Below are 57,284 nucleotides of genomic sequence, written 5' to 3' on the forward strand. Positions count from 1 at the left end.
CCCCTGAAATGCGCACTGCGTGCGCCATTTCAGGGGCGCGCAAGGGGGGAGGCGCGGCGAAGCCGCAGCCTCCAGGGGCGCGGGGAACTGCGCGACCAGCCACCACGTGACCCGCGGCCGCTCCACCGTCCACTCACCGCCGGGACATCGCGTGCTCCTCCAGGAACCCGGAGACCCCGCCCGACCGCCGATGAGGCAGAAGCACGCGCGCCGTCGCCCCGAGCATCCCCTCGATCCGCGACGACCGGACGTCCCGGAGCAGGCTCAGAGCCCGCGACCCCGCGGACGCCGCTTCGTCGGGGCGGCCCGCGCGGGCGAGGTCGTCGGCGAGTTCGGCGGTGTAGAGGGCGATGTTGCGGGTGAAGTGCGGGTCCTGGAGGGCGACGGCGCGGCGCGCGTGCTGGGCCGCGCGGTGCCAGGAGCCGAGGGCGGACCAGCACTGGGCTTCGAGGCCCTCCAGTTCGGCCTCGCCGTAGAAGGTCATCCACTCGGGGTCGGCGTCGGAGGGGCCGCGGGCGAAGAGGGCCTGGGCCTGGGCCAGGGACCGTTCGCAGGTGGAGCGGTCGCCGAGCCCGGCCCAGCCGCCCGCCTCGCGCAGCGCGAGCAGCGACAGCAGCCGCGGTGAGCCGAGCGGCGCCGCCACCCGCATCGCCGCCTGCGCGGCCCGTACGGCTTCGCGGGGGCGCCCGGCGTCGCGGGCGAGGAACGCGGTGTTGCAGAAGGCGTGCGCCTCCAGCGCCTCGTCCCCGGTCATCCGCGCCGTCGCCAGGGCTTCCGCGTAGTGGGAGCGCGCGTCGTCGAAGCGTCCTGAGTCGTGGGCGAGCCAGCCGACGGAGATGGCGAGTTCGCCCGCCCCGGCCTGGAGCCGGTCGGCGATGTCGCGCTGGGCGGTGCCCGCGTCGAGCAGTTCGAACGCTGTGCGCAGGGGTTCGGCGGCCCGCCGGTAGAGGCCGTCGGCGCCGAAGCGGTCGTCGTGGAGCCGGATCCGCAGGATCGCGTCCTCCACGGCGCGGGCGCCGGAGCGCGCGGAGTGCCGGTCGAGGGGCCGGTCGAAGGGGCTGTCCTCGGGTACGGCGGCGTGGGGGGCGCCGAAGGCCTGGGCGCCGAAGGGGGACAGGGTGGTGACGGCGACCGTGGCCGTCGAGCCGGTCATGCCGGCCATGAATGCGCGACGCCGCACGTCGCTCTCCTCGTGGTGCGTGTGCTCTGGAACTTCGGGTCTGCCCGGCTCGCCGGGGCCCTCGGAGTCCGGCCGCGCGCTTCGGCCCCGTACCGAGGCGCGGGGCGCGAACCCGAGATCCGTGAGCGTGCGGCCGGGGAACATGTGCAGGAACACCCGCTCGTACGCGTAGTTGGGGCAGCGGATGGCGCCGGACTCGACGCGGCCGATGTACCGGGCGTCGCAACTGACGCACTCGCCGATGTCACGGGCCGCGCGCCGCACGGCGGCCGCGAACTCGCCCGGTGAACGCCGGCCGCGCAGCCGCCGGAAGGCGAGGTTCGGCCGCGGGGATCGCGGCGCCGGGGCGTCCGGGGACAACGGAGACGACGTCATGGGCGGGTCCTCCCGTGCGAACCGTGCCGGGCACCGGAGGGGTCGGGATTCCTGGCGCCGATGACGCCCGCGGGTCCGTGACCCCTCATGTCCGGCGAGGCTCGAAGATACCGGCTGTGACGGTGTCGACACACAGCGTTTGGCTACAAACCGGATATCTCACCCATGATCTGCCATGAACTGCCATCCTTTGCGGCGGCGTGCCGCCGTTGCCGTTGACGCGGTCCGGCGTTGAACCATGTGGCGAAACCCCAACGGGCAGCAGTGCCACGTACGCGAGAAGCGAGGAGGGGCCGACGTGTTGGACGCCTCACAACCCACGACGCCACAGCCAGCGCCGAGGACCGAGGACCACGAGGGGCAGCCGCCCGGCGCCTGCGACCTGGTGACCGTGGGCTCCCGGCAGGGCCTGGAGGCCGTCGACATCCTGCGCCGCGCCAGCGCCGACCCGGTCGGCCCGGTCCTGCACGACGGCGGCGGCGACACCCTCGGCTTCCTCGTCCCGCCCGGCACCGCCGACGGCTGGGACCTGCCCGGCAGCGCCTGTACGCAGACCGTGGGGCGCGGAATGTCGCTGGCACCGCCGGTGGAGGGCACCGGCTGGCTGCTGCCGCCCGCCCCGGCGGGCGCGGGCGAGGGCGACCTGGTCACCGATCCGGCGGCGCTGCGTGCCGCGCTCGACGAGGCGGCGCGGCTCATCGAGGCCGCGGACAACTGCCGCTGAGCCGTTCCGCCGCCCGGCCCGGATAATGGCCGGATGGCGAGGTCACGCGGGGGTCAGGGGCGCAAGGGCGCGAAGGGGAGTGCGAACGGGGGTCCGAAGGCGGGCTCCAGGGCGAACCCGAAGGAGAGCGCCAAGGGCGGCCGGGGCGCCCGCGAGTCCGTCGTGCGCGACGTCGACGGCGGGCTCGCCCAGCTGGTGCCCGACCGGGACCGGCCGTCCGGCTGGACGCTGCTCCTGGACGGCGCCCCGCAGTCGCACGTCGACCTCGCCGACCCCGCGCACCTCTCCTTCGAGTACCAGCGCCGCATCGGCCACGTCCTCGACCTCGCCGCTGAGCCCGGCCGTCCCGTGCAGGCCGTGCACCTCGGCGGCGGCGCCTTCACCCTGGCCCGCTACGTCGCCGCGACCCGGCCGCGCTCCACCCAGCAGATCGTGGAGCGGGACGGGCCACTCGTCCACTTCGTGCGCGAGCACCTTCCGTTGGACCCCGGCGCGCGGATCCGGGTCCGTACGGCGGACGCGCGCGAGGCGCTCGCCAAGCTGCCGGACGCCTGGGCCGACGTGCTGGTCGCGGACGTGTTCAGCGGGGCCCGCACCCCGGCCCACCTCACCTCCACCGAGTTCCTGAACGAGGTGCGGCGCGTGCTGCGGCCCATGGGCACGTACGTCGCCAATGCCGCCGACGGGCCGCCGCTCGCGTACCTGCGCGCCCAGATCGCCACCGCCGCCGCCGTCTTCCCCGAACTTGCCCTGATCGCCGACCCGGCCGTGCTGCGCGGCAGGCGCTTCGGCAACGCGATCCTCGTGGCGTCCGGGGCGCCGCTGCCGGTGGCGGACCTCAACCGGCGCGCGGCGGGCGACCCGCACGCCGGACGGGTCGAACACGGGCGCGCCCTGCGGGACTTCGCGGGCGGCGCCGCGCCGGTCACGGACGCCTCCGCGAAGGCGTCACCGGCGCCACCGCCGTCCGTCTTCGACTAGGCGCCGGTCCCGTTCAGTACGTCGGCGCCGGGCCGTTCAGTAGGTCCCGATCTCCACGGACGGGGGATGGTCGTGCCACGTGCAGAACACCGACACCCGCTGGTTCCCCGACGTGAACTCGACGCGGATCCACGTCGTCTGCGTCCACACCTGCACCGACCAGCCGCTGTTCGGCGTCGCGGAGACCAGCGTCGCCGACGTCCTGCCGAGGTCGAACACGGCACGGCCGCCCGCGGTCTCGTAGCTCTTCACGTTCCCGGCCGAGGCGGTGTCCGGCGGCGCCGAGGAATCGGTCCTGGGCGGGGGCGGCGCACCGCCCCCGGACGCCGACGCCGACGGTGTCCGGGACGGGTGCGCCGAGGGCTTCTCGGACGGGCTCGCCGACGTCGCCGACGGGGACGGCACCGCGCGGCGCGTGGAGGAGGAGACCGGCAGCGCCGAGTCCGACGCGTCGGCGGCGACCACCGGCAGCGCCCGCGGCGGGTCGTACGCCGTGCCCGACATCACCGTGTGCACACCCCACCACGACAGCGTCACCGCCGCCCCGGTCGCGAACAGCCACGCCACCGAGTGCACCAGACCGCGGCGCACGGCGCGCGGGGTCCCCGGGGCCTCCGGCGGGCCGGGCGGCGCGGGAGGCGTGGATCGCATCGGTTGCATCGGTCGCATCGCGGGCCATACTGCACCACGGCCCGCGCACCTGTCCCACGCGGCCCGCCGTCACCCGGCCGGGGACCGGGATCAGCCGTATGGCGTACGGTGCGGGCCATGGCAAGTGTGCTCGTGGTCGAGGACGACCAGTTCGTGCGCTCCGCCCTCATCCGGCACCTGACCGACGCCGCGCACACCGTGCGCAGTGTCGGCACGGCCCTGGAGGCGCTGCGCGAGGTCGCCCATCTCCGGTTCGACGTGGTGATCCTCGATCTCGGCCTGCCCGATCTGGACGGGGCCGAGGCGCTGAAGATGCTGCGGGGCATCACCGACGTGCCCGTGATCATCGCGACGGCGCGGGACGACGAGGCCGAGATCGTCCGGCTCCTCAACGACGGCGCCGACGACTACCTCACCAAGCCGTTCTCGCCCGAGCACCTGTCCGCGCGGATGGCCGCCGTGCTGCGCCGCGCCCGCTCCAGCGCGCACGCCGAGCCGCCGTCGCGAGTCCTGCGGGTCGGCGGCCTGTCCATCGACCCGCTGCGCCGCCAGGCCGAACTCGACGGCGCCCGGCTCGACCTGACGCGCCGCGAGTTCGACCTGCTCGCCTTCCTCGCCGGGCGGCCCGGCGTCGTCGTCCCCCGCAAGGAGCTGCTCGCCGAGGTGTGGCAGCAGAGCTACGGGGACGACCAGACCATCGACGTACACCTGTCGTGGCTGCGGCGGAAGCTGGGGGAGACGGCCGCGCGCCCGCGCTATCTGCACACGCTGCGGGGCGTCGGCGTGAAGCTGGAGCCGCCCCTCGGGGAGCCCGCGCCGTGAGGTGGGCGCTGGTCAAGGTGTGCCTGGCGGTGACGACCATGGTGGTGGTGGCGTTCGCCGTGCCGCTGGGGCTCGTCGTCAAGGAGATGGCGCGGGACCGGGCGTTCTCCAACGCCGAGCGGACCGCCGCCGCCCTCGGGCCGACCCTCTCGATCACCACCGACCGCGACGAGCTGGCCCGCGCCCTCGCCACCGCGCAGACCGGCGGCGAGGACCGGATCTCGGTGTACGTGCCGGCGGCGGGCGGCAAACCCGCCATCCGCCTCGGCGAGCAGCGCGTCGCGGCGGACAAGCTGCACATCAGCCGCGCCCGGATCGCCGACGTGCCCGGCGGCTCGGTCTGGCTCCAGCCGATCGCCGTGAGCACCGGGAAGATCGCGGTCGTCGAGGTGTACGTGCCCGAGGCCGAGGTCACCAACGGGGTGACGACCGCGTGGATCGTGCTCGCGGGCGTCGGCATCGCGCTGATCATCGGCTCGGTCGCGGTCGCGGACCGGCTCGGGGTGCGGATGGTGGAGCCCGCGCAGCGCCTCGTGGGCGCCGCGCACGAACTGGGGGAGGGGCGCCTCGGCGCGCGGGTGCCCGAGGACGGCCCGACGGAGCTGCGGCTCGCGGCGGTCGCCTTCAACTCCATGGCCGACCAGGTCGTACAACTCCTCGCCAACGAAAGGGAATTGGCGGCCGACCTGTCCCACCGGCTGCGGACACCCCTCACCGTGCTCCGGCTCAACGCCGCCTCGCTCGGGGAAGGCACCGCCGCCGAGCAGACCCGCGTCGCCGTCGCGCAACTGGAGCGCGAGGTCGACACCATCATCCGTACGGCGCGGGACGCCAAACCGCGCACCGCCGCGGCCGGGCCCGGCGCGGGCTGCGACGCCGCCGAGGTGATCCGGGAGCGGATGGACTTCTGGTCGGCGCTCGCCGAGGACGAGGGCCGCAAGGTGCGGGTCGCGGGGGTCGACCGGCCCGTACGGATCCCGGTCGCGCGGGGCGATCTGGTCGCCGCCCTCGACGCGCTGCTCGGCAACGTCTTCCGGCACACGCCCGAGGGCACGGCGTTCGCGGTCGACGTGCACAGCGCCGAGGACGCCGTGATCGTGCTCGTCTCCGACGCGGGGCCCGGCATCCTCGACCCGGAGGCGGCGATGGCGCGCGGCAAGGGCTCGGGCACCGACGGCTCCACCGGGCTCGGCCTCGACATCGTGCGCCGCCTCGCCGAGTCGACCGGCGGCGACGTCCGCATCGGCTCCTCCGTGCTCGGCGGCACCGAGGTGCGGATCTGGGTGCAGCTCGACGGGCGCGGGCCGCGCGAGGGGCGGCGCGGCCGGGGGCATCGGGGCCGCCGGGAGCGCAGGGGCAGGGCCGCCACCATTAACCGCTCCCGATCCCTTCCTTAAGCCAACCCTAAGATCCACAACTGCCGTCCCGCTTGCCCGGATTGACGGTTTCATGGTCGCTAACGTGCTGCCGCAGTACCCCACCCCCCTCGGACGTACTTCTCCGTACAGCCGTACAGCTAAGGCAGGCACGCGAATGAGCAACACGCACCGGCGCAGGATCAGCGGCAGGAACAAGGCGATAGGCGGCATCGTCGCGGCGGCTGTCGTGGGCGGCGGCGCGTTCGTCTTCGCGTCGAGCGCGTCGGCCGCCTCGGTCGGCGCCGCGTACACGAAGACCAGCAGCTGGCAGGGCGGCTACACCGGCCAGTACGTCATCACCAACGACACGGACAGGACGCAGTCCACCTGGACGCTCGAGTTCGACCTGCCGTCGGGCGCCAAGCTCAGCTCGCTGTGGAACGCCGAGTCGAAGGTGAGCGGCTCGCACGTCACCGTGACGCCCGCCTCCTGGGACAAGGAGGGCATCGCCGCCGGCAAGTCCGTGACCGTCGGCTTCGTCGTCTCCGGCGACGCGGACCCCACCGGCTGTCTCATCAACGATGCCAAGTGCTCGGCCGAGGGCGGCGGGCCGACGCCGGAGCCGAGCGGCCGCCCGACGGACGCGCCGACTCCTGCCCCGACTCCGACGCCCACGTCACCGGCCCCGTCCGAGCCGACGGGCTCCCCCTCCACGGGCACCGGCACGACGGCGGGCGCCGCCTTCGCCCCGTACGTCGACACCTCCCTCTACCCCAAGTTCGACCTGGTCGCCTCCTCCAAGGCCACCGGCGTCGAGGAGTACAACCTCGCCTTCATCACCTCGGGCGGCTCCTGCGCCCCCAAGTGGGGCGGCGTGACGGACCTCGGCGGGGACGAGGTGGCCGCGCAGATCGGTGCACTGCGTTCCGCGGGCGGTGACGTGCGCGTGTCCTTCGGCGGTGCGTCCGGCACGGAGCTGGCGCTGGCCTGCTCCTCCGCCGGTGACCTCGCGGCGGCGTACCAGAAGGTCATCGACCAGTTCAAGCTCACCAAGGTCGACTTCGACATCGAGGGCGCGGCGCTGCCGAACACGGCGGCGAACACCAAGCGGGCCACGGCGATCGCGACGCTCCAGAAGAACAACCCGAAGCTGAACGTCTCCTTCACCCTGCCCGTCATGCCCGAGGGCCTGACCTCGGACGGCGTCGACTTCCTGAAGAACGCCAAGGCCAACGGCGTGCGGACCGACCTCGTCAACATCATGGCGATGGACTACGGCGCCTCCTACAGCGGCGACATGGGCACCTACGCCGAACAGGCCGCGACCGCGACGCAGGCCCAGATCAAGACCGCCCTCGGCCTCTCGGACGCCGCCGCCTGGAAGGCCGTGGCGGTGACGCCGATGATCGGCGTCAACGACGTGGCCTCGGAGATCTTCAAGGTGGACGACGCCACCCAGCTCGTCTCCTTCGCGAAGGCCAAGGGCCTCGGCGGCCTCTCGATGTGGTCGGCCACCCGCGACAAGGCGTGCCCGGGCGGCGCCACGAACTCGGCGCAGCCGACGTGCAGCTCGATCGAGCAGAGCGCGAACGCGTTCCAGAAGGCGTTCGCGGCGTTCAACTAAGCCACCACGAAAAACGGGGGAGCAAGCCCCGGCCGGAGACCCTCAGGTCCCCCCACCCGGCCGGGGCTTTCGCCGCTCTCCGTTATTGACCTACAGGTCCAATACCCGCTACGGTCGGCGCATGGCGAGACCAAGGAAGTTCGACGAGGGCCAGGTGCTGGAGAGCGCCATGGACGTCTTCTGGCGCAAGGGCTACGCGGCCACCACGCCGCAGGACCTCGTCGACGAACTCGGCCTCGGCAAAGGCAGCCTCTACAACGCCTTCGGTGGCAAGCGCGCCCTGTTCGACCGGGCCCTGGCCCGCTACCGGGACACGCAGGCGGTTCGCCTGACGGAGCTCCTGGACGGACCGGCCCCGGTGCGGACCCGGATCCGCGAAGCCCTGCGCCTCCTGGTCGAGCTGGACTTCACCGACCCGGACCGGCGCGGCTGCATGGCGGTCAACACCGCGACGGAGCTGGCGAGTGCGGACCCGGAAGCGGCGGAGGCGGTGCGCAAGATGTTCGCCCGGACCGAGCAGGCGTTCCTCGCCGCGCTCCAGGAGGCGCAGCGGGCGGGCGAGATCGACGCGGCACGTGACGTACGGGCCCTCGCGGCACTTCTGCTGAGCACGGTCATCGGCATGCGGGTCCTCGCCAAGACGGCGGACGGACGGGCCCAGGTCGAGCGAGTGGTGGACGGGTTGCTCGACACCTTGTGAGGTGTGCGCGGGTCACACCCGCGCCGCCGCACGCCTTCATTTTGTACCTACGGTTAAAAAACGGAGTGCACCCATGGATCTCGACCTCGCAGGCAAATCCGCCCTGGTCACAGGCGCCAGCCGGGGCATCGGCCTCGCCGTCGTCCGCGCTCTGGCTGCGGAAGGGGTACGCGTGATCGGCGCGGCCCGCACGATCACCGTCGAGCTGAAGGAGACGGGCGCGCGGGCGGTGGCCGTGGACCTGTCGACGGCGGAGGGCGCGGACCGCCTGATCTCCGAGGCGGGCGCCGTCGACATCCTCGTCAACAATGTCGGCGGTGGTGACGACGTCCACGTCGGCAGCTTCCTCGACATCGACGACGACGGCTGGCGCCACACCTTCGACGTCAACTTCTACGCGACCCAGCGCGTGACCCGCGCCGCCCTGCCCGGGCTCGTCGAACGCCGCGGCGCCATCGTCAACGTCTCCTCGATCGGAGCCTGGACGCCCGCCGCGGGCCCGGTCGACTACAACGTCGCCAAGGCCGCCCTCACCGCCCTCGGCAAGGCCCTCTCCGAGGAGTTCGGCCCGCGCGGCGTGCGCGTCAACACGGTCTCGCCCGGCCCGGTGCGCACGGCGATCTGGGAAGCGCCGGACGGCTTCGGCGCGCGACTCGCCGACGCGAACGGTCTCACCCACGCCGACCTCATCGACGCGGCGCCCGCGCTGATGGGCATGGTCACGGGCCGTCTGACCGAGCCGGAGGAGGTGGCGGCGCTGATCACCTACCTGGCGTCACCGGTGGCCGGCAGCGTGACGGGCGTGGACTACCGGATCGACGGCGGGTCGGTGAAGGTGGCCTGACGGGCGGGCGGTGGCCGGCTCCGCGCCCGCGCCCCCGGTGCCCCGGACGGGGCGTGGCCGGGACGCGAGAATGAGTACGCCGCTTTGTCGTGCGGCGTACTCACCCTGAGGGCACGGCCGATGCCGGGTGCGTCGCCTTACGGCAGCGGCGGCAGCTGCCCGCTTCGGGCCGCCTGGGCGTACCAGTGGGCGCTCGACTTCGGGGTGCGCTGCTGGGTCTCGTAGTCGATGTAGATCAGGCCGAAGCGCTTGCTGTAGCCGTACGCCCACTCGAAGTTGTCCATCAGGGACCACTGGAAGTAGCCGCGCACGTCGGCGCCGTCGTTGATGGCGCGGCGGATCGCGCGCAGGTGGCCGTCGAGGTAGCGGATGCGGTCCGGGTCGTGGACGGAGCCGTCGGGGCCGGGCTCGTCGTCGTAGGCGACGCCGTTCTCCGTGACGTAGAGCGCGACGCCCGGGGCCTCCGCCGTGTAGTGCATGAGCAGCTCGTGCAGGCCCGACGGGTCGACGGACCAGCCCATCGCGGTGCGCTCGCCCGGCGCCGGGTGGAAGACGACGTCCTCCGAGCCGGGCCAGGGGGAGAAGTCGGAGGCGCCGTGGCCGTCCGAGCGCGGGCCGGTCGGGGCGTCCGGGCCGGGGGCCGAGACGACGGTCGGCTGGTAGTAGTTGATGCCGAGGAAGTCCAGCGGCTGGTGGATCGCGGTCAGGTCGCTGTCGGCGATGAACGACCAGTCGGTCACGCGCACGGTGTCGGCGAGCAGGTCGGCGGGGTAGCGGCCGTGCAGGATCGGATCGGCGAAGACCCGGTTGGCGAGGGCGTCGATCCGGCGCCGGGCGTCGAGGTCCGCCGGGTCCTCGGTCTTGGCGCGTACGGCCGACGGGTTGAGGCTGATGCCGAGGCGGGCCCGCGCGGGCAGCACTGAGCGCAGCGCCTGGGCGGCGAGCCCGTGCCCGAGGTTGAGGTGGTGGGCGGCGCGCAGGGCGGCGACCGGGTCGGTGCGGCCGGGGGCGTGCACGCCGGAGCCGTAGCCGAGGAAGGCGCTGCACCAGGGCTCGTTCAGGGTGGTCCACATTTCGACGCGGTCGCCGAGCGCCTCGCCGACCAGGGCCGCGTACTCGGCGAACCGTTCGGCCGTCTCGCGCACCGGCCAGCCGCCCGCGTCCTCCAGCTCCTGGGGGAGGTCCCAGTGGTAGAGGGTGAGGGCGGGGGTGATGCCGCGGGCGAGCAGGTCGTCGACGAGGCCGCGGTAGAAGTCGAGGCCGCGCTGGACGGCGGGGCCTCGCCCGGTGGGCTGCACCCGCGACCAGGAGACCGAGAAGCGGTAGGCGGTCAGGCCGAGCTCGGCCATGAGCGCGACGTCGTCGGCGCGGCGCCGGTAGTGGTCCACGGCCACGTCACCGGTGTCGCCGCCGAGCGTCTTGCCCGGGGTGTGGCTGAAGGTGTCCCAGATGGACGGGGTACGGCCGTCGGCGCTGGCCGAGCCCTCGATCTGGTACGCGGCGGTGGCCGCGCCCCAGGCGAAACCGGCCGGGAAGGAGACGGGGCCGGAGGGGGTGGGGGAGGTGTGGACGGAAAGACCGGCGGCGCCGGTGCCGGTACCGGTGGTGGTGCCGACCGTGGGGCCGGCGGAGGTGCCAGAGGTCATGGAAGCGCTCCCATGGGGGTTTCGGGGTGAGAGGAAGAGGGGGCCGGGCCGCGCGCTCCATGTTGGGCGCGCGGCGTCAGTTCTTGACCGCGCCCGCGGTGATGCCGCCCACGATGTGCTTGCCGAGCAGGGCGAACACGGCGAGCAGCGGGACCGTGGAGATCAGTGCGCCGGTCAGCACGACGGCGGTGTCCACCGTGTGGTTGCCGGCTCCGAGACCCGCGAGGGAGACCTGCAAGGTGGGCGTACCGGTGTCGGTAAGGACGATGAACGGCCAGAAGAAGTCGTTCCACGCCTGCACGAACGTGAGCATGCCGAGCACGGCCATCGCGGGCCGCGCCACCGGGAACACCACGTGCCAGATGATCCGCAGGCTGTTCGCGCCGTCCACCCGCGCCGCCTCGACCAGCTCCACCGGGAGCGCCTCGACGAGGAACTGCCGCATGAAGAACACACCGAACGCCGCGACGAGCGACGGCATGATCACGGCCTGGAGGGTGTCCGTCCACTTCAGGTCCGTGATGATCTGGTACAGCGGGATCACGGTGAGCTGCGGCGGCACGGTCATCGTCGCCACGACCAGCGCGAGCAGCATGTTGCGGCCCTTGAACCGCAGCTTGGCGAAGGCGAAACCGGCCAGCGTCGCGAAGAGGACGGTGCTGATGCTGATGACGCTCGCCACGACGGTGGTGTTGATCAGGGCCACGCCCATGTGGACCTGGTTCCACGCCGTGGACAGGTTGTCCATCAGATGCGGACCGGGCAGCAGCGGCGCGGGCGCCTGCTGCACCCGGGTGGCGTCGTGCGAGGCCGCGACGACGTTCCAGTACAGCGGGAACAGCGAGACGAACGCGGCCACGGCGAGCAGGACGTACGTCAGCCAGCCCGCCCTGCGCTGGTCGCCCGCGCCGGGGCCGAAGCGGCGGCGGCGCGAGGACGACGGCGTGAGCGGGGCGGTCGTCGCGGGGGCGGGCGCCGGGAGTTGGACGGTCATGGATCAGCCTCCCAGCTTCTTGTTGTTGATGCGGGCGGCGAGCCCCTGGACGGCGCCGATCAGAAGCAGGATCAGCAGCATCACCCAGGCGATGGCGGAGGCCCGGCCGAGCGAGTTGTTGGTCCAGCCCGTCTGGTACATCAGCAGCGACAAGGTCTGGTACTGGCCGCCGCTGCCGCCGCCGATGCCGACCGAACCGCCGTACAGCATCGGCTCACCGAACAACTGGGTCGCGCCGATGGTCGAGACGATGATCGTGAACAGGATCGTCGGGCGGATCGAGGGGATCGTCACGCTGACGAACTGGCGCCAGCGCGAGGCGCCGTCGAGCGCGGCCGCCTCGTAGAGGTCGTTCGGCACGGCCTGCATCGCGGCGAGGTAGATCAGCGCGTTGTAGCCGGTCCAGCGCCAGGTCACGATGGTGGAGATGGCGATCTGCGCCCACCACTTGTCGGAGTCCCAGCGGACCGGGCCGATGCCGAACACGTCGAGCAGCGAGTTGATCATGCCGTAGTCGGTGTTGAACAACTGGGCGAAGACCAGCGTCGCCGCGGCGATCGAGGTGGCGTACGGGGCGAGCACCGCGATCCGGAAGAAGGCGCGGCCGCGCAGATGTGAGTTGAGCAGGTGCGCGAGGCCCAGGGCCATCAGCAACTGCGGGACGGTCGAGATGACGCCGATCGTGAACGTGTTCGCCAGCGCGCGCCAGAAGAACTCGCTGTCGATCAGCCAGCTGTAGTTGCCGAAACCGACCCACTTGGCGTCGCTCTCGGCGCCGAGCTGCACCTGGTGCAGGGAGAGCCAGCCGGTGTAGATCAGCGGGAACAGGCCGAAGGCGGCGAAGCAGAGGAAGAACGGCGTGATGAACGCGTAGGGCGAGCCCTTCATGTCCCAGCGGAACAGCCTGCTGCGCCAGGGAGAGGGCTCGGGTCGCCGGGGCGTCCCGGCGGAGGGCGGTGCGGACGACGGACTGCCGCCGGCATCCGCCTTGACGGAGGTGGCCACGGGGGCGTTCCTTCCGGTTCGGATGTGGTGCGCTTGCGCGGAGCGTGGTGCGGGACATTGATACGGGGCCGAGCAAAAACCCGGCCGGGGCGAAGGGGCACGGGGCGCGGTGCGGATCCCAGGGCGCGGGCCCGCCCCCCCGGGCCCCCGGGCCCCCGGGCCGCCCCAAGCCCGCCTCACCCCCCGCGCGAGGCGGGCCCGCGGGGCCGAACCCCTGGGCAATGGAGGCCGGGGCCGCCCGGGGGCGATGTGACCCCGGGCTCACCCCGCCCGGTCCGCCGGGACGGCTACTGCTCGATCTTGTCGTCCACCAGCTTCTGCACGTTGTCCCACGCCTTCTTCGGGTCCGTGCCGCGCTGTTCGATGTCGAGGATGCCGTTGTCGGTCACGAACGTCTTGACCTGGCCGTCGTTGGCACCGATCGGGGCCGGCTTGATGCCCTGGGCGATGGTCGAGTAGATCTTGCCCGCCGGGGTGTCACCGAAGTACTCGATCTTGGCCGACTCGGTGGCGGTGAGCGCCTGCTTGTTCGACGGGGTGTTGCCGTTGACGGCGAACACCTTCTCCTGCTGCGCGGCGGCGGTCAGGTAGGCGGCCAGCTCGGTGGCCTCCTCGACGTGCTTGCCGGACTTCGGGACCCCGAGGAACGACCCGCCCCAGTTGCCGTTCTGCGGGGGCAGCGCGATGCCCCACTTGCCCTTGTCGGCGGGCGCGTTGTCCTTGATGATGCCGGTCATCCACGCCGGGCAGGCGACCGTGGCGAACTTGCCGTTCTTGATCGCCGCGTTCCAGGTGCCCTTCTCGTCGAACTGCCGCAGCTTGGCGGTGTAACCGCCCTCGGCGGCCTTGACCGAGAGGTCCCACGCCGTCTTCACACCGGGGCTGGTGTCGTAGACGAGCTTGCCCTTGTCGTCGGAGTACTGCTGCGGCTGGCTGGAGAGGACGGCGTTGAAGAGGCCGCTCGCGGAGTCGGTGAAGGAGGTGCCCTTGGGCGCCTTCTTCTTGTAGTCGGCGCCGACATCGAGGAACTTCGACCAGTCGCCCTGCCACAGCTTGGCGACGGCGTCGGCGTCGTCCGGCAGCCCGGCCTGCTTGAAGTAGTCCTTGCGGTAGCAGATGGCCATCGGGCCGATGTCGGTGCCGAGCCCGATCACCTGGCCGGTGCCGGGGACGGTGGCCTGCTTGGACTTGTAGTCGACGAACGCGTTCACGTCCGCGCCCTTGGCCTTGGACATGTCGACCCACTTGTTGGCCATGGTGGGGCCGGTCGCCTCGGCTATGTAGCCGACCTCGATGGCCTGGATGTCGGCGAGGCCGCTGTTGCGGGACATGCGCAGCTTGAGGGTGTCCCAGTACTTCTGGCCGTCCTGGACGTTGTCCTCGACGATCTTGATGTTGGGGTGCGACTTCTCGTACGCGGCGTAGAGGTTCGCGCCCTTTTCGTCGAAGCCGAACGTGCCGAACGTGCCGACGTGCAGGGTGATCTTGCCGCCGCTGTCCCCGGCCGAGTCGCTGTCGTCGTCGCTCGCGCTGCAGGCGGTGCTCAGCACTGCCACCGCGGCGAGCCCTGCGGCGTACGCCATGGTCGTGCGGCGGGCACGGCCGCCGGAGTTGCCCGAAGTGCGCATTGCGTCCTCCAATGTGCTTTCACTGATCTGACGCGCTGACCCCGGCCAACAGCACAGTTGGGCCCGTTGGTTACTACCTGCGGCTCGGGCGGGGAGAGTGCGGGTTATGTAGGCATCCGATACGGTGGGAGCGCTCCCACACGTGATGTGTTGAAGAGACTCGCCGCTGGGCCGATTCGTGTCAAGACGCTGGGCGGATCCAACTCGGTCTGGTTATCCGGCTGTTAGATTCCGCCTGAGACTTCTGGAGGTAGCAGTGAAGGCGCATCACGGCACGCACAACAGGCGGCCCACCCTTGAGGAGGTCGCGGCCCGGGCGGGCGTGGGCCGTGGCACGGTCTCGCGGGTGATCAACGGATCGCCGCGGGTCAGCGAGCGGACCCGGGCCGCGGTCGAGGAGGCGGTCGCCGAGCTCGGCTACGTCCCGAACACGGCGGCCCGCGCCCTCGCGGCCAACCGCACGGACTCCATCGCCGTGGTCGTCCCCGAGGCGGAGTCCCGGTTCTTCTCGGAGCCGTACTTCTCCGGCATGGTCGGCGGTGTCGGCGTCGCCCTCGCCGAGACGAATCTGCAGTTGCTGCTGACCTTCGCCCGCGGCGAGCGCGAGCAGGACCGCCTCGCCGCCTACCTCGCGGCCCACCGCGTCGACGGCGTCCTGCTCGTCTCCGCCCACGCCGACGACCCCCTCGCCGACCGGCTGCTCCAGATGGACATCCCGACGGTGATCAGCGGCCCGCGCTCCGCCGACGAGCCGCTGCCCTCGGTCGACACGGACAACGTCGCGGGCGCCCGCTCCGCCGTCGCCCATCTGACCTCGCGCGGCCGCCGCTCGGTCGCGATCATCACCGGCCCGCTCGACGTCTACGGCGCCGAGCGCCGCCTCGCCGGGTACGAGACCCAGCTCGCCGCGGACGGAATCCCGTACGACGAGCACCTGGTCGCGTACGGGGACTTCACCGAGGAGGGCGGGCGCCGCTGCATGGCCGAGCTGCTCGAACGCCGCCCCGACCTCGACGCGGTCTTCGCCTGCTCCGACCTGATGGCCTCGGGCGCCCGCCAGGAGCTGCGCCGGGCCGGCCGCCGCATCCCGGACGACGTGGCCCTCGTCGGCTTCGACGACTCGGTGATCGCCCGCCACATGGAGCCGGGCCTGACCAGCGTGCGCCAGCCCACCCGCGACATGGGCCGGGCCGCCACCGAGCTGCTGCTCGACGAGATCGCCCTGGCCGCCGAGGGCAAGCGCTCCTCGGTGCGGCGCGGCGCCGAGCGCCATGTGGTGCTGCCGACGGAGCTGGTGATCCGCGCCTCCTCGTGAGGGGAGGCCTTTCGCGGGGCAAACATCGAGGGCCCCGGTTCTTGTGAACCGGGGCCCTCGGTCGATCAGGGTGAGTGACGGGACTTGAACCCGCGGCCACCTGGACCACAACCAGGTGCTCTACCAACTGAGCTACACCCACCATGTCCGGTCTTCTGTCGCTCTTCCGACCGGCCGAGAAAAAGTGTACAGGGTCCGAAGGGGTGCTCGCGCACCCGTTTTCCGGACCCCGTACGCGTGGACACGGGACGGCCCGGAAAGGGGCTACTCCGCAGGCAGGACGTACTTCGCCGCGATCGACTTCGCGGTGTCGGAGTCGGGTCCTGGCTGCGGCACGAAGACCGCCTCGCGGTAGTAGCGCAGCTCGGCGATGGACTCGCGGATGTCGGCGAGCGCCCGGTGGTTGCCGTTCTTCTCCGGACTGTTGAAGTACGCCCTCGGGTACCAGCGCCGGGCCAGTTCCTTGACCGAGGACACATCGACGATCCGGTAGTGGAGGTAGTCCTCCAGCGTCGGCATGTCACGCAGCAGGAAGCCGCGGTCGGTGCCGACCGAGTTCCCGCAGAGCGGGGCCTTGCCCGCATCCTTGACGTGCTCACGTACATAAGAGAGAACCTGCTCCTCGGCGTCCGCGAGCGTCGTGCCGCTCGCCAGTTCGTCGAGGAGGCCGGAGGCGGTGTGCATGGTGCGCACCACCTCCGGCATGGTCTCCAGGGCCTCGTCCGGCGGGCGGATCACGATGTCCACACCGTCGCCGAGTACGTTCAGCTCCGAATCGGTGACCAGTGCGGCCACCTCGATGAGCGCGTCGTTCGCCAGCGAGAGTCCGGTCATCTCGCAGTCGATCCACACCATGCGATCGTTCATGCGACCAACCCTACGGGTCGGACCTTCCCGCTGGCAGACGACGGTCACCGGCTCGTGCGACTCCTGTCGCCGGTGGCTACGGAGCCGAGCGCTGTCCGGGCAGGCTCGCCCGGCCCGGCGTGAACGCGTCGGACGGCTTGCCGCCCTCGCCGTGGCTCGTCGGCCCGGAGGGACCGGACGGCCCCGTCGAGACGGAGGCGGTGTGCGCGCCGAGCGCGTGCGCCGCCGCCGTGCGCCGGGACTGGGCGGGCACGGGTCCGTGACCCGGCGCCTCCCCATGGCTCGGCACCGGCGCGAGCTCCACCGGCTTCTCCGGCTTCCCCGCACTCGCCTCGCCCCCCTGCGGCCGGCGCGCGCGGTACGCGGTCCGGTACGCGGCCGGGGACGAGCCGAGCTGGCGGCGGAAGTGCCCGCGCAGCGCGACCGGTGAACGGAAGCCGCAGCGCCCGGCGACCTCGTCGACCGAGTAGTCGGAGGTCTCCAGGAGCCGCTGGGCCTGGAGCACCCGCTGGGTGATCAGCCACTGCAGCGGCGCGCTCCCGGTCAGGGAGCGGAAGCGCCGGTCGAAGGTCCGGCGGCTCATGTAGGCGCGGGCCGCCAGCGTCTCCACGTCGAACTGCTCGTGGAGGTGCTCAAGGGCCCAGGCGACGACCTCGGCCAGCGGGTCCGCGCCGATCTCCTCGGGTAAAGACCGGTCGAGATAGCGCTCCTGGCCGCCGCTGCGGCGCGGCGGGACCACCAGGCGGCGGGCGAGCGCCCCGGCCGCCTCGTTGCCGTGGTCCGTGCGCACGATGTGCAGGCACAGGTCGATACCGGCCGCGGTGCCGGCGCTCGTCAGCACGTCCCCGTCGTCGACGAAGAGCTCGCGCGGGTCCACGTGGACCGACGGGTAGCGCTTGGCGAGCGTCGGCGCGTACATCCAGTGCGTGGTGGCCGGACGGCCGTCGAGCAGGCCGGCCGCGGCGAGCACGAACGCGCCCGTGCACAGGCCGACGATGCGCGCCCCCTCCTCGTGGGCGCGCCGGATGGCGTCGAGCGCCTCCTCCGGTGGCGGTGAGGTGATGGACCGCCAGGCCGGCACGACGACCGTGCCCGCCCGCGAGATCGCCTCGAGTCCGTGTGGTGCGGTGAGCTCCAGTCCCCCTGTGGTCCGCAGGGGGCCCTCTTCGCCGGCGCACACGAGCAACCGGTAGCGGGGAACTCCCGCGTCCTGGCGGTCGATGCCGAACACGGAGAGCGGAATGGAACTCTCGAAAATGGGTCCGCCGCTGAACAGGAGTACCGCGACGATCTCTCGTCGGCGGCGCCCCGCCAGCTTGCGAGCCGCCGCCTCCGGCGCGGTGGTGGAGTCGTGGCTCATCCTGCTAAGCCCCCCTCGGTGATCGCGGCTCCCTCAATACTTTGACGGGCTGTTCGCTCCTGCACGTTTCCCCTCGGTCCTGCACGAAGTCCCCCGCCGCCTACAGATCAGACAGTCATGATCGAATCTACTGTGTCCCGTGGTGCCGTCGTGACCAGTTAAGGACCTGGCACATTGTCGACATGGCAACGTGGCGTGAAGCAGTCGATCACGAAGCGTTGCACTCGCGGGCGTTGCTGGGAAGTACGCCTGTCCTCAGTGGCCGGTCCCCGTAGGGTGCAAGCGGCCTCCGCGGTCCTTTCAGCCCAGGTGGAACGGGGGTTGGAGGGCCCTCGGGACAAGGGGTGCCCCCTGGCGCGAAGTTGGCTGAAAATGTACGGGGTGGCGTGCGGCCGCCGGTCACTCCACCGGCGCACCACGATCCGCCCGATGCCCGCCCCTGCGCGCCCCCGGCGCGCTCCTGCCGTGACGGCCACGATGGCGGCAACACTGTTCACTGTGCAACTGTTCTGCGCCACGTTCCGAGCGGCGCAGCAGCATCCGGCAGACGGCGGTGACGGCGACGAGGCCGAGGGCGGCGCCGGCGGTCCCGGCGGCCGAGATGCCGTACCCGACGAGCACGACCGGGACCACGACACAACTGAACGCCGCCCAGCGGACCACGGCGTCCGCCCCCTCCGCCCCGTTCTGCCCGCCCGGGCCGTCCGCAGCCCTCCGCGGGGCGGGGGCGGGGTCGGTCCGGCGGTGCGTGGCGGCGGCGTGGTGCGCGCGGGTCGGTCCGGGCACGGAGTGCTCCCTGTGGTTTCGGTTCGGGAGTTCAACGCGCGGTCGCCCGCGCGGTCACTTGGCGCGGCCCGGACAGGGGCCACAAGAGTGCGCAAACCGCCTGTACGGGGCAGCAACCATTGCCATACGGGCGTGCCTCGTGCATGCTCCCCTGAACGCTGCGGAGCGGGACCCCCACAGCAGGCGGGGAGCGGCCGGGCAGACGGCCGGAGTCTGGGCTAAGGAGGAGTGCGGCCGTACCCTTGGGGGTATGGGATTGGGAAGATGATTCCCGGACACAGCTCCGCCGAGTCCGTTGTCGTCCCCTCATTCAGAGGCCCACGAGGTACACGCCGAGACACTCATGGCCGGTCACGAGATTCCCGAACCCGCGGACCGCAAGCGGCAGGTCGCCGAACCCACGGAGACCCCCCTCGCGGCGGAAGAGACACGTCACCCCTGTGACCCCGCGTTCCAGCATGGCGTCGTCGTCGGCTTCGACGGCTCGACGTCGAGCGAGCGCGCCCTCGCCTACGCGATCGGCATGGCCCATCGCGCGGGCGCCGGACTGATCATCGTGCACGTCGCCAACCGGCTGCCGACCACGGTGTGGGCCGGCTGCGAGCCACCCGTCTTCGTCGACGTGCCGGACCATCGCACCGAGGTGCTCGGGCTCGAACTGGCCTGTGCCGAGTATCTGGCCGAGGTGCCCTGGATCCTCGTCGAGCGCGGCGGCGACATCTGCCACGAGCTGGAGGAGGTCGGCCGCGAGTACTCCGCCGACGCCATCGTCGTGGGCTCGACCCATGGGCTCGTCGGGCGGATCTTCGGCTCGGTCGCCGGGCGGCTCGCGCGGCGCGCGCAGCGCCCCGTCATCGTCATCCCGTAGCGGTCCGGGCGGCCCCCGGGGCCTTCCGTAGAACCTACTCACGCGTACGAGGTGCCTTGTGCCCTTGTGAAGGGTACGTAGTGTGCGCGGGGGCGACGACCGACGGGCGAAGGCGGCCGGGGTAATGGGCGACCCCGGCCATGCGGGAACGGGTTCCATGCGCAGGGTGGCGCGCATGGAACCCGTTCGTCTGTCCGTCCGCCGGGGCGGTGGCTACTCCACCGTCACCGACTTGGCCAGGTTGCGCGGCTTGTCGATGTCCCGGCCGAGCGCCAACGCCGTGTGGTAGGCGAGGAGTTGGAGCGGGATGCCCATGAGGATCGGGTCCAGCTCGTCCTCGTTCTTCGGCACGACGATGGTGCGGTCGGCCTTCTCCTGCTCCTGGTGGGCGACGGCGAGGATGCGGCCGGAGCGGGCCTTGATCTCCTCCAGGGCCGCGCGGTTCTTCTCGAGCAGGTCGTCGTCGGGGACGATCGCGACCGTGGGCAGCGCCGGCTCGATGAGGGCGAGCGGGCCGTGCTTCAGCTCGGAGGCGGGGTAGGCCTCGGCGTGGATGTACGAGACCTCCTTGAGCTTCAGGGACGCCTCGCGGGCCACCGGGTAGCCCCGGACACGCCCGATGAACATCATCGAGCGGGCGTCCGCGTACTCCTCGGCGATCTTCTTGATCTCCGCCTCCTGCTCCAGGATCTCGGTGATCTGCGCGGGCAGCTTGCGCAGGCCCTCGATGATCCGCTTGCCGTCGGCGACGGACAGGTCGCGGATGCGGCCGAGGTGCAGGGCGAGCAGCGCGAAGGCGACCGTGGTGTTGGTGAAGCACTTGGTGGAGACGACGCAGACCTCGGGGCCCGCGTGCACATAGACACCGGCGTCCGACTCGCGCGCGATGGCGGAGCCGACCACGTTCACGACGCCGAAGACCCGGGCGCCCTTGCGCTTCAGCTCCTGGACGGCGGCGAGCACGTCGTAGGTCTCACCGGACTGGGAGACGGCGATGTAGAGGGTGTCGGGGTCGACGACCGCGTTGCGGTAGCGGAACTCGGAGGCCGGCTCGGCGTCCGCGGGGATGCGGGCCAGCTCCTCGATCATCTGCGCGCCGATCAGACCGGCGTGGTACGAGGTGCCGCAGCCGAGGATCTTCACGCGGCGCACGGAGCGGGCCTCACGGGCGTCCAGGTTCAGGCCGCCGAGGTGCACGGTGGAGAAGCGGTCGTCGATGCGGCCGCGCAGGACGCGGTCGACGGCGTCGGCCTGCTCGAAGATCTCCTTGTGCATGTACGTGTCGTGGCCGCCCATGTCGTAGGAGGCGGCCTCCCACTCGACGGTGGTCGGGGACGCGGTGGTGCGGGTGCCCTCGGTGGTGTACGTACGGAAGTCGTCGGCCTTGAGGGTGGCCATCTCACCGTCGTCGAGGGTGACGATCTGGCGGGTGTGCGAGACGAGCGCGGCGATGTCGGAGGCGACGAACATCTCCTTGTCGCCGATGCCGAGGACGACCGGCGAGCCGTTGCGGGCCACCACGATGCGGTCGGGGAAGTCGGCGTGGACGACCGCGATGCCGTACGTGCCCTCGATGAGGCGCAGCGCGTCGCGGACCTTGTCCTCCAGATCCGTCTGCTGCGAACGGGCGATGAGGTGCGTGAGGACCTCGGTGTCCGTCTCGGAGAGGAACTCGACGCCCTCGGCGATCAGCTTCGCGCGCAGCTCGGCGGCGTTGTCGATGATGCCGTTGTGGACGACGGCGACCTTGTCGTCGCCGGACATGTGCGGGTGCGCGTTCTCGTCGGAGGGGGCGCCGTGCGTGGCCCAGCGGGTGTGGGCGATGCCCGTGGTGCCCTTGAAGCGGGCCGGGACCTTCGCCTCCAGGTCGCGAACGCGGCCCTTGGCCTTGACCATCTTCAGGCCCGTGGCCTTCGGGCTGGTGATGACGATGCCCGCGGAGTCGTAGCCCCGGTACTCCAGACGCTGCAGCCCCTCCAGGAGGAGCGGGGCCACGTCACGCTTGCCGATGTAACCGACAATTCCGCACATAGGTAAGAAAGGTCCCCTCTAGTTCGGTGGGTGGCGGCGGTCAGCCGTAGACGATCCGGCGGAGCTGTCTGAGGGACAGCTCCGGCGGCGCCACCGCCCGGTAGCGCAGGTCCGCCCTGATCTGTTCGAAGATCGCCGCGTTCACCAGGCCCTGCGCCTGGAGTTCGCGGTGGCGGCGACGGACGTACTCCTCCGTCGACTCGTCGAAGTAGGCGAGCACGTCCTGGATCACCCGCAGCGCCTCGCCCCGTCCCAGGGGTGTGCTGCGGGTGAGGTGATCGACGAGTTCCTCGTGCACTCGGATGATCCTGAGGCAGCGCCGGGGCTTTCGCAAGAAATCTGCCCGATATCGGGCAAGCTCTGTCGGAGTGGCGTACGGGATGAAGCGATCCGCGCCCATATGATCAAGGCTTGAAGCGGGTTATGCCCGTTGTTCGGGCCGCGTTCATCCGGCGTACCCGGGCGCGATGGGTGCCCCCAGCAACTTTCAGGCCATGGACATTCCTCGTATGGGCGTACCCGATGAACTGGCCGGCCGGAGCCTGGCCGAGCAGCACGAGTACCTGCGCTCCACGTTCTCCCGCCGCACGATGATGCGCGGCGGCGCCGTCACCCTCGGCGCGGTCGCGGGCGGCGTCTTCGTCCCGGGAGCCGCGAGCGCCGCCACCCCGGCCGCCTCCGCCGCGCGGACGTCGCACGACCACGTGGACGGCGCGCTCGTCGCCCCGTTCGGCCGCCACCTCTCCTACGGCGCCGACCCGCGCACCCAGATGACGGTGTCCTGGCAGGTGCCGGTCCCGGTGAAGAACCCGTTCATCCGCGTCGGCGCCCACGCCGGTGACCTCTCCCGGAAGATCCCGGCGGAGGTCCGCGCGCTGTACACCCCGGCGGGCGTCGGCACGAGCGCCGACCACACCCAGTACTACGTGCACGCCGAGCTGACCCACCTCAAGCCCGGCAAGACGTACTACTACGGCGTCGGCCACCAGGGCTTCGACCCGGCGTCGCCGAAATTCGCGGGCACCATCGGCACCTTCACCACCGCGCCCGCCCGCTCCCAGCCCTTCACCTTCACCGCCTTCGGCGACCAGGGCGTCAGCTACCACGCGCTCGCCAACGACAGCCTGATCCTCGCCCAGGGCCCCGCCTTCCACCTGCACGCGGGCGACATCGCGTACGCGGACCCGTCGGGCTCGGGCCGCACCACGGACACCTTCGACGCGCGGACCTGGGACCAGTTCCTCGCGCAGACCGAGTCCGTCGCCAAGTCGGTGCCGTGGATGGTCAGTTACGGCAACCACGACATGGAAGCCTGGTACTCGCCGAACGGTTACGGCAGCCAGGAGGCCCGCTTCACGCCGCCGCGCAACGGCCCGGACCCGAAGAACCTGCCCGGCGTCTACTCCTTCGTGCACGGCAACACGGCGGTCATCTCCCTCGACGCCAACGACGTGTCCTTCGAGATCCCCGCCAACCTCGGCATCTCGGGCGGCACCCAGACGACATGGTTCGAGGCGCAGCTCAAGAAGTTCCGCCGCCACGGCTCCGGCATCGACTTCGTCGTCGTCTTCTTCCACCACTGCGCCTACTGCACCGCCACCGCGCACGCCTCGGAGGGCGGTGTGCGCAAGGAGTGGGTGCCGCTGTTCGAGAAGTACACGGTCGACCTCGTCATCAACGGCCACAACCACGTCTACGAGCGCTCCGACGTCCTCAAGGGCGACAAGGTCACCAAGGAGCTGCCGATCGGCGGCACCGCCTACCCGGAGACCGACGGCGTCGTCTACGTGACGGCGGGCGCGGCGGGCAAGAGCCTGTACGCCTTCCCCGTCGAGGACACCTACCAGGGCCACGAGAAGGACATCGACCCGTTCCAGTCGTACGTGGTCCAGCCCGACGGCTCCAAGAAGTCCGTGACCGTCGACTGGTCCCGGGTGCGCTACACCAACTACTCGTTCCTGCGGGTGGACGTGGAACCGGCACCGGTGGGCCGTACAGCCAGGCTGACGGTGCGGGGTCTCGCCGAGACGGGTGAGGAGATCGACCGTTTCGTCGTGGCCCGACGCGTACGCCGCTGACCTGCCAGCCCCTCTGGGGGCACCTCCCAGCGTTAGCTGGGGGAGTTTGAGGAGCGGGGTCCGGGGCAGAGCCCCGTGTCGTGTGCTACAGCCGCTTCAACACCGCTTGCTTCGCCGCCGTGAACTCCTCGTCCGTCAGCACCCCGGCCCGGTGCAGCTCACCCAGCTCGCGCAGGCGCCGCAGCAGCGCGTCATGGTCGTCCTCGGCGGGCGCGGCGGGCTGCGGCGCCGGGGGCGGCGTCAGCTCCTTCGACACGGCCGGGGCGGCGACCGGTGCGGCCGGGTGCGGGAGGCGGGCCTGGACGGCCGCCGCGACCAGCGCCATCAGCGGGTCCTTCTTGAACCCCCACAGCTCGATGGAGTTCGGGTCGTACTTCGGCGGCGCCTTCGTCGGCGACGACCGGACGACGAAGCGCAGACAGCCGTTCTCCAGGCCCACGGCCGGCTGCCACTCCACGGCCGCGATGTCCCCGAGGGCGAGCAGCCGCGTCCCAGCGGCGGCCTTGGCGTCCTCCGTCTTCCAGTTCCACTCCAGGCGTATGTGCTCCCCGTCGAAGCTCGCCGTGCCGTCCCCGGCGGAGACGGAGAGCGGCACGGCCGGGCCCGGCAGCACATAGGCGGTGCACGGGGTCGACGGCACCTGTTCGAGCAGCAGCGCGTTGCGCACCTCGTCCACCAGGTACTCGGCGACCCCGTACCGGTCCGCCTCGACCGTGAGCTGGTACGGGTCCGAGCCGTCCGTCAGCTTGCCGCCCGAGGCCTGGAGCAGCGGGTCGGCGCCGTCGCGCAGCCGCAGCCGCAGGCGGCCCGTCTTCTTGCCGTGCTCGAAGGAGATCCCGGCCAACGCCTCCAGGGGGACGACGAGTTCGCCCAGCGTCTTGCGGAGCAGACCGACGTTCTTGTCGCGTCCCGGGGTGAGGCGCAGGGCCTCGCCGTCGAACGTCCACGTGCCGTCGCGCTGGATGATTTCCGCCATGGGGCAATTCTGGCAGCAGGCCCCCGGGGAAAGGTCTGCACCTTGACCGGTCGCGGGGCGGGGGGTACGGATGGTGACCGATCGGTTGCACCTGCGCACGTACACGCGCACGCACGCTCGTACGACGAACTACTCCGCAACGACCACCGTCGAAGGGACCGTTCGTGAGGACGCACCACAGATCGCTTCCCAGGCCCGCCGCGGCCTTGCTCGGATCGCTCCTTCTCGTCGCCGCCGGAGCGGGCGCGCTCGGCGCGGTCCCGGCCGCCGCCTCTCCCACCGCCTCCGCGCCCGCCGCCGCGACCCCGCTCGGGCAGATCGTGCCCGCGCCCGCGAAGGCGACCGCGGGCGGGTCCGCGTACCGGATCACCGCCGCGACCCGGATCCGCGTCGAGGACGGCTCGCGCGAGGCGCGCCGGATCGGCGACTACCTCGCCGGGGTCCTGCGCCCCTCCACCGGCTACAAGCTGCCCGTCACCGACGCCGAGGGACGCGACGGCATCCGGCTCGAACTGCACCGCAAGGACGGCGAGCTGGGGGCGGAGGGGTACCGGCTGACCAGTGATGGCCGGTCCGTCACCGTCGTCGCGCGGGAGGCCGCCGGGCTCTTCCACGGCGTCCAGACCCTGCGCCAGCAACTGCCCGCGAAGGTCGAGGCGGACAGCAGGCAGGCGGGGCCGTGGCTGGTCGCGGGCGGCACCATCGAGGACACGCCGCGCTACGCGTGGCGCGGCGCCCACCTCGACGTGTCCCGCCACTTCTTCACCGTCGGCCAGGTCAAGCGGTACATCGACGAACTCGCGCTCTACAAGGTCAACAAGCTGCACCTGCACCTCAGCGACGACCAGGGCTGGCGCCTCGCGATCGACTCCTGGCCGCGCCTCGCCACGTACGGCGGATCGACGCAGGTCGGCGGCGGCGCGGGCGGCTACTACACGAAGGCCCAGTACAAGGAGATCGTCCGGTACGCGGCCTCGCGCTATCTGGAGGTCGTGCCCGAGATAGACATGCCGAGCCACACGAACGCGGCGCTCGCCTCCTACGCCGAGCTGAACTGCGACGGCGTCGCGCCCCCGCTCTACACCGGCACCGAGGTCGGCTTCAGCTCGCTGTGTGTCAACAAGGACATCACGTACAAGTTCGTGGACGACGTGGTGCGGGAGGTCGCGGCGCTCACACCCGGCCGCTACCTCCACATCGGCGGCGACGAGGCCCACTCCACCAGCCACGAGGACTACGTCGCCTTTATGAACAAGGTGCAGCCCATCGTCGCCAAGTACGGCAAGACGGTGGTCGGCTGGCACCAGCTCACCGAGGCCACGCCGGCCAAGGGCGCGCTCGCGCAGTACTGGGGCACGGAAGGGACCGGCGCTGCGGAGAAGGCGCGGGTCGCCGAGGCCGCGAAGAACGGGACCGGGCTCATCATCTCGCCCGCCGACCGCACGTACCTCGACATGAAGTACACCAAGGACACACCGCTCGGCCTGTCCTGGGCGGGGTACGTGGAGGTGCGGCGGTCCTACGACTGGGACCCCGGCACCTATCTGCCCGGCGCGCCGAGTGAGGCCGTGAAGGGCGTCGAGGCGCCGCTGTGGTCGGAGACCCTGTCGACGTCCGCACACCTCGACTACATGGCGTTCCCGCGCCTGCCCGGGGTCGCGGAGCTGGGTTGGTCGCCCGCGGCCACGCACGACTGGGACACGTACAAGGTGCGGCTCGCCGCGCAGGCGCCGCGCTGGGACGCTCTCGGTATCGGGTACTACAAGTCGCCGCAGGTGCCGTGGCCGGCCGGCTGACATTCGTGTGAAAGGGGCCCGGGAGGACCGTCTCCCGAGCCCCTTTCGGTCTTCGGAGCCGCGTTACGCGATCGGGTTCTCCAGCTCGCCGACCAGCTGGAGCGCGCCCGACGGGTCCGCCAGGTCGACCATCTGCTGGTTGTTGCGCAGTTGCAGCCGGTTGAGGGCCGACAGCGCGAACGTCGGCGCGAACATGTCGTACTGCTTGAACTTGTCCGCCAGGTGCGGCGCGGACTCCTGGTAGTCGCGGACGCAGTCGGCGACCGCCGCCCAGAACGTGTCCTCGTCCAGGACGCCGTCCTCGACCAGGTTCGCCGCGAGGAAGCGGAAGAAGCAGTCGAAGACGTCCGTGAAGATCGAGAGCAGCTTCATGTCCTCGGGGACGTCGACGCGGATGCGGTCCACCTTCGGCGGGAGCACCGCGTCCGTGTCCATCACCGCGATCTCCTCGGCGATGTCCTTGCACACCGCGCGCTTGACCACGCCCCGCTCGTCCAGGACGAGGATGGTGTTCTCGCCGTGCGGCATGAACACCAGGTCATAGGCGTAGAAGCTGTGGAGCAGCGGCGTCAGGTACGCGTGGAGGTAGGGCCTCAGCCACTCGCGCGGCGTCAGGCCCGAGCGCTCGATCAGGGCGCCCGCGAAGGAGCGGCCCGCACGGTCCACGTGCAGCAGCGAGGCCATGGTCGCGAGGCGCTCGCCGTCGGCGAGGGACGGCACCGGGGACTCGCGCCACAGGGCGGCCAGCATCTTGCGGTAGGGCGAGTAGCGGTCGGTGGCGGCCTCGTACTCCAGGTGGCGGTAGCCGACGGCCGCGCGCTCGCGGATGATCGTCAGGCCCGTGCCCTTGAGGACCTCGTCGCTCTCGATGATCCCGGCCAGCCAGTCGTTGATGGCGGGCGTCGCCTCCATGTACGCCGCCGACAGGCCGCGCATGAACCCCATGTTGATGACGGACAGGGCCGTCTTCACGTAGTGCTTCTCGGGGGAGGTCGAGTTGAAGAACGTACGGATGGACTGCTGCGCCAGGTACTCGTCGTCGCCCTCGCCGAGGAGCACGAGGCGGCGCTGGGCGACCTCGGCGGCGAAGGTGACGGACAGCTTGTTCCACCACTGCCAGGGGTGGACGGGGATGAGCAGGTAGTCGGCCGGGTCGAGGCCCTGGTCGCGCAGGGTGGCGTCGAAGCGGTCGAGGGTGGCCTGGCCCAGTTCGGCGCGGAGCAGAGACTCGTAGTCGACGCCGACGCCCGAGGTGAAGGCGGCCCGCTCGCGCGTCGCCGCCAGCCAGATCAGCCGCACGGGGCTCGCGGTCTCCGGCGCGTACGACAGGTACTCGTGGATGCCGAAGCCGAGGCGGCCGTTGTTGGCGACGAAGCAGGGGTGGCCCTCGGTCATGCCCGTCTCGATGTCCTGGAAGGACCCGGAGGCGGCCAGCTCGGCGGCGGTGACGTCGGGCTTGGTCAGCTTGTAGCAGGTGCCGGAGAGGGTGGAGGAGATCTCCTCCAGGTAGACCGGCAGGATCGCGTCGGACAGGCCGAGCGCGCCCTTCAGCTCGGTGAAGAACTCCAGCGCCTGGAGGGGGAGTTCGGCGCCGTCGCGGTGGCGGGTGATCGAGTCGGCGGGGATCTGCCAGTGGTCCAGGCGCAGTCGGCGGGCGCTGAACTCGTAGCGGGTGTTGCCGTCGTCGCTGCGGACGACGTACCGGCCGGCGTCGCCCAGGGGCTCCGGGGTGAGGAGCCGCTCGTGGGTGAACTCGGCGAGCGCCTTGCGGATCAGGAGGCGGTTGGCCTCGGCCCAGCGTTCGGGGGAGAGGTGGGAGACGGCTTCGGCGAGGGTCATGCGCGGGCCCCCTCGGCGGTGGCTGCCTCGAACTGGGCGCGCGTGCAGAAGCTGAGCAGCGCCTTCTTCTCCGGCTTGTCGATCTCCCGGTCCGGGACGAAGCCGACGGCCTCGTTGAGCGCGTGCACCGCCTTGTTGCGCACGTCGGGCTCGACGACGACGCGTGCCACCTCCGGGTCCTCGAACAGGTATTTCATGACCGCGGTGATCACGGCGCGCGTGAAGCCGTGCTCCGGGGTGTCGGTCGGCGCGACGAGGAAGTGCATGCCGATGTCGCCGGGCTCGGGCTCGTACAGGCCGACCAGCTCCACGTGGCGGGGGTCGTAGCGCTCCATCAGGAAGACGGGGACGCCGTCCCGCTCGCCGATGAACGCGTCCTGGTGCTCGGCGGCGGCGATGGACATGTACTCGCGCTCGACGTCCGTCAGCGAGGCGTTCCCCATCAGCCAGAACGACGCCTTGGGGTGAGTGACCCATGCGTGGACGAGTTCGGCGTCCTTGGTCGGGTCGAGGGGGCGTATCTCGAAGGTCATACGGAGAACTCCTGGAAGGCGATGGTCTTCTCGACGGGGTAGTACTCGGTGCCGAGCAGCTCGCCGATGATGTAGCTGTTGCGGTAGGCACCCATGCCCAGGTCGGGGCTGGTGATGCTGTGCGTGTGCACGCCCGCGTTCTGCAGGAAGATGCCGCGCCCGGTGGTGTCGATGGCGTAGTTGCGGGCGACGTCGAAGCGCCCCCGCCCGTCGAACCGGATGCGGTCCTTGACCGGCTCCAGGAACGCCGGGACCTGGTACTTGTAGCCGGTGGCGAGGATCAGGCCCTCGGTCCGCAGCTCGTACGTCTTGTCCTGCTCCTCCTGGTGCAGGCCGAGGGTGTACGTGCCGTCCTCGTAACGCGCGCTGACCAGAGCGGAGTTGGTGAGCAGACGCGTCGGCACCGGGCCGCTGAGCTTCTTCTGGTACAGCAGGTCGAAGATGGCGTCGATCAGCTCGCCGTCGATGCCCTTGAACAGACCCTTCTGCCGCTCCTCCAGGGCATACCGGGTGGTCTCCGGCAACGCGTGGAAGTAGTCGATGTAGTCCGGGGACGTCATCTCAAGGGTCAGCTTGGTGTATTCGAGCGGGAAGAAGCGCGGGGAGCGCGTGACCCAGTTCAGGCGGTAGCCGTGGACGTCGATCTCGTTGAGCAGGTCGTAGTAGATCTCGGCGGCGGACTGGCCGCTGCCGATCAGCGTGATCGACTCCTTCTTCTGCAGCTCCTCCTTGTGCTGGAGGTAGCGGGAGTTGTGCAGGTGGTCGCCGCCGAGGCCCTGGACGGCCTCGGGGATGTGCGGCGGGGTGCCGGTGCCGAGGACCAGGTGCGGGGCGCGATAGGTGGCGCCGCTCTCGGTGGTGGCGGTGTAGAGGCCGTCGCCCTCGTCGTACGTGACGGAGGTGACCGTCGTGTTGAAGCGGATGGACGAGACCTTGGCGGCGGCCCAGCGGCAGTAGTCGTTGTACTCGACGCGCAGCGGATAGAAGTTCTCACGGATGTAGAACGAGTAGAGCCGCCCCTGCTCCTTCAAGTAGTTGAGGAACGAGTACGGGGAGGTCGGGTCGGCGAGCGTGACGAGGTCCGACATGAACGGGGTCTGGAGGTGGGCGCCCTCCAGGAACATGCCGGAGTGCCACTCGAAGTCCGGCTTGGACTCCAGGAACACGCCGTTCAGCTCGGCTATGGGTTCGGTCAGGCAGGCGAGGCCGAGGTTGAACGGTCCGAGCCCGATCCCGATGAAGTCGTACGCGGTGGAGGAGTCTCGGGACTCAGGAAGCGCGGTCAAGGGTGTCTCCCAGGTACTGCTCGGCGTGGCCGGCGATGAGGTCGAGGACGGCCGAGATGTCGGCGAGGGTCGTCTCGGGGTTGAGCAGGGTGAACTTCAGGTACTGGCGGTCGCCCACCTTGGTGCCCGCGACGACGGCGTCGCCGGAGGCGAACAGGGCCTTGCGGGCGTAGAGGTTGGCGCGGTCGATCTCCGCGGGGTCGGTGACGGCGGCGGGGATGTAGCGGTAGACGAGCGTGGACAGGCTCGGCTCCACGACGACGTCGAAGCGCGGGTCGGCGGCGAGCAGCTTCCAGCCCTCGTGGGCGAGGTCGCACACCTCGTCGAAGAGGGTGCCGATGCCGTCGGCGCCCATGACGCGCAGCGTCATCCACAGCTTGAGCGCGTCGAAGCGGCGGGTCGTCTGGAGGGACTTGTCGACCTGGTTGGGGATGCGCTCGGCGACCGTACGGCGCGGGTTGAGGTACTCGGCGTGGTAGGTCGCGTGGCGCAGGGTGGCGCCGTCGCGGACCAGGATCGCGCTCGAACTCACCGGCTGGAAGAAGGACTTGTGGTAGTCGACGGTGACGGAGTCGGCGCGCTCGATGCCGGTGAGCCGGTCGCGGTTCCTCGGCGAGACGAGCAGCCCGCAGCCGTACGCGGCGTCGACGTGCATCCACGTGTCGTACTGGGCGCACAGCTCGGCGATCTCGGGCAGCGGGTCGATGGAGCCGAAGTCGGTGGTGCCCGCGGTGGCGACGACGGCCATGGGGACGAGGCCCTCGGCGCGGCAGCGCTCCAGCTCGGCGGCGAGCGCCACGGTCTGCATCCGCTTGTTGCGGTCGACGGGGATCGAGACGACCGCGTCGGCGGAGAGGCCGAGGAGCTGCGCGGACTTCTTCACGCTGAAGTGGCTGACGTCGGAGGCGAAGATCCGCAGTTTCGCGAGCGAGGCCGGGCCTTCCCAGCCCTCGGGGCCCGGCTTGGCCTCCTGGCGGGCCAGGAGCAGCGCCTGGAGGTTGGACTGCGAGCCGCCGGAGGTGAAGACGCCGTCGGCGGCGGGGCCGAGGCCGATGCGGGCGGCGGTCCAGTCGATGAGCTTGCGCTCGATGAGCGTGCCGCCCGCCGACTGGTCCCAGGTGTCGAGGGAGGAGTTGACGGCGGACAGGACGGCTTCGGCCACCACGGCGGGGATCACGACCGGGCAGTTGAGGTGCGCCAGGTAGCGGGGGTGGTGGAAGTAGACGGCGTCGCGGAGGTAGACGTCCTCCAGCTCGTCGAGCACGGCCATCGTGTCGTGGAGCGGCTGGTCCAGGTCGACGGCGTCGATAGTGGGGGCGAGGGCGTCCGGGGTGACGCCCGTGAACGGCCGTGCGGTGGTGGCGAGTTTGGCCGCCACCCGCTCGATTCCCTCGGTCACGGAGCTGCGGTAGAGCTCCGCGGTCGTGTCATTGAGCAGGTGCGAGCGCATGAACGGTTCCTCCGGGTGGGGGCGGGGTGATCCCGGGCGGGGCAGCGAAAAGGGCGAGGTCGCGAACTCGGTGGTTAGGTTAGCCTAACCTAAGTTGAGTGCGCGACCCCGCCCCTGGTTCTTGACCGGATTGCCCTACTGTGGCCGGATAACAGCCACCTCGGCAGTGTCGTTGTGCCTCAGGCGGCGGCCGGCTGCTCCCGCAGCGCGTCCTCGCTCAGCCCGCGCTTCCAGTACCCGACGAACGTCACCGCCCGCTTGTCGTACCCGCGCTCGCGCACGAGGTGGCGGCGCAGCTCCTTCATCGTCCCGCACTCACCGGCCAGCCAGGCGTACGGGCGTGCGGCGGACGGGAGTTGGGCGCTGCGCATGGCTTCGAGCGCCGTGGGAGCGCCCTCCTCGCGCACCAGCCACTCCACGGTCACGTCGGCGGCGGTCACGATCGGCTGGACGTCACCGCGGCGCGGGACCTCCAGGATCACGTGCGCGGAGACGTGCGACGGCAGCCAGGCGAGGACGCCGAGCGCGGCGGGCAGCGCCGTCTCGTCACCCCACATGAGGATGGAGTCGAAGTCCTGCGGCGGGCGGCAGCGCACCGCCGCGTTGTCGGCGACCGCCGGGCCGAGCACGGTGGCGCGGTCGCCGGGGCGCGCGCCCTCCGCCCAGCGGCAGGCGGGCCCGGCGGCGGCCGGACCGTCGTTGTGCAGGACGAAGTCGATGTCGATCTCCTCGACATGCCCCGGCCGCGCGCGCCGCTGGCCGCTCAGCGTGTACGAGCGCATGACCGCGCGCTCGTGGTCCGGGATCGCCCGGTAGGCCGCGTGCCAGGCGCGGCCGTCGTCGCCGGGCTCGACGGGCGGCAGGATGGGCGCGTCCTGACCCGGCCGCGGCAGGAACAGCGAGAGGGACTGGTCGCGCCCGCCGCCGTGGAAGGCGGCGAGCTCGTCCCCGGTGAAGGTGACCCTCAGCAGTGACGGGCCGAGGCGCCGGGTGCGCACCACTCGCAGATCGAAGAATCGGAAAGGGGTTACAGCGGGAGCTTCGGCCGTCACGGTCATGGGGTCAGGACACCTTCTTCGCGGTCTCGATGGCCTTGGCCAGGTTCTCCAGGAGAGGGGCGCACTTGTCGTAGGACAGGATCGGCTCGGGGGAGCGCGGGATGACCTGCCCGGCCTTCACGGCGGGGAGCTGCTTCCAGGTCGGCTCGTCGATGTCGGCCGGCTGGATGGTCTGGCTGCGGTCGTCCATCATGATGATGTCGGCCTTGTGCTTGTCGACGTTCTCCCAGCTCAGGTTCTCGAACCAGCCGCCGGACGCCTTCTTCGCGGCCTCCGTGGGCTCCACGAAGTTCACGCCGAGCGCCTTGAAGTACTCCAGGTCGATGGAGAGGTTCGTGCCGGACACGTAGAAGATGTCCTGGCTCGCCGAGCCGGCGAGGACCTTGATGTCGGGGTGGGCCTTCGCGGCCTTGCGCAGGCGGGCCGCCGCGTCCTCGAACCGCTTCTTCGCCGCGACGACCTTGTCGGCCTTCAGGTCGGCGCCGAGCGACTCGGCCAGCGCCCACATGCGCTCAAGGGGCTGCGTCAGTTGGCGGTCGAAGACGGAGATCGCGACGCTCGGGGCGAGCTTGGCGATCTTGTCCTTGGACTCCTCGGGGACGGACCACAGGGTGCCCGCGCTGTCGAACGTCGTCGTGATCAGCACGTCCGGGGCGAGGCCCGCGTACTTCTCGATGTTGAACTGGCCCCACGCGTTGCCGAGGACCGTCACCTTGGAGACGTCCATGTCGCCGGCCTGCACGTCCGGCTTGCCGCCCTTGGTCGTCGTCGGGCCGAAGACGCCCTTGACCTGGACGCCGTAGTCCCACAGGGCGGCGCCGACGCCGGTGAAGGCGACGATGTTCGCCGGGACCTTGTCCAGCTTCACCGTGGTGCCGCGGTCGTCCTTGAACGACCAGGGGCCGGACTTGCCCTTCGTCGTCGAGCCCGAGCCGCTGTCTTTCCCGCCGTCGTCGCTGCCGCAGGCGGCGAGCGCGACACCGAGGCCGAGGGCGCCGCCTGCGGCGAGGATGCCGCGGCGGGTGGGGCGGGACAGTCGGGCGTTGGGCATCTCGCACTGCTTTCGGACGTGCCGGACCGGCGCCGGGCGGGGTCTCAAGAACTGAGGGAAGGTTAACCTAAGTTCTCTGCATGTCCAGGGGGCGGGGTCTGTGATCTACACGTCTGTGATCCACGACAGTCCCGCCCCCGGCCCGGCGAAGCCCTACTGCGCGACGCCCAGTTCCCGCGCGATCAGCATGCGCTGCACCTCGCTCGTGCCCTCGCCGATCTCCAGGATCTTGGAGTCCCGCCACATCCTGGCCACCGGGTACTCGTTCATGAAGCCGTAGCCGCCGTGGATCTGCGTCGCCTCGCGCGCGTTGTCCACCGCCACCGTCGAGGAGTACAGCTTCGCGATCGCCGCCTCCTTCTTGAACGGCTCCCCGGCGACCATCCGCGACGCGGCGTCGTACCAGCCGACCCGGGCCATGTGCGCCCGCATCTCCATGTCCGCGAGCTTGAACTGGATCGCCTGGTTCGTCCCGATCGGCTTGCCGAACGCGTGCCGCTCGGCCGCGTACTTCACCGACTCGTCCACACAGCCCTGCGCGAGGCCGGTGGCGAGCGCCGAGATGGCGATGCGGCCCTCGTCGAGGATGCGCAGGAACTGGGCGTACCCACGGCCCTCCTCACCGAGCAGGTTCGCCACCGGCACGCGCACGTCCGAGAAGGACAGCTCACGCGTGTCCGACGCGTTCCACCCGACCTTCGAGTACGGGGCCGCGACCGTGAACCCGGGCGTCCCCGACGGCACGATGATCGCCGAGATCAGCGGGCGGCCGTCCGGCTTCCGGCCCGTGACGGCGGTGACCGTGACCAGGCCCGTGATGTCCGTCCCCGAGTTGGTGATGAAGCACTTGGAGCCGTTGATCACCCACTCGTCGCCGTCCCGGACCGCCGTCGTACGGGTGCCGCCCGCGTCCGAACCGCCGTCCGGCTCCGTCAGGCCGAACGCGCCCAGGATCTCGCCCGCGCACAGGCGCGGCAGCCACTCCCGCTTCTGCTCCTCCGTGCCGAACAGGTGCAGCGGCATCGCGCCGAGCGAGACACCCGCCTCCAGGGTGATCGCCACCGAGGAGTCGACGCGGGCCAGCTCCTCCAGGGCGATGCCGAGCGCGAAGTAGTCGCCGCCCATCCCGCCGTACTCCTCCGGGAACGGCAGGCCGAACAGGCCCATGCGGCCCATCTCCCGGACGATCTCGTACGGGAACTCATGACGCTCGTAGTAGTCGCCGATCTTCGGCGCGACGACGTCGTGCGCGAACGCCTCGACCGTGCGGCGCAGCTCTTCCAGCTCGGGGCTCAGACGGTGGTCCATCGTGTACTCACTGCTCCTGGTGGGTCAGGGCGCGGACGGTGCGGGACGGGCTCGGTCGGCCCAGTTGTTCGGCCATCCACGCGCTCGTGGCGGTGAGGCGGCCGAGGTCGACCCCGGTCTCGATGCCGAGTCCGCGCAGCATCCAGACGAGGTCCTCGGTGGCGAGATTGCCGGTGGCGCTCTTCGCGTACGGGCAGCCGCCCAGGCCGCCCGCGGAGGCGTCCACCGTGGTCACGCCGTGCTGGAGCGCCGCCAGGGTGTTGGAGAGGGCCTGGCCGTACGTGTCGTGGAAGTGGACGCCGAGGTGGTGTGTGGCGACGCCGGCCTCGTTCAGCGCGGTCAGCAGGGCGGTGACGTGGCCGGGTGTCGCCACGCCGATCGTGTCGCCGAGGCTCAGTTCGTCGCAGCCCATGTCGATGAGGGCCTTCGCCGTCGCCACGACCTGGGGGACCGGGACCGGGCCCTCCCAGGGGTCGCCGAAGCACATCGAGAGGTAGCCGCGGACGTGGGCGCCCTCTTCCTTGGCGCGGGTCACCACCGGGGTGAACATGTCCAGGGACTCGGCGATCGTGCGGTTCAGGTTGGCCTTCGCGAAGGACTCCGTCGCGCTGGCGAACACGGCGATGCGGCTCGCACCGAGGGTCAGGGCTCGGGTCAGGCCCTTTTCGTTCGGTACGAGTACGGGGAGGTGGATTTTTTCGGGGTCGAGGTCCTGGAGGGCGGGGAACAGGGTCTCCGCGTCCGCCAGTTGGGGGACCCACTTGGGGTGGACGAAGCTTGTTGCCTCGATGGTGGTGAGGCCGGCTTCGGCGAGGCGGTGGATGAACTCGGCCTTGACCTCCGTGGGGACCAGGTTCTTCTCGTTCTGGAGGCCGTCCCTCGGGCCTACCTCGTGGATCCGGACGTGGGTGGGGAGGTTTTTCGCCGGGGCCACCATGGGGAGGGCAGGGGTCATCGGCGTGCCTCCTCGCCGTTGGGGGTTCTCGTCTGAGGCGGCTGCGGCGCCGTCGTGGCTGGTCGCGCAGTTCCCCGCGCCCCTGAGGGGGTTGTCCTCATGCCGGGGCCTCCTCGCTGGGGGAGGTTCGTGTTTCTGGCGGGTGCGGCGCCGTCGTGGCCGGTCGCGCCCCGCCGCGGAGCGGCTGATCGGCACTGCCCCGCGCCCCTAGGGGGTCTACCACCGCCAGGGTTTGGTCCATGGCCACCGTCGTGCCCGGGGTTACGTCCAGCTCCGTCACCACTCCCGCGTGGGGGGACGCGATGACGTGTTCCATCTTCATCGCCTCGACCACCAGGAGGCTCTGGCCCGCGGTCACCTCGTCGCCGACCGCCACCTTCACCACCGTCACCGTGCCGGGCATCGGGGCCGTCAGGGAGCCCGCGCCGCCCGGGCCCGCGCCCGTGAGGCTCGCCGCCACCGGGTCGTGGTCCTGGACGTGCCAGGCGTCGCCGTCCAGGGCGAGCCAGTCGCCGGCGGTGGCGGTGAGGCGGGCCGGTCGGGTGGGGGCGCCCGACACCAGGATCTCCGCGCCGCGGACGCGGACCTCCACCGGGTCGTGGCCCGGGACGCGCAGGTGGTGGACCGTCCAGGCCGCATCGCCGCCCAGGCGCCAGCCGTCGGGGCGGGAGAACGGGTCCGACCAGCCCGGCCCCTCCGGCGGCGCGAGGCGCTGTTGGCGCAGGGCGCCCGCCGCCGCGTAGACGGCGGGAGGGACCTCCGAGTCGACCAGGGTGTCCGCCGCGCGCTCCACCAGGCCCGTGTCCATCTCGCCCGAGACCACGTCCGGGTGGGCCAGGAGGCGCCGCAGGAAGCCGGCGTTCGTCGGCACGCCCAGCGTCACCGTGCGGGCCAGCGCGGCGCGCAGCCTGCGCAGGGCCGTCGCGCGGTCGGGGCCGTAGGCGATGACCTTCGCGAGCATCGGGTCGTAGAGGGAGGTGACCTCGGTGCCTTCGCTGAGGCCCGAGTCCGTGCGGATGCCGGTGCCGGTCGGCTCGTGCAGGGCGAGGACCGTGCCGCCCGACGGGAGGAAGCCGCGGGACGGGTCCTCGGCGCAGAGGCGGGCCTCGACCGCGTGGCCGGTCAGCGTGATGTCGTCCTGGGTGAAGGGGAGCGGTTCGCCCGCCGCGACCCTGATCTGCCACTCCACCAGATCGAGGCCGGTGATCAGCTCGGTGACCGGGTGCTCCACCTGGAGGCGGGTGTTCATCTCCATGAAGCAGTACGCGGACGGGTCCTCGCCGGGGACGATGAACTCGACCGTGCCCGCGCCCCGGTAGCCGCAACTGCGGGCCGCCTCCACGGCCGCCGCGCCCATCGCCGCGCGCGTGGCCTCGTCCAGCAGGACGCTCGGCGCCTCCTCGACGATCTTCTGGTGGCGGCGCTGCAACGAGCATTCGCGCTCGCCCAGGTGCACGACATTGCCGTGCGCGTCGGCGAGGACCTGGATCTCGATGTGCCGGGGGCGGTCGATCCACCGCTCGACCAGGAGGGTGTCGTCGCCGAAGGAGGCGCGGGCCTCGCGCCGCGCGGCGGCGATCTCGTCGTCCAGGGTGGACAGGTCGCGGACCAGCCGCATGCCCTTGCCGCCGCCGCCCGCCGAGGGCTTGAGGAGGACCGGCGCGCCCAACGCGCGTGCCGCCTCCGCCAGCTCTGGGTCGCGGCCGCCCGGGACCACCGGCACCCCGGCCGTCGACACCGTCTCCTTGGCGCGGATCTTGTCGCCCATCAGCGCGATCGCGTCGGCGGACGGGCCGATGAAAATAAGGCCCGCCTCCTCGCAGGCGCGCGCGAACCCGGCGTTCTCCGCGAGGAACCCGTACCCGGGGTGCACGGCCTGCGCGCCGGTCTTCCTCGCGGCCTCGATGAGGTTCTCGATGGAGAGGTAGCTCTCGGTCGCCGGGGGCGGGCCGATGCGTACCGCCTCGTCCGCCTCGCGCACGTGCCGTGCGTCGGCGTCGGCGTCGCTGTACACCGCGACCGAGCGGATGCCGAGGTCACGCAGTGTGCGGATGACGCGGACGGCGATCTCGCCACGGTTGGCCACGAGTACGGTGTCGAACAGAGCGGTCTCGGTCTCGTCGATGTTCGTCATGCGGGTCCCTCCCCTCACATCCGGAAGACGCCGAACCCGCCGGACTTCTCCGGCAGCGGCGCGTTGGCACAGGCGGTCAGGGCCAGGCCCAGGACCTGGCGGGTCTCCAGTGGGTCGATCACGCCGTCGTCCCACAGGCGCGCCGTCGCGTAGTAGGCGCTGCCCTGAGTCTCGTACTGGGCGCGGACCGGGGCCTTGAACGTCTCCTCGTCCTCGGCCGACCACTCCTCGCCGCGCGCCTCCATCTGGTCGCGCTTGACGGTCGCGAGGACCGACGCGGCCTGCTCGCCGCCCATCACGGAGATCTTCGCGCCGGGCCACATCCACAGGAAGCGGGGGGAGTAGGCGCGGCCGCACATCGAGTAGTTGCCCGCGCCGTACGAGCCGCCGATGACGACGGTCAGCTTCGGCACGCGCGTGCAGGCGACGGCGGTGACCATCTTGGCGCCGTGCTTGGCGATGCCGCCCGCCTCGTAGTCCTTGCCGACCATGAAGCCCGAGATGTTCTGCAGGAAGACCAGCGGGATGCCGCGCTGGTCGCACAGTTCGATGAAGTGGGCGCCCTTCTGGGCGGACTCGGAGAACAGGATGCCGTTGTTGGCGACGATGCCGACCGGGTGGCCGTGGATGTGCGCGAACCCGGTGACGAGCGTCTGCCCGTACTCGGCCTTGAACTCGGCGAACCGCGAACCGTCGACCACGCGCGCGATGACCTCGCGTACGTCGTAGGGGGTGCGGGAGTCGACCGGCACCGCGCCGTACAGGCCCGCCGGGTCGACCTTCGGCTCGACGGGCGCCTTCACCGACCATGGCAGCGGGCCGCGCTCGGGGAGCGTGGAGGCGATGGTGCGGACGATGCGCAGCGCGTGCGCGTCGTCCTCCGCGAGGTGGTCGGTGACGCCGGAGACGCGGGAGTGGACCTCGCCGCCGCCCAGCTCCTCGGCCGTCACCACCTCACCCGTGGCCGCCTTCACCAGCGGCGGGCCGCCGAGGAAGATCGTGCCCTGGTTGCGGACGATCACCGCCTCGTCGCTCATCGCCGGGACGTACGCGCCGCCCGCCGTGCACGAGCCGAGGACCGCCGCGATCTGCGGGATGCCCGCGCCCGACATCCGCGCCTGGTTGTAGAAGATCCGCCCGAAGTGCTCGCGGTCGGGGAACACCTCGTCCTGCATCGGCAGGAACGCGCCTCCGGAGTCCACCAGGTACACGCAGGGCAGCCGGTTCTCCAGGGCCACCTCCTGCGCGCGCAGGTGCTTCTTCACCGTCATCGGGTAGTACGTGCCGCCCTTGACCGTCGCGTCGTTCGCCACGATCACGCACTCGCGGCCCGCGACCCGGCCGATCCCGGCGATCACCCCGGCGGCCGGCGCCTGCCCCTCGTACATCCCGTCCGCGGCGAGCGGCGCCAGCTCCAGGAACGGCGAGCCCGGGTCGAGCAGCGCGTCCACGCGGTCGCGGGGGAGCAGCTTGCCGCGCGCGGTGTGCCGCGCCCTGGCCCGCTCGCCGCCGCCGAGCCGGGCCGCGGCGAGCTTGGCGCGCAGCTCCTCGCCGAGCGCCCGGTGGGCCGCCTCATTGGCCTTCCAGGCCTCCGACGCGGGATCCGCCGCGCTCGTCAGCTCCGGTGCCTCGTGCATCCTGCGGTCTCCTCATCAAGCAATGAGCGTCACGGACCCCCTCGGCATGTATGACCGGCGGGCCGTCGAAAACGTTAATGACCGTTAACCTGTTGCGGTCAGGTTAACGGTCGCTAACTCGCCTGTCTAGAATTGGTTCCATGGCCACCAGAACCGACGCCCCCACCCGCCGCGAGCAGATCCTCAAAGAGGCCGCGCGGCTCTTCGCCGAGCGTGGGTTCCACGGGGTCGGGGTCGACGAGATAGGAGCCGCCGTCGGCATCAGCGGCCCCGGCCTGTACCGCCACTTCGCGGGCAAGGACGCGATGCTCGCCGAGCTGCTCGTCGGGATCAGCGGCCAGTTGCTGACCGGCGGCAAGCGGCGCGTCGCCGAGGCGCACTCCGGGCCCGGGGCGCTGCTCGACTCGCTCATCGAGGGCCACATCGACTTCGCGCTCGACGACCGGGACCTGATCACCCTGCACGACCGGGAGCTGGACCGGCTGCGCGACAGCGACCGCAAGCTGGTGCGGCAGTTGCAGCGCCAGTACGTGGAGCTGTGGGTGGACGCGGTGCGCAAGGTGTACCCGGACCTTCTGGAGCCCCACGCGCGCGTGGCCGTGCACGCGGTCTTCGGTCTGCTGAACTCCACGCCGCACCTCAGCCGCCCGGGCTCGCTGCCGGGCCGCGCCGCGACGGCGGCCATGTTGCACAAGCTGGCGCGTGGGGCGTTCGCCGCCGCGGCGGAGTGATGTGTATCTCTGGACGCTCCAGTGACTGGCCGGTAACGTTTCTCTGAGCAAGCGCTTAGTCGCGTATGGCCCGTCTTGTCGGGACACACGCCCTGGACACCGTCGTAGAGGGAGAGTTCTCCGTGCGCCGTACCGTTTTCAATGAGGACCACGAGGCGTTCCGGGAGACCCTGCGCGCCTTCATCGAGGCCGAGGTCGTCCCGCACTACGACGCGTGGTTCCAGGAGGGCATCGTCCCGCGCGAGCTGTACGGCAAGATGGCCGAACTCGGCCTGTTCGGCATCAACGTGCCGGAGGAGTACGACGGCGCGGGCCTCGACACCCACAAGTTCGAGGCCATCCAGTACGAGGAGACCGCGCGCGCGGGCGTCTCCTTCGGCGGCTCCGGCGTCCACGTCCTGCTCGCCCTGCCCTACATCAAGATGCTCGCCACCGACGAGCAGAAGAAGCGCTACCTGCCGAAGTTCGTCTCCGGCGAGGAGATGTGGGCCCTCGCGATGACCGAGCCGGGCACCGGCTCCGACGTCGCGGGCATGAAGACCACCGCCAAGCTCTCCGACGACGGCACGCACTACGTGCTCAACGGCGCCAAGACCTTCATCACCGGCGGCGTCCACGCCGACCGCGTCATCGTCTGCGCCCGCACCTCCGCGCCGCGCGAGGACGACCGCCGCTTCGGCATCTCCCTCTTCGCGGTCGACACCAAGTCCGAGGGCTACTCCATCGGCCGCAAGCTCGACAAGCTCGGCCTGCGCGTCTCCGACACCGCCGAGCTGGCGTTCGTCGACGTCAAGGTGCCCGCCGAGGACCTCCTCGGCGAGGAGAACAAGGGCTTCGGCTACCTCGGCACCAACCTCGCCTCCGAGCGCTGGGGCATCGCCTACGGCGCGTACGCGCAGGCCAAGGCCGCCGTGCGGTTCGCCAAGGAGTACGTCCAGGAGCGCACCGTCTTCGGCAAGCCCGTCGCCTCCTTCCAGAACACCAAGTTCGAGCTGGCCGCCTGCCAGGCCGAGGTCGACGCCGCCGAGGCCGTCGCCGACCGCGCTCTCGAAGCGCTCGACGCCGGTGAGCTGACCGCTGCCGAGGCCGCGTCCGCGAAGCTGTTCTGCACCGAGGTCGCCCACCGCGTCATCGACCGCTGCCTCCAGCTCCACGGCGGCTACGGCTTCATGAACGAGTACCCGATCGCCCGCCTGTACGCGGACAACCGCGTCAACCGCATCTACGGCGGCACCAGCGAGGTCATGAAGATGATCATCGCGAAGAACATGGGCCTGTAACCCGGCCGACAAGCACCTGACGTACACCTACCTGTATGAACCAGGCTCTTGAGTCCCTGCTCGATCTGCTCGACCTGGAGCGGATCGAGCAGGACGTCTTCCGCGGCCAGTCCCGGTCCGCCGTCGTCCCGCGCGTCTTCGGCGGGCAGGTCGCCGCCCAGGCCCTCGTCGCCGCCGGACGCACCGTCCCGGCGGACCGGTTCGCGCACTCCCTGCACGCGTACTTCCTCGTCGCGGGCGACCCGGGCGCGCCCATCGTCTACACCGTCGACCGGATCAGGGACGGGCGCTCCTTCACCACGCGCCGCGTCGTCGCCATCCAGCACGGGCAGCCGATCTTCCACCTCTCCGCGTCCTTCCAGACGTACGAGGAAGGGCTCGACCACCAGGCCCCGATGCCGCCCGCGCCCGACCCCGAGACGCTGCCCACGGCCGCAGAAATGCTGCCGCGCTACCACGACGTGTTCGTCGACCCCGGCGTCGCCGACCGGCTCCTCGAAGCGCGCGAGGCCGTGGACCTGCGGTACGTGGGGGAACCCCCGTTCGCCTTCGTGGGCGACCCGCAGCCGCCGCGCTCGCAGGTCTGGTTCCGCACGAACGGCAAGCTCGACGGCGCCACCGAGGCCACGGAGGACTCCGCGCACCTGTTGCACGTCTGCCTCGCCACCTACGTCTCCGACATGACGCTCCTCGACTCCGTCCTGCTCGCGCACGGGCGCGGCGGCTGGGCCGTCGGCGACGTGGTCGGCGCCTCCCTCGACCACGCCATGTGGTTCCACCGGCCCTTCCGCGCCGACGAATGGCTCCTCTACGACCAGGAGTCACCGTCCGCGTCCGGCGGGCGCGGGCTCGGACAGGCCCGCATCTACACCCGGGACGGACGGCTCGCGATCACCGTCATCCAGGAGGGCGTCGTTCGCGTCCCGCGCTGATCGGACATAACGTCCCGTACATGGATGCACGGGTTGAGCAACGTGATGGAGAGGACGAGACGGGCGAGGCCGGAGGGGAGAGCGTCGCCACCGTCCTCGTCGCCGCCGGGGCGAACCTCGGGATCGCCCTCGCCAAAGCGGTCGCCGGGATCATCAGCGGCTCCAGCGCGATGCTCTCCGAGGCCGCGCACTCCTTCGCCGACACCGTCACCGAACTGCTGCTCCTCACCGCGCTCAAACGCAGCGAGAAACCCGCCGACGAAGAGCATCCGCTCGGGTACGGGGGCGAACGGTACGTGTGGGCGCTGCTCGCGGCCGTCGCCACGTTCGTGGGCGGTGCGGTGTTCTCGCTGTACGACGGCGTCCACACGCTGGTCGCGGGGGAGGAGCTGGGCGACCCGCTGGTGTCGTACATCGTGCTGGCGGTCGCCTTCTTGCTGGAAGGGTTCTCCCTGCGGACCGCCGTCAAGCAGGCGCGGGGCGAGGCGCACCGGGTCCGGGCGCCCTTCCGTACGTATCTGCGGCACACGCCCGACACCGCCGTGAAGGCCGTCGTCCTGGAGGACAGCGCGGCGCTCGCCGGCCTGCTCCTCGCCGCCGGTGGTTTGCTGGGCGGGCAGCTCACCGGGTCCGGGGTCTGGGACGGGGTCGCTTCGCTGTGCATCGGCGTCCTGTTGCTCTGGGTCGCGTGGGTGCTCGGCCGCTCCAACGCGCAGCTCCTCGTGGGGCGGCCGCTGCCCCGCTCCGTCCGGGCCGAGATCCGGGAGATCCTGCTCTCCGGGGAACACGTCGAGGCGGTCCTCGAACTCACCACGCTGGTGCAAGGGCCGCGCGAGGCGCTGGTCGCGGCGAAGGTCGATTTCCGCGACGCGTCCACTGCTGCCCAGATTGAGTGGGCCTGTGAGGAGGCGGCTCGGCGGTTGCGGGAACGGTTCCCCGCGGTGCGCCGGGTCTACCTGGACCCGACCCCGGGGTTCGCGCAGCGCCGGGAGGAAGGGTTGCGGCCCTGGTAGGTACCGGGTTCGGGTGCGGGTCGCGTCGTGGCTGGTCGCGCAGTTCCCCGCGCCCCTGGAGGACCGCGGCTTCGCCGCGCCTCCCCCGCCCCTGAGATGGCGCACGAAGTGCGCATCTCAGGGGCGCGGGGAACTGCGCGACCAGCCACGACGGCGCAGCGGTCGCACACCCACAGACGCCCTACGGCGAGACGGCGACGGCTAGCCCAGCAGGCCCGCGCAGTCCAGCAGGTACGCCGTCATCGGGTCATAGTGGCGCGGGCTCGTCACATGATCGTCCAAGGGGACCGTGACCTGCATCGTGCCCTCCGCCTCCGCCAGGAACAGCGCCGGGTCGTTGCAATCCGCGTAACCGACGGAGTCAAGCCCGCGCTGGGCCGCGCACCCGGCCCAGCCATGATCGGCGACGACCAGGTCGGGCAGCGGACGCCCCTCGCGGAGCAGCCCGTCGAGGATCCGCGTCATGGGCTCGGGCGCGTGCGTGTGCCACAGGGTCGCCCCGCGCTCCAGCATGGCGACGTCGGCGAACTGGAAGACCATACCCTCGTCGGTGGCGAGCCCCTCAGGGATGACGACGATCTCGCAGCCGGCGGCGCGCAGCGCGACGGCGGTCGCCCGGTGGACGTCGAGCAGGCCCCCGGGGTGCCCGGTCGCGAGGAGGACCCGCTGCCGGTCCTGCGCGGCCTTGCGCAGCCGCGCCGCCATCCGTTCGAGCGCGTCGACGGTCAGCTCGGGGTCGATGGTGTCCTGCCCGTACCGGTGCCCGGGGTCGTCGACGACGCCGCAGCGTTCGGCCATGACGGCGAGTACGTCCTGCTCGTCGCCCCAGCGGTCGCCGAGTTCGAGGCCCAGCCAGTAGTGCCGGTCGCCGTTCGCGAGCTTGCGGTAGTGGGAGAGGTTGTTCTCGCGAGGGGTGGCCACATCGCCCGCGATGCGGGTACGGACGAGGTGCTCGATCAGGGCGGCACGGGTCGGACTGTCGCTGGGGATCCCGGGTATCGGCATGGGTCCATTGTGCCCAGGGCCGGGCGGCGGCGTTGATCGGTCCCGGAAGGTGGACGGGCGTCGGGGCTGTACAGGATGGACAGGTGGGGCGGCGGATTGCGCCCCGGAGGCGTTCGGAAGGCGCGCCCGGCAGAGGCATCCTGGGGAGCGTCCGGATCCATGACGTCAGCGAAGGTGCTCAAGCGTGACGACGACGACCGTGGCCTGCGCCCAGCTCGCCCTCGCGGTGGGTGACACGGCCGGGAACCTGGCGGCCGCCGAACAGGCGATCCGCGCCGCGGCCGACGCCGGGGCGCGCGTCGTCGTGCTGCCGGAGCTGGCCAACAGCGGCTATGTCTTCGCCGACCCGGCGGAGGCCCGCGCCCTCGCCGAACCGGCCGACGGGCCGACCGTCACCGCCTGGCGGGAAGCCGCCCGCCGCCACGGCGTGACGCTGGTCGCGGGCTTCGCCGAACTGGACGAGGACGGCCTGGTCCGCAACTCGGCCGTGCTCATCGACCCCACCGGCACCGTCCGCGCCGTCTACCGCAAGGTCCACCTCTTCGGCACCGAGAAGGACTTCTTCGTGCCCGGGGACCAGGCCCCGCCCGTCGTCGACGTCGAGGGCGTCGGCCGGATCGGCGTCATGGTCTGCTACGACGTCGAGTTCCCCGAGTGGGTGCGGCGCACCGCCCTGGCCGGCGCCGAACTGCTCTGCGCCCCCGTGAACTGGCCGCTCTTCCCGCGCCCGGAGGGCGAGCGCCCCGGCGAGGTCGTCCGCGTTCAGGCCGACGCCGCCGTCAACCGGATCTACGTCGCCGCCTGCGACCGGGCCGGGGAGGAGCGCGGCGTCCCCTGGACCGGGGGCTCCGTGATCGTCGACCCGGACGGCTTCCCGCTCGCCGGGCACACCCCGACCGAGGGCCCCGCCCTGCTGCTCGCCTCCTGCGACCTCGCGACCGCCCGCGACAAGCGCCTCGGCGAGCACAACGACGTGTTCGGGGACCGCCGCCCCGAGCTGTACGGCGACTGACCGACGCCGCCGAACCCTTACCCGTACGTCCGTGAAAGGCACCCCGTGACCAACGAGCAGCAGAGCACCCCGGCCGGACCGGTCGGCCCCGTCGACTCCTCGCGCATCCCGCGCTACGCGGGACCCGCCACCTTCGCCCGCCTGCCGCGCCTCGACGAGGTCGGGACGGCGGACGTGGCCGTGGTCGGCGTGCCGTTCGACACCGGGGTCTCCTACCGGCCCGGCGCCCGCTTCGGTGGCAACGCGATCCGTGAGGCGTCCCGGCTCCTGCGCCCGTACAACCCGGCGCAGGACGCGTCGCCGTTCGCGCTCGCGCAGGTGGCGGACGCGGGTGACATCGCGGCGAACCCGTTCAACATCAACGAGGCCGTCGAGACGATCGAGGCGGCGGCCGACGACCTGCTCGCCACCGGCGCCCGCATGATGACGCTCGGCGGCGACCACACCATCGCGCTGCCCCTGCTCCGCTCCGTCGCCAAGAAGCACGGCCCGGTCGCCCTGCTCCACTTCGACGCGCACCTCGACACCTGGGACACGTACTTCGGCGCCGAGTACACGCACGGCACGCCGTTCCGCCGCGCCGTGGAGGAGGGCATCCTCGACACGTCGGCGCTCTCCCACGTCGGCACGCGCGGCCCGCTCTACGGCAAGCAGGACCTCACCGACGACGAGAAGATGGGCTTCGGCATCGTCACCTCGGCGGACATCTACCGGCGCGGCGCCGACGAGGTCGCCGACCAACTCCGCCAGCGCATCGGCGACCGCCCGCTCTACATCTCCATCGACATCGACTGCCTCGACCCGGCGCACGCCCCCGGCACGGGCACGCCCGAGGCGGGCGGCATGACCTCGCGCGAGCTGCTTGAGATCCTGCGCGGCCTGGCCTCCTGCAACGTCGTCTCGGCCGACGTGGTCGAGGTGGCGCCCGCGTACGATCACGCGGAGATCACCGCCGTCGCCGCCTCGCACACCGCGTACGAGCTGACGACGCTCATGACCCGGCAGATCGCGGAGTCCCGGACGGCCTCCTGAACGACGTTTGAGGAGTCATGCATGACCCACGACCACGACCTGGTCCTGCGCCCCACGCCCCGCCAGACGGAGGCGGCCCTCAACCCGCCGCCGGGGCGCACGGGCGGCGACCTCGTCGTGGAGGCGCTCGCGGGTCTCGGCGCGTCCACCGTCTTCGGCCTCCCCGGCCAGCACGCCCTCGGCCTCTTCGACGCGCTGCGCCGCTGCGACCTGCTGCGCTACGTGGGCCTGCGGACCGAGCTGAACGCCGGGTTCGCGGCGGACGCGTACGGCCGGGTCACCGGCGAGGTCGCCCCGCTGTTCGTGTCGACGGGCCCCGGCGCCCTCCTGACCCTGCCCGCGCTCCAGGAGGCGGCGGCGGCCTCCGCCCCGGTGCTCGTGGTGGCTAGCCAGGTCCCGGTGGCGGGGCTGGGCGGCGGACGCCGGGGCCATCTGCACGAGCTGAAGGACCAGCAGGCGGCCTTCCGTGACGTGGTGAAGTCGGTCCACCCGGTCCGCACCCAGTCCCAGATCCCGTCCGCGATCGCGGCGGCCTGGGAATCGGCGCTGAGCGTGCCGCATGGCCCGGTGTACGTGGAGATCCCGCAGGATGTCCTGGAGGCTCCCGCGACGCTCCCCGTACTGTCGGCGGCGGACGCCTTCCCGCACGAACTGGCACCGGCGCCCGAACTCACGGCCCTGGCCGCCGACTTGCTGACCCGTGCCGAACGCCCCGCGATCATCGCGGGCGGCGGCGTGATCCGCGCGGACGCGGCGGGCAAGCTGCGCGAACTGGCGGAGCGGCTGTCCGCCCCGGTCGCGTGCACGTACGGCGGCAAGGGCGCGTTCCCCTGGGACCACCCGCTCTCGCTCCAGTCATGGCTGGAGGACCGCCACATGACGGAGTTCCTTGAAGCGGCCGACGTCCTCCTTGTGATCGGCTCGGGCCTCGGCGAACTGTCCTCGAACTACCACACCTTCGCCCCGCGCGGCCGAACCATCCAGATCGAGGCGGACGCGGGCAAGCTGGAGTCCAACCACCCGGCCCTCGGCATCCACGCGGACGCCCGCCTGGCACTGCAAGCGCTGCTCGAAACGGTGGAGGAGGAGCGGGCGGACGCCGGGGCGCCGGCCCGGGTCGCCGAGGTCCTGCGCGCCGTACGTGAACGCATCCAGGGTCAGGACCTGACCCTGGAGCAGGAGGTGCTGTCCTCGATCCGGGCGGCGCTCCCGCCCCGCTCCCCGTCCTTCTGGGACATGACGATCCTCAGCTACTGGGCCTGGGCCGCCTGGCCCGACGCGATGCACTCCGCCCAGGGCGCGGGCGGCCTCGGCTACGCCTACCCGGCCGCTCTCGGCGCGGCGGCGGCCGACCCGACGACGCCGGTTCTCGCGGTCTCCGGCGACGGCGGCGCCCTGTACTCGATCGCCGAACTGGCCACGGCGAAGCAGGAGTCTTCGAACGTGACCTGGCTGATCGTCGACGACGGCGGCTACGGCATCCTGCGCGAGTACGCGACGGCCGCGTACGGCTCCGCCGTCGGCACGGACCTGACTGGCCCGGACTTCACGGCCCTGGCCGAGTCCTTCGGCGTACCGGCGGTCCGTACGTCACCGGAGACGCTCCGGGACGACCTGTCGACGGCGCTCAGGGCGCCGGGGCCGCGAGTGGTCGTACTGTCGGCGCGGTTGAGGATGTTCGCGCCGACGTGACCCTGCGCGTCCGCTTTGACCCCCGCGATGAACGAGCCCCAGCCCTGTGCGGAGATGAGCAGGGCGGGGCCCTAACTCCCGGAGCCGCTCGTTGCTTCAGTCATTCGCAGAGGCGTCCTTCCTTGAGTGCGGTGATGAACGTCGCCCAGTGTGGTGTGGAGATGAGCACTGCGGGCCCGTTCGGGGTTTTGGAGTCGCGGACGGGGACGCCGGTGGGGTGGTGGTCCAGGACTTCCAGGCAGCTTCCGCCCTCGCTGCCGCTGTAGGAGGACTTGCGCCAGCCGTTCAGCGCGGCTGCGTTCGGGATGAGCGGGTCAGTCATGATGTCCGTAGTCCTTCGCTGTCGCTCTCAGTAGGGCCAGTGACTCCTTGAGTGGCAGTGCGTCGCTCAGCGCAAGATCGTAACGAGCTTGCAGCTGCTGAACCATGGCGGGGGATTCATGGACCTTGCCCATGCGTACCCCTTCGCTGTACGCCACAGGCGGCTGGTCATCGAACCACATCAGCGTCAGCATGCCTTCGAGCAGCGGGTGGAAGCCCAACGATCGCGGCAGCACGTGTACGCGGATACGTCTCGACTCCGCCAACCTCACGATGTGCGTCACCTGCTCGGCCATCACGGCAGGGCCGCCCATGGGGCGACAAAGAACGCCCTCGTCGAGGAGCGCCCACACCATGGGCGACACGGGGTTCTCAAGGATCTTCGCCCTTTCAAGGCGTGTGACAACGAGCCTGTCACATTCCTTTTCGCCCAGGGGAGGGTACGAAGGGCCCAGAACCGCACGGGCGTATCGCTCCGTCTGGAGGATGCCGGGAACGAACGAGAGCGCGAACTCACGCAGCTCCGTGGCTTGTTGTTCGAGCCGGTGGGCGGTCTCGAAGTGCTCCGCTATGGCCACGTCGCTGTCCGGCAGGAAGCTGCTCAATACATCACCGGTGTTCAACGCCTTGTCCAAGCGGCGCGCGTCCTCCTTGGAGGGCAAGCGGCGCCCCGCCTCGATGTGTGCGATGTGCGAACGCGTCATCACGGCCGCCACCGCAAGCTCCTGCTGCGTCAGGCCGGCCGCCTCACGTGCCGACCGCAACCAGTCCCCATAGGTATTACTCAACGTCAGCTCCCGTGTGACAGATGCTTTGTCACATCCGACCCTCTGGCGAGCCTAGCTCTCGCGGTCTCACTCTGTGAGCGGATCGCTACACAGCGATATCCGTGCACCGCACAGGAGTTGAAGACGTGTTCCACCTCATCGCCCGCCTGGCCGAGCCGCTGTTCCGGCTCCTCCGGCCCGCCCCCGGGTGTCCCCGGTGCGCCGGGCATTCGCCGCCCGCGCCCCCACCCGTACCGCTGGTTCCACCCATGCCGCCGGACCCGCCGCGCCGCCCGTCCCCGCACCTGGCCCCGTTGCGGGGAGAGGATTCCCGGCTCGTGCGCCCGTACGTACTCGTGAGTGAGGTGACCGCGTGATGTCCGGTCGGCCGCGGCTTCTGCCCTGGGTCAATCTCGACGGCCACCCCTGCTACCTCTTCACCGATGCGAGCGGGACCAGCCACCTGTCCCGGATGGCCGACGACATCGAGGCCATTCAGCTCGACATGGCCGACGATCTGCTCGGCCATGCCGTCGATCTCATCGGCGACAGCAGCGCGACAGCCTCACAACTCCGTTACCTGGCGGCGCGGTTGACGGAGTCGCTGAACGACGTGCACCGTGTCGCCCGCAGCAGGGGTGAGCGACTCGCGGCTACCAGATCGACTCCACCCACTCCGGGTGGTCGATGAACGGGTTCCGGTTGTGCTGGTAGGTGTCGTAGATGACCTGGTTGCGCTTCTCCTCGAAGGCGCTCGGCGGGTCCTCGTCGCTCCACTGCTTGAGGACGGAGAGCTTGCCCATGTAGGGGGCGCTGCCGTTGCTGACCTTCTCGTTGGGTTCCAGGTCGGCGAAGCCGTCGCCGCCGTCGTAACGCACGGCCATGTAGAGGATCATGCGGGCGACGTCGCCCTTGTCCGCGTCGCGCGGCTCGAAGGAGTCCGAGTCGGTGAGGCTGCCGCCGCCGCCCGTGACGGTGCTGCCGCCGTTGTCGAAGTCCTTGTTGCCGCGGACGCTGTTGACCTGGACGTCGGCGGGGCGCAGGTGGTGCAGGTCGGTGCCGGGGCCCGTCACCTCGCCGAAGTCGCCGTGGGACTTGGCCCAGGTGTGCTCACGGTTCCAGTCGCCGGTGTCCCCGCCGTTGAGGGACTTGGCCCGCGAGACGCCGCTGTACAGCAGGATCACGTTGTTGCTGTTGTTCGGGTCCTGGTCGGTGACCTTCAGCGCGTCCCAGACGGCGGAGTACGAGATCTTCGTCTGGCTGCTGACGATCGTGTGCAGCGAGGACTTGAGGCTCGCCCCCGTCTTGCCGATCGCGTTCTTGTAGTACGTGGAGTCGTACGCGGTCGTGGTCGCCGAGGCCGGGCCTGCGGCGGCGAGGGGAAGAGTGACGGCTGTGAGCAGGCCGGCGGCGGTGAGGGCGATGGTGCGTATGTGGGCTCCGGGCATGGGGGGTGTCCGTCCGTTCTACGCGGGTTGACTCGGTAGATCGGAGCGTGACATGAACACGTAGAGGATGGGTGAACGCGCGGCGTCGGTTGTGTGTCGGAAACGGCCCCTGAGCAGGCGTCAGGGGCCGTTCTGTACGCGGCTGTCAGCTCGCGTCCGATGCGTCCAGCCTGTAGAGCGACTGGGACTGGGTCGCGGACCCGGAGCCCGCGTACTCGCTCGCCTTCACCGCCGTGCCGTGCTTCTTCACCCACGCGGTGACCTCGGACGAGACGTCGTTGCCGCCGCCCATGCCGCCCCCACCCATGCCGCCGCCGAGCTGGATGTAGTGCAGCTCGCCCTTCCTCACCAGCTCCTTCAGCTTGGTGAGCGTCATCGCCTTGTCGCTGCCGGACCAGCCCCACATGGAGATGACCGGCTGCTTCGTGGCGACGATCATCTGCGCCGCGCTCTGCGAACTGGACACGGCCAGCAGCCACTTGGCGCCGTCGCGGTGCTTCTCCAGGTAGGCGGTGAGCCCACTGTCGGCGCCACCACCGTTCATGCCGCCCTCCATGCCGCCGCCACCCATGCCGTCATTCGTACGGCCGTCTCCGGTGCCGCCCGGCGGCGTACCCATCTCGGCCCCGCCGGGCATCTCGCCCCCACCGAACCGCCCACCCCTTGGCATCTCCCCGTCACCCGGGAATCCACCCCGGCCGCCCCCACCCCCGGGCCCACCCATCCCGCCGCCCCCCGTCGTCGGCCCCGCCGTCGGGTTCGTGCCGCCCATGCCGCCCGCACCACCCGCCCCGCCCGCCGACGAGGGGACCGACCACGCGTACGCCGCCGGGCCCGCGACCGACGCCGCCACGGCCGCCGCGACGGACACCGCGAGGAGGCGCAGGCGGTGGCCCGACGCCGTACGGAAGAGCAGCAGACCAGCGATCGCCGCCGCCATGACCAGCGCGATCGCCGGCCACAGCCACCCGTTCCAGCCGGAGGCCCGCCGCAGCAGCACGACCGCCCACAGCCCGGTCACGCCGAGGGCGACCGGCAGCATCCACGCCCAGCGCCGGTCCGTGCGGAACGCGCGGAGGAGCATCAGGCCGCCGCCTCCGCACAGCGCCGCGATGCCGGGGGCCAGCGCCGTCGTGTAGTACGGGTGCATCGTGCCCTCGGCCAGGGCGAAGGTCAGGTAGTGCAGGACCGTCCAGCCGCCCCAGAGGATGAGCGCGGCGCGGGCCGGGTCCGTGCGCGGGGCGCGGCCGCGCAGGATCAGGCCGCCGACGAGCGCGATGCCCGCGAAGGGGAGCAGCCAGGAGATCTGGCCGCCGAGCACGTCGTTGAAGAGGCGGCCGATCCCGGCGCTCCCGGAGAAGCCGCCGCCTCCGCCGCCACCCCCGCCCATGTTGCCGTCGCCGCCGAGGACCCGGCCGAGGCCGTTGTAGCCCATGATCAGGTCCCAGGCCGTGCCGTCCGTCGAGCCGCCGATGTACGGGCGCTCGGACGCGGGGACGAACGAGACCGCCGCCGCCCACCAGAAGCTGGCCACCGCGAGCGCGGCCCCGGCGATCAGCAGGTGCCGCACCCGTCGCCACAGGCCGCCTCGGGCCGCGTACAGATAGACGGCGAAGACGGCGGGCAGGGCGATGTAACCCTGGAGCATCTTGGTGTTGAAGGCGAGTCCGAAGCAGACGGCCGAGCCGATCAGCGGCAGGAGCCGGCCGGTGCGCGTCGCCCGCAACGCCAGGGCCGCGCCCGCCACCATCAGCAGGACGAGCAGCGCGTCCGGGTTGTTGTCGCGGTTGATCGCGACCGTGATGGGGGTGAGCGCGAGGACGAGCGCGGCGACGGCCGCAGCGCCGTGGCCCCACACCCGCTTCACGGACGCGTGCAGGATCCAGATGGTGCCGAGCGCCGCCGCGATCAGCGGCAGCATCATCTGCCACGTGCCGAAGCCGAGGACGCGGCAGGACAGGCCCATCACCATCAGGACGAACGGTGGCTTGTCCACGGTCAGGAAGTTGCCCGCGTCCAGGGAGCCGAAGAACCACGCCTTCCAGCTCTCGGTGCCGCTGAGCACGGCCGCGCTGTAGAAGCTGTTGAGGCCGGAGGAGGAGAGGTTCCAGGAGTACAGGACCCCGGCCAGCGCGAGGACCGCGAGCAGGGCGGGCAGCGACCAGCGCGGGGCCCTGGCCGGGGGCGCGGCGGAGTCGGGATTGTCGGGGAAGCGGGGAACGGTGGCTGAGGTCACCTGGTCACCGTGCCGGGCCCGTGTGGGTGCGCACTGTGGCCGACCTGGGGGTTGTCTGTGGATCAGGGGTACCGCAGGGAAGCCCTCAATTGTCCCGCAGGGAAGCCCTCAATCGTTCGCGCAGGGAAGCCCCCAATTGTTAAGGAGGGATGAAATCCGCTTCGCCGCGTGTTGGCCCTTCGGCGGAATCGACAACAGCTCGACGAAAGTGGAAGGTGCACGGCGTGGCGGAGGAACGGGGCTGGGCGCGCAGGCTCGCCGGGTATGCGTGGCGGTACCCCAAGGACGTGCTGCTCGCGCTCGGGGCCTCGCTCGGCGGGATGGCCGTCATGGCGCTCGTCCCGCTGATCACCAAAGTCATCATCGATGACGTGATCGGGGACCACTCCCGGTCCATGGGGACCTGGGTGGGCGTGCTGATCGGCGCCGCCGTCGTCGTGTACGTGCTCACGTACATCCGCCGGTACTACGGCGGGCGCCTCGCCCTCGACGTCCAGCACGACCTGCGCACCGAGATGTTCGGGACGATCACGAAGCTGGACGGGCGGCGTCAGGACGAGCTGTCCACGGGGCAGGTCGTCGGCCGCGCCACCAGCGACCTCCAGCTCATCCAGGGGCTGCTGTTCATGCTCCCGATGACCATCGGGAACGTCCTGCTCTTCGTCATCTCGCTCGCCATCATGGCGTGGCTCTCGCTGCCGCTGACCCTGGTCGCGCTCGCCGTCGCGCCCGCCCTGTGGGTCATCGCCAAGCGCAGCCGCTCCCGGCTGCACCCGGCGACCTGGTACGCGCAGGCGCAGGCCGCCGCCGTCGCCGGGGTCGTCGACGGCGCCGTCAGCGGCGTCCGCGTCGTGAAGGGGTTCGGGCAGGAGGAGCAGGAGACCGGGAAGCTGCGCGAGGTCGGGCGGCGGCTGTTCGCCGGGCGCCTGCGCACCATCCGCCTGAACAGCAAGTTCACGCCCGCCCTCCAGGCCGTGCCCGCCCTCGGCCAGGTCGCGATGCTGGCCCTCGGCGGCTGGCTGGCCGTGCGCGGGCAGATCACGCTCGGCACGTTCGTCGCGTTCTCCTCCTACCTCGCCCAGCTCGTCGGACCGGTCCGGATGCTCGCCATGGTCCTCACCGTCGGCCAGCAGGCCCGCGCGGGCGCCGAGCGCGTCCTCGAACTCATCGACACCGAGCCCTCGATCCAGGACGGCACGAAGGAACTGCCCGCCGACGCGCCCGCGACCGTCGAGTTCGACGACGTGTCCTTCGCCTACGCGGACGCCGACCACCCCGTCCTCGACGGCCTCTCCTTCGAGATCCGTGCCGGTGAGACCCTCGCCGTCGTCGGCTCCTCCGGCTCCGGCAAGTCCACCGTCTCGCTGCTCCTGCCGCGCTTCTACGACGTCTCGCGCGGCGCCGTCCTCATCGGCGGCCACGACGTGCGCGAGCTGACCCTGGACTCGCTGCGCGCCGCGATCGGCCTCGTCCCCGAGGACTCGTTCCTCTTCTCCGACACCGTGCGCGCCAACCTCGCCTACGGCGCCCCGGACGCCACCGACGAGCAGATCGAGGCCGCCGTACGCGCCGCGCAGGCGGACCGGTTCATCGCCGAGCTGCCCGACGGCTACGACACCAAGGTCGGCGAGCACGGGCTCACCCTCTCCGGCGGCCAGCGCCAGCGCCTCGCGCTGGCCCGCGCCATCCTCACCGACCCGCGTCTGCTCGTCCTCGACGACGCCACCTCGGCCGTCGACGCGCGCGTGGAGCACGAGATCCACGAGGCGCTGCGCGGCGTCATGGCGGGCCGCACCACCCTCCTCATCGCCCACCGCCGCTCCACCCTGGGCCTCGCCGACCGCATCGCCGTCCTGGACGAAGGCCGCCTCGCCGCCCTCGGCACCCACGAGGAGCTGGAGGCGAACTCGCCGCTCTACCGGCGCCTGCTCACCGACCCGGACGAGCTGGGCGGTGTCTCGCCAGGACACGCGCTGCCCGCCGCCTCCGAACGGCCCGAGGACACCTCCGTACGGGACGAGCTGGACGCCGAGTTCGACGCCGAGCGGGGCGTCACCCCCAGGCTGTGGACGGGCGACCGCGAACCCAAGGACACCGCCCTGTCCGGGATGCCCGCCACACCCGAGCTGCTGGCGCAGGTCGAGGCGCTGCCGCCCGCCACCGACACCCCGGACATCGACGAGGCGCGGGCCGTCACCCCCGAGAAGTCCTACGGGCTCCGCCGCCTCCTGCGCGGATTCGGCCGGCCGCTGCTCATCAGCCTCGCGCTGGTCGCCGTCGACGCGGGCGTGGGCCTGCTCCTGCCCATCCTCATCCGGCACGGCATCGACGAAGGCGTGTCGCGGATGGCGCTCGGCGCCGTGTGGACGGCCGCCGCGCTCGCCCTGGTCGCCGTGCTGGTCCAGTGGGCCGCGCAGATCGGCGAGACCCGGATGACCGGGCGTACCGGCGAGCGCGTCCTGTACTCGCTGCGGCTGAAGATCTTCGCCCAGCTCCAGCGGCTCGGGCTCGACTACTACGAGCGCGAGCTGACCGGCCGGATCATGACCCGGATGACCACCGACGTGGACGCCCTGTCGACGTTCCTCCAGACCGGGCTCGTCACCGCGTTCGTCTCCGTCGTCACGTTCTTCGGCATCATGGTCGCCCTGCTCGTCATCGACGTACAGCTCGCCCTCGTCGTCTTCGCGACGCTGCCGCCGCTGATCATCGGCACCGTCTTCTTCCGCCGCTCCAGCGTCAAGGCGTACGAGCTGGCGCGCGAGCGCGTCTCCGTCGTCAACGCCGACCTCCAGGAGTCCGTCGCCGGGCTGCGGATCGTGCAGGCGTTCCGGCGCGAGAAGGACGGCGCGGAGCGGTTCGCCGCGGGCAGCCAGGCGTACCGCAAGGCCCGTATCCGCGGCCAGTGGCTGATCTCGGTGTACTTCCCGTTCGTGCAGCTCCTGTCGTCCGTCGCTGCCGCCGCCGTCCTCATGGTCGGCGCGCACCGGGTCGACGCGGGCACGCTGACGACCGGTGCGCTCGTCGCCTACCTCCTCTACATCGACCTGTTCTTCGCTCCAGTGCAGCAGCTCTCCCAGGTCTTCGACGGCTACCAGCAGGCCACCGTCTCCCTCGGCCGCATCCAGGAGCTGCTGCGCGAACCGGCCTCGACGAAGAACCCGCGCACCCCGCGCGACGTGCCCGCCCTGCGCGGCGAGATCGCCTTCGAGGACGTCGACTTCGCGTACGGCGCCGATGACGAGCCCGAGGCGGCGCTCAGGGACGTGAACCTGCGCATCCCCGCCGGACAGACCGTCGCCTTCGTCGGCGAAACCGGCGCGGGCAAGTCGACGCTGGTCAAGCTGGTCGCCCGGTTCTACGACCCGACCGGCGGCCGGGTCACCGTCGACGGCACCGACCTGCGCGACCTCGACCTCACCGCCTACCGGCACCGGCTCGGCGTCGTCCCGCAGGAGGCGTACCTCTTCCCCGGCACGATCCGCGACGCCATCGCCTACGGGCGGCCCGACGCGAGCGACGCCCAGGTGGAGGCGGCGGCCCGCGCGGTCGGCGCGCACGACATGATCGCCACCCTGGACGGCGGCTACCTGCACGAGGTCGCCGAGCGGGGCCGCAACCTCTCCGCCGGACAGCGCCAGCTCATCGCGCTGGCCCGCGCCGAACTCGTCGACCCGGACATCCTCCTGCTCGACGAGGCGACGGCCGCCCTCGACCTCGCCACGGAGGCGCAGGTCAACCAGGCCACCGACCGCATCGCGGGCAGGCGGACCACCCTCGTCGTCGCCCACCGCCTGACGACGGCGGCCCGCGCCGACCGCGTCGTGGTGATGGACCACGGCCGCGTCGCCGAGGACGGCACGCACGACGAGCTGCTCGCGCGCGGCGGCAAGTACGCCGAGCTGTGGCGGACCTTCATCGGCGAGGACGTCAGCACGACGGCGGCGTGACCGTG

47 protein-coding genes and 1 tRNA gene are annotated in these 57,284 nt (G+C 71.3%); 20 read left to right on the plus strand and 28 right to left on the minus strand.

What is annotated here, in order from left to right; translation table 11 throughout:
* Nucleotides 1-133: 133 nt before the first annotated feature.
* Nucleotides 134-1,555 (minus strand): tetratricopeptide repeat protein, encoded by a 1,422-nt coding sequence (locus ABZ877_RS27615; RefSeq protein WP_361075987.1) that lies wholly within the window; start codon nt 1,553-1,555, stop codon nt 134-136.
* Between the two features lie 298 nt (nt 1,556-1,853).
* Here ABZ877_RS27615 and ABZ877_RS27620 point away from each other — a divergent pair, with 298 nt between their 5' ends.
* Nucleotides 1,854-2,279 carry a hypothetical protein gene (locus tag ABZ877_RS27620; RefSeq protein WP_361075990.1) on the plus strand — a complete coding sequence of 142 codons (426 nt, stop codon included), beginning with the start codon at nt 1,854-1,856 and terminating at the stop codon, nt 2,277-2,279.
* Between the two features lie 33 nt (nt 2,280-2,312).
* On the plus strand, nt 2,313-3,260 hold the full coding sequence (locus ABZ877_RS27625; RefSeq protein ID WP_361075993.1) for a fused MFS/spermidine synthase: 948 nt from the start codon (nt 2,313-2,315) through the stop codon (nt 3,258-3,260).
* Nucleotides 3,261-3,296: 36 nt separating this feature from the next.
* Here ABZ877_RS27625 and ABZ877_RS27630 read toward each other — a convergent pair whose 3' ends face one another.
* Nucleotides 3,297-3,911, minus strand: coding sequence for a hypothetical protein (locus ABZ877_RS27630; RefSeq protein WP_361075996.1), 615 nt, complete (start codon nt 3,909-3,911; stop codon nt 3,297-3,299).
* Nucleotides 3,912-4,028: 117 nt separating this feature from the next.
* Between ABZ877_RS27630 and ABZ877_RS27635 the strand changes: the two genes are divergently transcribed.
* The 5 genes from ABZ877_RS27635 (at nt 4,029) to ABZ877_RS27655 (ending at nt 9,259) form a co-directional block, all read left to right on the plus strand.
* Nucleotides 4,029-4,733, plus strand: a complete 705-nt coding sequence (locus tag ABZ877_RS27635; RefSeq protein ID WP_361075999.1) for a response regulator transcription factor — start codon at nt 4,029-4,031, stop codon at nt 4,731-4,733.
* Nucleotides 4,730-6,130, plus strand: coding sequence for a HAMP domain-containing sensor histidine kinase (locus ABZ877_RS27640; protein ID WP_361076002.1), 1,401 nt, complete (start codon nt 4,730-4,732; stop codon nt 6,128-6,130). Before ABZ877_RS27635 ends, ABZ877_RS27640 begins: the two co-directional genes overlap by 4 nt.
* A gap of 136 nt (nt 6,131-6,266) precedes the next feature.
* On the plus strand, nt 6,267-7,715 hold the full coding sequence (locus tag ABZ877_RS27645; RefSeq protein ID WP_361076005.1) for a cellulose binding domain-containing protein: 1,449 nt from the start codon (nt 6,267-6,269) through the stop codon (nt 7,713-7,715).
* 121 nt (nt 7,716-7,836) lie between these two features.
* Nucleotides 7,837-8,415, plus strand: a complete 579-nt coding sequence (locus tag ABZ877_RS27650; RefSeq protein WP_361076008.1) for a TetR family transcriptional regulator — start codon at nt 7,837-7,839, stop codon at nt 8,413-8,415.
* A gap of 73 nt (nt 8,416-8,488) precedes the next feature.
* Complete coding sequence (locus tag ABZ877_RS27655) at nt 8,489-9,259, plus strand: SDR family oxidoreductase (protein ID WP_361076011.1); 771 nt, start codon at nt 8,489-8,491, stop codon at nt 9,257-9,259.
* A 137-nt stretch (nt 9,260-9,396) separates the two neighbouring features.
* Here ABZ877_RS27655 and ABZ877_RS27660 read toward each other — a convergent pair whose 3' ends face one another.
* The 4 genes from ABZ877_RS27660 to ABZ877_RS27675 all read right to left on the minus strand — a co-directional run bounded on the left by ABZ877_RS27660 (nt 9,397) and on the right by ABZ877_RS27675 (nt 14,532).
* Complete coding sequence (locus ABZ877_RS27660) at nt 9,397-10,905, minus strand: GH1 family beta-glucosidase (protein WP_361076015.1); 1,509 nt, start codon at nt 10,903-10,905, stop codon at nt 9,397-9,399.
* Nucleotides 10,906-10,981: 76 nt separating this feature from the next.
* Nucleotides 10,982-11,899 (minus strand): carbohydrate ABC transporter permease, encoded by a 918-nt coding sequence (locus ABZ877_RS27665; RefSeq protein ID WP_361076018.1) that lies wholly within the window; start codon nt 11,897-11,899, stop codon nt 10,982-10,984.
* 3 nt (nt 11,900-11,902) lie between these two features.
* On the minus strand, nt 11,903-12,904 hold the full coding sequence (locus ABZ877_RS27670) for a sugar ABC transporter permease (RefSeq protein WP_361076021.1): 1,002 nt from the start codon (nt 12,902-12,904) through the stop codon (nt 11,903-11,905).
* A 287-nt stretch (nt 12,905-13,191) separates the two neighbouring features.
* Nucleotides 13,192-14,532 carry an extracellular solute-binding protein gene (locus tag ABZ877_RS27675; RefSeq protein ID WP_361076024.1) on the minus strand — a complete coding sequence of 447 codons (1,341 nt, stop codon included), beginning with the start codon at nt 14,530-14,532 and terminating at the stop codon, nt 13,192-13,194.
* Between the two features lie 256 nt (nt 14,533-14,788).
* Here ABZ877_RS27675 and ABZ877_RS27680 point away from each other — a divergent pair, with 256 nt between their 5' ends.
* A complete protein-coding gene (locus ABZ877_RS27680) occupies nt 14,789-15,847 on the plus strand; it encodes a LacI family DNA-binding transcriptional regulator (RefSeq protein WP_361076026.1) in 1,059 nt (352 codons plus the stop codon).
* Between the two features lie 69 nt (nt 15,848-15,916).
* On the opposite strand, the gene ABZ877_RS27685 is transcribed toward ABZ877_RS27680, so the two are convergent.
* The 4 genes from ABZ877_RS27685 to ABZ877_RS27700 form a co-directional block, all read right to left on the minus strand.
* Nucleotides 15,917-15,989 (minus strand) — tRNA-His (locus tag ABZ877_RS27685).
* A 122-nt stretch (nt 15,990-16,111) separates the two neighbouring features.
* Complete coding sequence (orn, locus tag ABZ877_RS27690) at nt 16,112-16,714, minus strand: oligoribonuclease (protein WP_361076029.1); 603 nt, start codon at nt 16,712-16,714, stop codon at nt 16,112-16,114.
* Between the two features lie 76 nt (nt 16,715-16,790).
* A complete protein-coding gene (locus ABZ877_RS27695; RefSeq protein ID WP_361076032.1) occupies nt 16,791-18,074 on the minus strand; it encodes a helix-turn-helix domain-containing protein in 1,284 nt (427 codons plus the stop codon).
* A 399-nt stretch (nt 18,075-18,473) separates the two neighbouring features.
* Nucleotides 18,474-18,737, minus strand: coding sequence for a hypothetical protein (locus tag ABZ877_RS27700; protein ID WP_361076278.1), 264 nt, complete (start codon nt 18,735-18,737; stop codon nt 18,474-18,476).
* A 466-nt stretch (nt 18,738-19,203) separates the two neighbouring features.
* Here ABZ877_RS27700 and ABZ877_RS27705 point away from each other — a divergent pair, with 466 nt between their 5' ends.
* Nucleotides 19,204-19,728, plus strand: coding sequence for a universal stress protein (locus ABZ877_RS27705; protein ID WP_361076035.1), 525 nt, complete (start codon nt 19,204-19,206; stop codon nt 19,726-19,728).
* Between the two features lie 213 nt (nt 19,729-19,941).
* Here the strand turns inward: ABZ877_RS27705 and glmS are convergent, their stop codons facing one another.
* Both glmS and ABZ877_RS27715 read right to left on the minus strand, forming a co-directional pair.
* Nucleotides 19,942-21,759 carry a glutamine--fructose-6-phosphate transaminase (isomerizing) gene (gene glmS / locus ABZ877_RS27710; RefSeq protein WP_361076038.1) on the minus strand — a complete coding sequence of 606 codons (1,818 nt, stop codon included), beginning with the start codon at nt 21,757-21,759 and terminating at the stop codon, nt 19,942-19,944.
* A gap of 40 nt (nt 21,760-21,799) precedes the next feature.
* Nucleotides 21,800-22,057: a hypothetical protein gene (locus tag ABZ877_RS27715; protein WP_361076041.1), complete on the minus strand. Its 258-nt coding sequence runs from the start codon at nt 22,055-22,057 to the stop codon at nt 21,800-21,802.
* Nucleotides 22,058-22,268: 211 nt separating this feature from the next.
* Between ABZ877_RS27715 and ABZ877_RS27720 the strand changes: the two genes are divergently transcribed.
* On the plus strand, nt 22,269-23,837 hold the full coding sequence (locus ABZ877_RS27720; RefSeq protein WP_361076044.1) for a metallophosphoesterase family protein: 1,569 nt from the start codon (nt 22,269-22,271) through the stop codon (nt 23,835-23,837).
* Between the two features lie 85 nt (nt 23,838-23,922).
* On the opposite strand, the gene ABZ877_RS27725 is transcribed toward ABZ877_RS27720, so the two are convergent.
* The gene (locus ABZ877_RS27725; RefSeq protein ID WP_361076047.1) at nt 23,923-24,813 is read right to left on the minus strand and encodes a DUF4429 domain-containing protein; all 891 of its coding nucleotides are present in this window, start codon (nt 24,811-24,813) and stop codon (nt 23,923-23,925) included.
* 164 nt (nt 24,814-24,977) lie between these two features.
* On the opposite strand from ABZ877_RS27725, the gene ABZ877_RS27730 reads away from it, so the two are divergent.
* Nucleotides 24,978-26,609 carry a beta-N-acetylhexosaminidase gene (locus ABZ877_RS27730; RefSeq protein ID WP_361076050.1) on the plus strand — a complete coding sequence of 544 codons (1,632 nt, stop codon included), beginning with the start codon at nt 24,978-24,980 and terminating at the stop codon, nt 26,607-26,609.
* A 63-nt stretch (nt 26,610-26,672) separates the two neighbouring features.
* On the opposite strand, the gene ABZ877_RS27735 is transcribed toward ABZ877_RS27730, so the two are convergent.
* From ABZ877_RS27735 to ABZ877_RS27780, 10 genes are all read right to left on the minus strand, one after another.
* On the minus strand, nt 26,673-28,448 hold the full coding sequence (locus ABZ877_RS27735) for an IucA/IucC family siderophore biosynthesis protein (RefSeq protein ID WP_361076053.1): 1,776 nt from the start codon (nt 28,446-28,448) through the stop codon (nt 26,673-26,675).
* Nucleotides 28,445-28,981: a GNAT family N-acetyltransferase gene (locus tag ABZ877_RS27740; RefSeq protein ID WP_361076056.1), complete on the minus strand. Its 537-nt coding sequence runs from the start codon at nt 28,979-28,981 to the stop codon at nt 28,445-28,447. Before ABZ877_RS27740 ends, ABZ877_RS27735 begins: the two co-directional genes overlap by 4 nt.
* Nucleotides 28,978-30,267 carry a lysine N(6)-hydroxylase/L-ornithine N(5)-oxygenase family protein gene (locus ABZ877_RS27745; protein WP_361076059.1) on the minus strand — a complete coding sequence of 430 codons (1,290 nt, stop codon included), beginning with the start codon at nt 30,265-30,267 and terminating at the stop codon, nt 28,978-28,980. Before ABZ877_RS27745 ends, ABZ877_RS27740 begins: the two co-directional genes overlap by 4 nt.
* A complete protein-coding gene (gene desA / locus ABZ877_RS27750) occupies nt 30,251-31,717 on the minus strand; it encodes a lysine decarboxylase DesA (protein WP_361076061.1) in 1,467 nt (488 codons plus the stop codon). The genes ABZ877_RS27745 and desA overlap by 17 nt, the downstream gene beginning before the upstream one ends.
* Nucleotides 31,718-31,896: 179 nt before the next feature.
* Nucleotides 31,897-32,775: a siderophore-interacting protein gene (locus ABZ877_RS27755; RefSeq protein WP_361076064.1), complete on the minus strand. Its 879-nt coding sequence runs from the start codon at nt 32,773-32,775 to the stop codon at nt 31,897-31,899.
* 4 nt (nt 32,776-32,779) lie between these two features.
* Nucleotides 32,780-33,826, minus strand: a complete 1,047-nt coding sequence (locus tag ABZ877_RS27760; protein ID WP_361076067.1) for an ABC transporter substrate-binding protein — start codon at nt 33,824-33,826, stop codon at nt 32,780-32,782.
* 153 nt (nt 33,827-33,979) lie between these two features.
* The gene (locus tag ABZ877_RS27765) at nt 33,980-35,134 is read right to left on the minus strand and encodes an acyl-CoA dehydrogenase family protein (RefSeq protein WP_361076070.1); all 1,155 of its coding nucleotides are present in this window, start codon (nt 35,132-35,134) and stop codon (nt 33,980-33,982) included.
* Between the two features lie 7 nt (nt 35,135-35,141).
* On the minus strand, nt 35,142-36,089 hold the full coding sequence (locus tag ABZ877_RS27770) for a hydroxymethylglutaryl-CoA lyase (RefSeq protein WP_361076073.1): 948 nt from the start codon (nt 36,087-36,089) through the stop codon (nt 35,142-35,144).
* Between the two features lie 97 nt (nt 36,090-36,186).
* Entirely contained in the window at nt 36,187-38,193 is a 2,007-nt protein-coding gene (locus ABZ877_RS27775; RefSeq protein ID WP_361076279.1) for a biotin carboxylase N-terminal domain-containing protein, read from the minus strand.
* Nucleotides 38,194-38,237: 44 nt separating this feature from the next.
* A complete protein-coding gene (locus ABZ877_RS27780) occupies nt 38,238-39,860 on the minus strand; it encodes a carboxyl transferase domain-containing protein (protein WP_361076076.1) in 1,623 nt (540 codons plus the stop codon).
* 140 nt (nt 39,861-40,000) lie between these two features.
* Between ABZ877_RS27780 and ABZ877_RS27785 the strand changes: the two genes are divergently transcribed.
* From ABZ877_RS27785 to ABZ877_RS27800, 4 genes are all read left to right on the plus strand, one after another.
* Nucleotides 40,001-40,591, plus strand: coding sequence for a TetR/AcrR family transcriptional regulator (locus ABZ877_RS27785; RefSeq protein ID WP_361076079.1), 591 nt, complete (start codon nt 40,001-40,003; stop codon nt 40,589-40,591).
* Nucleotides 40,592-40,713: 122 nt separating this feature from the next.
* Nucleotides 40,714-41,871 (plus strand): acyl-CoA dehydrogenase family protein, encoded by a 1,158-nt coding sequence (locus ABZ877_RS27790; protein WP_361076082.1) that lies wholly within the window; start codon nt 40,714-40,716, stop codon nt 41,869-41,871.
* A 35-nt stretch (nt 41,872-41,906) separates the two neighbouring features.
* On the plus strand, nt 41,907-42,803 hold the full coding sequence (locus ABZ877_RS27795; protein WP_361076085.1) for an acyl-CoA thioesterase II: 897 nt from the start codon (nt 41,907-41,909) through the stop codon (nt 42,801-42,803).
* A 20-nt stretch (nt 42,804-42,823) separates the two neighbouring features.
* Nucleotides 42,824-43,816 (plus strand): cation diffusion facilitator family transporter, encoded by a 993-nt coding sequence (locus ABZ877_RS27800; protein WP_361076088.1) that lies wholly within the window; start codon nt 42,824-42,826, stop codon nt 43,814-43,816.
* A 201-nt stretch (nt 43,817-44,017) separates the two neighbouring features.
* Here the strand turns inward: ABZ877_RS27800 and ABZ877_RS27805 are convergent, their stop codons facing one another.
* Nucleotides 44,018-44,821 carry a phosphatase gene (locus ABZ877_RS27805; RefSeq protein ID WP_361076091.1) on the minus strand — a complete coding sequence of 268 codons (804 nt, stop codon included), beginning with the start codon at nt 44,819-44,821 and terminating at the stop codon, nt 44,018-44,020.
* Nucleotides 44,822-45,005: 184 nt separating this feature from the next.
* Between ABZ877_RS27805 and ABZ877_RS27810 the strand changes: the two genes are divergently transcribed.
* Genes ABZ877_RS27810 through ABZ877_RS27820 form a run of 3 tightly spaced genes read left to right on the plus strand, consistent with a single transcriptional unit; the run spans nt 45,006 to nt 48,557 of the window.
* Nucleotides 45,006-45,833 carry a nitrilase-related carbon-nitrogen hydrolase gene (locus ABZ877_RS27810; protein ID WP_361076094.1) on the plus strand — a complete coding sequence of 276 codons (828 nt, stop codon included), beginning with the start codon at nt 45,006-45,008 and terminating at the stop codon, nt 45,831-45,833.
* Nucleotides 45,834-45,878: 45 nt separating this feature from the next.
* The gene (gene speB / locus ABZ877_RS27815; protein WP_361076097.1) at nt 45,879-46,865 is read left to right on the plus strand and encodes an agmatinase; all 987 of its coding nucleotides are present in this window, start codon (nt 45,879-45,881) and stop codon (nt 46,863-46,865) included.
* A gap of 21 nt (nt 46,866-46,886) precedes the next feature.
* Complete coding sequence (locus tag ABZ877_RS27820; protein WP_361076100.1) at nt 46,887-48,557, plus strand: thiamine pyrophosphate-binding protein; 1,671 nt, start codon at nt 46,887-46,889, stop codon at nt 48,555-48,557.
* A 100-nt stretch (nt 48,558-48,657) separates the two neighbouring features.
* On the opposite strand, the gene ABZ877_RS27825 is transcribed toward ABZ877_RS27820, so the two are convergent.
* Nucleotides 48,658-48,879 carry a DUF397 domain-containing protein gene (locus ABZ877_RS27825; protein WP_361076103.1) on the minus strand — a complete coding sequence of 74 codons (222 nt, stop codon included), beginning with the start codon at nt 48,877-48,879 and terminating at the stop codon, nt 48,658-48,660.
* Nucleotides 48,872-49,666 (minus strand): helix-turn-helix transcriptional regulator, encoded by a 795-nt coding sequence (locus ABZ877_RS27830; RefSeq protein WP_361076106.1) that lies wholly within the window; start codon nt 49,664-49,666, stop codon nt 48,872-48,874. Before ABZ877_RS27830 ends, ABZ877_RS27825 begins: the two co-directional genes overlap by 8 nt.
* 355 nt (nt 49,667-50,021) lie before the next feature.
* On the opposite strand from ABZ877_RS27830, the gene ABZ877_RS27835 reads away from it, so the two are divergent.
* On the plus strand, nt 50,022-50,336 hold the full coding sequence (locus tag ABZ877_RS27835) for a hypothetical protein (protein WP_361076108.1): 315 nt from the start codon (nt 50,022-50,024) through the stop codon (nt 50,334-50,336).
* Here the strand turns inward: ABZ877_RS27835 and ABZ877_RS27840 are convergent.
* Nucleotides 50,299-51,093: an endonuclease gene (locus tag ABZ877_RS27840; protein ID WP_361076111.1), complete on the minus strand. Its 795-nt coding sequence runs from the start codon at nt 51,091-51,093 to the stop codon at nt 50,299-50,301. The two genes, ABZ877_RS27835 and ABZ877_RS27840, sit on opposite strands and share 38 nt — an antisense overlap.
* 145 nt (nt 51,094-51,238) lie before the next feature.
* Nucleotides 51,239-53,329 (minus strand): glycosyltransferase family 39 protein, encoded by a 2,091-nt coding sequence (locus ABZ877_RS27845; protein WP_361076113.1) that lies wholly within the window; start codon nt 53,327-53,329, stop codon nt 51,239-51,241.
* A gap of 224 nt (nt 53,330-53,553) precedes the next feature.
* Between ABZ877_RS27845 and ABZ877_RS27850 the strand changes: the two genes are divergently transcribed.
* Nucleotides 53,554-57,279 (plus strand): ABC transporter ATP-binding protein, encoded by a 3,726-nt coding sequence (locus ABZ877_RS27850; RefSeq protein WP_361076116.1) that lies wholly within the window; start codon nt 53,554-53,556, stop codon nt 57,277-57,279.
* Nucleotides 57,280-57,284: the final 5 nt, after the last annotated feature.

Origin of the sequence: Streptomyces sp. NPDC046939, from assembly GCF_040644575.1 — a bacterium.
Classification (GTDB): Bacteria; Actinomycetota; Actinomycetes; order Streptomycetales; family Streptomycetaceae; genus Streptomyces.

What these genes read in the sequence shown, in the direction of transcription:
- ABZ877_RS27615 (WP_361075987.1), bottom strand. Translation starts at nt 1,555, where the DNA reads ATGACGTCGTCTCCGTTGTCCCCGGACGCCCCGGCGCCGCGATCCCCG.
- ABZ877_RS27625 (WP_361075993.1), top strand. Translation starts at nt 2,313, where the DNA reads ATGGCGAGGTCACGCGGGGGTCAGGGGCGCAAGGGCGCGAAGGGGAGT.
- ABZ877_RS27630 (WP_361075996.1), bottom strand. Translation starts at nt 3,911, where the DNA reads ATGCGATCCACGCCTCCCGCGCCGCCCGGCCCGCCGGAGGCCCCGGGG.
- ABZ877_RS27635 (WP_361075999.1), top strand. Translation starts at nt 4,029, where the DNA reads ATGGCAAGTGTGCTCGTGGTCGAGGACGACCAGTTCGTGCGCTCCGCC.
- ABZ877_RS27645 (WP_361076005.1), top strand. Translation starts at nt 6,267, where the DNA reads ATGAGCAACACGCACCGGCGCAGGATCAGCGGCAGGAACAAGGCGATA.
- ABZ877_RS27650 (WP_361076008.1), top strand. Translation starts at nt 7,837, where the DNA reads ATGGCGAGACCAAGGAAGTTCGACGAGGGCCAGGTGCTGGAGAGCGCC.
- ABZ877_RS27655 (WP_361076011.1), top strand. Translation starts at nt 8,489, where the DNA reads ATGGATCTCGACCTCGCAGGCAAATCCGCCCTGGTCACAGGCGCCAGC.
- ABZ877_RS27660 (WP_361076015.1), bottom strand. Translation starts at nt 10,905, where the DNA reads ATGACCTCTGGCACCTCCGCCGGCCCCACGGTCGGCACCACCACCGGT.
- ABZ877_RS27665 (WP_361076018.1), bottom strand. Translation starts at nt 11,899, where the DNA reads ATGACCGTCCAACTCCCGGCGCCCGCCCCCGCGACGACCGCCCCGCTC.
- ABZ877_RS27675 (WP_361076024.1), bottom strand. Translation starts at nt 14,532, where the DNA reads ATGCGCACTTCGGGCAACTCCGGCGGCCGTGCCCGCCGCACGACCATG.
- orn (WP_361076029.1), bottom strand. Translation starts at nt 16,714, where the DNA reads ATGAACGATCGCATGGTGTGGATCGACTGCGAGATGACCGGACTCTCG.
- ABZ877_RS27695 (WP_361076032.1), bottom strand. Translation starts at nt 18,074, where the DNA reads ATGAGCCACGACTCCACCACCGCGCCGGAGGCGGCGGCTCGCAAGCTG.
- ABZ877_RS27705 (WP_361076035.1), top strand. Translation starts at nt 19,204, where the DNA reads ATGGCCGGTCACGAGATTCCCGAACCCGCGGACCGCAAGCGGCAGGTC.
- glmS (WP_361076038.1), bottom strand. Translation starts at nt 21,759, where the DNA reads ATGTGCGGAATTGTCGGTTACATCGGCAAGCGTGACGTGGCCCCGCTC.
- ABZ877_RS27720 (WP_361076044.1), top strand. Translation starts at nt 22,269, where the DNA reads ATGGGCGTACCCGATGAACTGGCCGGCCGGAGCCTGGCCGAGCAGCAC.
- ABZ877_RS27725 (WP_361076047.1), bottom strand. Translation starts at nt 24,813, where the DNA reads ATGGCGGAAATCATCCAGCGCGACGGCACGTGGACGTTCGACGGCGAG.
- ABZ877_RS27735 (WP_361076053.1), bottom strand. Translation starts at nt 28,448, where the DNA reads ATGACCCTCGCCGAAGCCGTCTCCCACCTCTCCCCCGAACGCTGGGCC.
- ABZ877_RS27740 (WP_361076056.1), bottom strand. Translation starts at nt 28,981, where the DNA reads ATGACCTTCGAGATACGCCCCCTCGACCCGACCAAGGACGCCGAACTC.
- desA (WP_361076061.1), bottom strand. Translation starts at nt 31,717, where the DNA reads ATGCGCTCGCACCTGCTCAATGACACGACCGCGGAGCTCTACCGCAGC.
- ABZ877_RS27755 (WP_361076064.1), bottom strand. Translation starts at nt 32,775, where the DNA reads ATGACCGTGACGGCCGAAGCTCCCGCTGTAACCCCTTTCCGATTCTTC.
- ABZ877_RS27760 (WP_361076067.1), bottom strand. Translation starts at nt 33,826, where the DNA reads ATGCCCAACGCCCGACTGTCCCGCCCCACCCGCCGCGGCATCCTCGCC.
- ABZ877_RS27765 (WP_361076070.1), bottom strand. Translation starts at nt 35,134, where the DNA reads ATGGACCACCGTCTGAGCCCCGAGCTGGAAGAGCTGCGCCGCACGGTC.
- ABZ877_RS27770 (WP_361076073.1), bottom strand. Translation starts at nt 36,089, where the DNA reads ATGACCCCTGCCCTCCCCATGGTGGCCCCGGCGAAAAACCTCCCCACC.
- ABZ877_RS27780 (WP_361076076.1), bottom strand. Translation starts at nt 39,860, where the DNA reads ATGCACGAGGCACCGGAGCTGACGAGCGCGGCGGATCCCGCGTCGGAG.
- ABZ877_RS27785 (WP_361076079.1), top strand. Translation starts at nt 40,001, where the DNA reads ATGGCCACCAGAACCGACGCCCCCACCCGCCGCGAGCAGATCCTCAAA.
- ABZ877_RS27795 (WP_361076085.1), top strand. Translation starts at nt 41,907, where the DNA reads ATGAACCAGGCTCTTGAGTCCCTGCTCGATCTGCTCGACCTGGAGCGG.
- ABZ877_RS27800 (WP_361076088.1), top strand. Translation starts at nt 42,824, where the DNA reads ATGGATGCACGGGTTGAGCAACGTGATGGAGAGGACGAGACGGGCGAG.
- ABZ877_RS27805 (WP_361076091.1), bottom strand. Translation starts at nt 44,821, where the DNA reads ATGCCGATACCCGGGATCCCCAGCGACAGTCCGACCCGTGCCGCCCTG.
- ABZ877_RS27820 (WP_361076100.1), top strand. Translation starts at nt 46,887, where the DNA reads ATGACCCACGACCACGACCTGGTCCTGCGCCCCACGCCCCGCCAGACG.
- ABZ877_RS27825 (WP_361076103.1), bottom strand. Translation starts at nt 48,879, where the DNA reads ATGACTGACCCGCTCATCCCGAACGCAGCCGCGCTGAACGGCTGGCGC.
- ABZ877_RS27835 (WP_361076108.1), top strand. Translation starts at nt 50,022, where the DNA reads ATGTCCGGTCGGCCGCGGCTTCTGCCCTGGGTCAATCTCGACGGCCAC.
- ABZ877_RS27840 (WP_361076111.1), bottom strand. Translation starts at nt 51,093, where the DNA reads ATGCCCGGAGCCCACATACGCACCATCGCCCTCACCGCCGCCGGCCTG.